The sequence below is a fragment of the Synechococcus sp. BL107 genome (assembly GCF_000153805.1).
Taxonomy (GTDB): Bacteria; Cyanobacteriota; Cyanobacteriia; order PCC-6307; family Cyanobiaceae; genus Parasynechococcus.
This window is the reverse complement of record NZ_DS022298.1, coordinates 1,150,137-1,206,517: the sequence shown is the minus strand read 5'-3', so window position 1 is coordinate 1,206,517 and position 56,381 is coordinate 1,150,137. Positions and strand designations below refer to the sequence as shown.

At 55.8% G+C, this 56,381-nt stretch carries 60 protein-coding genes, 3 tRNA genes and 1 other RNA gene (2 of these 64 cut by a window edge); 30 read left to right on the top strand and 34 right to left on the bottom strand.

The window, feature by feature from the left end; genetic code table 11:
• Positions 1–651, top strand: partial view of an outer membrane protein gene (locus BL107_RS06280; protein ID WP_156779404.1) — the 3' portion only. It extends 348 nt beyond the left edge of the window; only the last 651 of its 999 coding nucleotides appear in the window; its start codon lies off the left edge, out of view; it ends in the stop codon at positions 649–651.
• Positions 652–921: 270 nt separating this feature from the next.
• On the opposite strand, the gene BL107_RS06275 is transcribed toward BL107_RS06280, so the two are convergent.
• The 6 genes from BL107_RS06275 to pheS all read right to left on the bottom strand — a co-directional run bounded on the left by BL107_RS06275 (position 922) and on the right by pheS (position 8,828).
• Positions 922–2,475: a DUF1254 domain-containing protein gene (locus BL107_RS06275; protein ID WP_037988183.1), complete on the bottom strand. Its 1,554-nt coding sequence runs from the start codon at positions 2,473–2,475 to the stop codon at positions 922–924.
• A gap of 37 nt (positions 2,476–2,512) precedes the next feature.
• Positions 2,513–4,078 (bottom strand): DUF1254 domain-containing protein, encoded by a 1,566-nt coding sequence (locus BL107_RS06270; protein ID WP_050749834.1) that lies wholly within the window; start codon positions 4,076–4,078, stop codon positions 2,513–2,515.
• A gap of 188 nt (positions 4,079–4,266) precedes the next feature.
• Positions 4,267–5,409: a DUF1254 domain-containing protein gene (locus BL107_RS06265; protein ID WP_009789439.1), complete on the bottom strand. Its 1,143-nt coding sequence runs from the start codon at positions 5,407–5,409 to the stop codon at positions 4,267–4,269.
• A 56-nt stretch (positions 5,410–5,465) separates the two neighbouring features.
• On the bottom strand, positions 5,466–6,614 hold the full coding sequence (locus BL107_RS06260) for a DUF1254 domain-containing protein (protein WP_009789438.1): 1,149 nt from the start codon (positions 6,612–6,614) through the stop codon (positions 5,466–5,468).
• Positions 6,615–6,695: 81 nt separating this feature from the next.
• The gene (locus BL107_RS06255; RefSeq protein ID WP_006173518.1) at positions 6,696–7,733 is read right to left on the bottom strand and encodes a transporter; all 1,038 of its coding nucleotides are present in this window, start codon (positions 7,731–7,733) and stop codon (positions 6,696–6,698) included.
• Between the two features lie 87 nt (positions 7,734–7,820).
• The gene (gene pheS / locus BL107_RS06250; RefSeq protein WP_009789437.1) at positions 7,821–8,828 is read right to left on the bottom strand and encodes a phenylalanine--tRNA ligase subunit alpha; all 1,008 of its coding nucleotides are present in this window, start codon (positions 8,826–8,828) and stop codon (positions 7,821–7,823) included.
• Positions 8,829–8,900: 72 nt separating this feature from the next.
• On the opposite strand from pheS, the gene surE reads away from it, so the two are divergent.
• Complete coding sequence (gene surE, locus BL107_RS06245) at positions 8,901–9,710, top strand: 5'/3'-nucleotidase SurE (protein ID WP_009789436.1); 810 nt, start codon at positions 8,901–8,903, stop codon at positions 9,708–9,710.
• An 82-nt stretch (positions 9,711–9,792) separates the two neighbouring features.
• Here the strand turns inward: surE and BL107_RS06240 are convergent, their stop codons facing one another.
• Both BL107_RS06240 and BL107_RS13075 read right to left on the bottom strand, forming a co-directional pair.
• Positions 9,793–10,353, bottom strand: a complete 561-nt coding sequence (locus BL107_RS06240; protein ID WP_037988181.1) for a DUF3611 family protein — start codon at positions 10,351–10,353, stop codon at positions 9,793–9,795.
• Complete coding sequence (locus BL107_RS13075) at positions 10,311–10,514, bottom strand: hypothetical protein (protein WP_009789434.1); 204 nt, start codon at positions 10,512–10,514, stop codon at positions 10,311–10,313. The genes BL107_RS06240 and BL107_RS13075 overlap by 43 nt, the downstream gene beginning before the upstream one ends.
• Between BL107_RS13075 and BL107_RS06235 the strand changes: the two genes are divergently transcribed.
• On the top strand, positions 10,453–11,340 hold the full coding sequence (locus BL107_RS06235) for a bifunctional riboflavin kinase/FAD synthetase (protein ID WP_232193076.1): 888 nt from the start codon (positions 10,453–10,455) through the stop codon (positions 11,338–11,340). The genes BL107_RS13075 and BL107_RS06235 overlap by 62 nt on opposite strands.
• Here BL107_RS06235 and BL107_RS13230 read toward each other — a convergent pair.
• Positions 11,337–11,468 carry a hypothetical protein gene (locus BL107_RS13230; RefSeq protein WP_255344636.1) on the bottom strand — a complete coding sequence of 44 codons (132 nt, stop codon included), beginning with the start codon at positions 11,466–11,468 and terminating at the stop codon, positions 11,337–11,339. The two genes, BL107_RS06235 and BL107_RS13230, sit on opposite strands and share 4 nt — an antisense overlap.
• Before the next feature lie 29 nt (positions 11,469–11,497).
• On the opposite strand from BL107_RS13230, the gene BL107_RS06225 reads away from it, so the two are divergent.
• The 4 genes from BL107_RS06225 (at position 11,498) to BL107_RS13225 (ending at position 14,006) form a co-directional block, all read left to right on the top strand.
• Positions 11,498–12,553, top strand: a complete 1,056-nt coding sequence (locus tag BL107_RS06225) for a thiamine phosphate synthase (RefSeq protein ID WP_156779403.1) — start codon at positions 11,498–11,500, stop codon at positions 12,551–12,553.
• 5 nt (positions 12,554–12,558) lie between these two features.
• A complete protein-coding gene (gene thiS / locus BL107_RS06220; RefSeq protein WP_009789430.1) occupies positions 12,559–12,777 on the top strand; it encodes a sulfur carrier protein ThiS in 219 nt (72 codons plus the stop codon).
• An 83-nt stretch (positions 12,778–12,860) separates the two neighbouring features.
• Positions 12,861–13,760, top strand: coding sequence for a DUF1517 domain-containing protein (locus BL107_RS06215; protein ID WP_232193073.1), 900 nt, complete (start codon positions 12,861–12,863; stop codon positions 13,758–13,760).
• Positions 13,761–13,877: 117 nt separating this feature from the next.
• Complete coding sequence (locus BL107_RS13225) at positions 13,878–14,006, top strand: hypothetical protein (protein ID WP_009789428.1); 129 nt, start codon at positions 13,878–13,880, stop codon at positions 14,004–14,006.
• A gap of 10 nt (positions 14,007–14,016) precedes the next feature.
• Here the strand turns inward: BL107_RS13225 and larB are convergent, their stop codons facing one another.
• From larB to budA, 7 genes are all read right to left on the bottom strand, one after another.
• Positions 14,017–14,685, bottom strand: a complete 669-nt coding sequence (gene larB / locus BL107_RS06210; RefSeq protein ID WP_009789427.1) for a nickel pincer cofactor biosynthesis protein LarB — start codon at positions 14,683–14,685, stop codon at positions 14,017–14,019.
• Entirely contained in the window at positions 14,685–15,086 is a 402-nt protein-coding gene (locus BL107_RS06205; RefSeq protein WP_009789426.1) for a TIGR03792 family protein, read from the bottom strand. The genes larB and BL107_RS06205 overlap by 1 nt, the downstream gene beginning before the upstream one ends.
• Positions 15,083–16,321, bottom strand: coding sequence for a tRNA (guanosine(37)-N1)-methyltransferase TrmD (gene trmD, locus BL107_RS12465; protein WP_232192810.1), 1,239 nt, complete (start codon positions 16,319–16,321; stop codon positions 15,083–15,085). Before trmD ends, BL107_RS06205 begins: the two co-directional genes overlap by 4 nt.
• Before the next feature lie 286 nt (positions 16,322–16,607).
• Entirely contained in the window at positions 16,608–17,072 is a 465-nt protein-coding gene (locus BL107_RS06195; protein WP_009789423.1) for a phycobiliprotein lyase, read from the bottom strand.
• Positions 17,073–17,094: 22 nt separating this feature from the next.
• Complete coding sequence (locus BL107_RS06190) at positions 17,095–17,997, bottom strand: phytanoyl-CoA dioxygenase family protein (protein WP_232192808.1); 903 nt, start codon at positions 17,995–17,997, stop codon at positions 17,095–17,097.
• Between the two features lie 31 nt (positions 17,998–18,028).
• On the bottom strand, positions 18,029–18,988 hold the full coding sequence (era, locus tag BL107_RS06185; RefSeq protein ID WP_009789421.1) for a GTPase Era: 960 nt from the start codon (positions 18,986–18,988) through the stop codon (positions 18,029–18,031).
• Positions 18,988–19,836 carry an acetolactate decarboxylase gene (gene budA, locus BL107_RS06180; RefSeq protein WP_009789420.1) on the bottom strand — a complete coding sequence of 283 codons (849 nt, stop codon included), beginning with the start codon at positions 19,834–19,836 and terminating at the stop codon, positions 18,988–18,990. Before budA ends, era begins: the two co-directional genes overlap by 1 nt.
• A gap of 50 nt (positions 19,837–19,886) precedes the next feature.
• Between budA and BL107_RS06175 the strand changes: the two genes are divergently transcribed.
• The gene (locus tag BL107_RS06175) at positions 19,887–20,408 is read left to right on the top strand and encodes a hypothetical protein (protein WP_009789419.1); all 522 of its coding nucleotides are present in this window, start codon (positions 19,887–19,889) and stop codon (positions 20,406–20,408) included.
• A gap of 100 nt (positions 20,409–20,508) precedes the next feature.
• Here BL107_RS06175 and BL107_RS06170 read toward each other — a convergent pair whose 3' ends face one another.
• The 5 genes from BL107_RS06170 to BL107_RS06150 form a co-directional block, all read right to left on the bottom strand.
• Positions 20,509–21,240: a Bax inhibitor-1 family protein gene (locus BL107_RS06170; protein WP_009789418.1), complete on the bottom strand. Its 732-nt coding sequence runs from the start codon at positions 21,238–21,240 to the stop codon at positions 20,509–20,511.
• Between the two features lie 66 nt (positions 21,241–21,306).
• Positions 21,307–22,347, bottom strand: coding sequence for a PhoH family protein (locus BL107_RS06165; RefSeq protein WP_050749833.1), 1,041 nt, complete (start codon positions 22,345–22,347; stop codon positions 21,307–21,309).
• The gene (gene rpsP / locus BL107_RS06160; RefSeq protein WP_011360293.1) at positions 22,347–22,739 is read right to left on the bottom strand and encodes a 30S ribosomal protein S16; all 393 of its coding nucleotides are present in this window, start codon (positions 22,737–22,739) and stop codon (positions 22,347–22,349) included. The genes BL107_RS06165 and rpsP overlap by 1 nt, the downstream gene beginning before the upstream one ends.
• Before the next feature lie 78 nt (positions 22,740–22,817).
• Positions 22,818–24,278, bottom strand: a complete 1,461-nt coding sequence (gene ffh, locus BL107_RS06155; RefSeq protein ID WP_009789415.1) for a signal recognition particle protein — start codon at positions 24,276–24,278, stop codon at positions 22,818–22,820.
• 55 nt (positions 24,279–24,333) lie between these two features.
• Positions 24,334–26,364, bottom strand: a complete 2,031-nt coding sequence (locus BL107_RS06150; protein ID WP_009789414.1) for an ARC6/PARC6 family protein — start codon at positions 26,362–26,364, stop codon at positions 24,334–24,336.
• Between the two features lie 92 nt (positions 26,365–26,456).
• Here BL107_RS06150 and pdhA point away from each other — a divergent pair, with 92 nt between their 5' ends.
• Positions 26,457–27,542 carry a pyruvate dehydrogenase (acetyl-transferring) E1 component subunit alpha gene (gene pdhA, locus BL107_RS06145; RefSeq protein ID WP_037988804.1) on the top strand — a complete coding sequence of 362 codons (1,086 nt, stop codon included), beginning with the start codon at positions 26,457–26,459 and terminating at the stop codon, positions 27,540–27,542.
• Between the two features lie 32 nt (positions 27,543–27,574).
• Here the strand turns inward: pdhA and BL107_RS06140 are convergent, their stop codons facing one another.
• Positions 27,575–28,516 (bottom strand): RpoD/SigA family RNA polymerase sigma factor, encoded by a 942-nt coding sequence (locus BL107_RS06140; protein WP_009789412.1) that lies wholly within the window; start codon positions 28,514–28,516, stop codon positions 27,575–27,577.
• Positions 28,517–29,125: 609 nt separating this feature from the next.
• On the opposite strand from BL107_RS06140, the gene mnmA reads away from it, so the two are divergent.
• On the top strand, positions 29,126–30,295 hold the full coding sequence (gene mnmA, locus BL107_RS06135; protein ID WP_009789411.1) for a tRNA 2-thiouridine(34) synthase MnmA: 1,170 nt from the start codon (positions 29,126–29,128) through the stop codon (positions 30,293–30,295).
• Here the strand turns inward: mnmA and BL107_RS06130 are convergent.
• Positions 30,265–31,614, bottom strand: a complete 1,350-nt coding sequence (locus BL107_RS06130) for an apolipoprotein N-acyltransferase (protein ID WP_232192806.1) — start codon at positions 31,612–31,614, stop codon at positions 30,265–30,267. The genes mnmA and BL107_RS06130 overlap by 31 nt on opposite strands.
• A gap of 125 nt (positions 31,615–31,739) precedes the next feature.
• On the opposite strand from BL107_RS06130, the gene BL107_RS06125 reads away from it, so the two are divergent.
• The 4 genes from BL107_RS06125 to sodX are packed head-to-tail and all read left to right on the top strand — an operon-like array spanning position 31,740 to position 33,627.
• Positions 31,740–32,066 (top strand): phasin family protein, encoded by a 327-nt coding sequence (locus BL107_RS06125; RefSeq protein ID WP_009789409.1) that lies wholly within the window; start codon positions 31,740–31,742, stop codon positions 32,064–32,066.
• Positions 32,067–32,118: 52 nt separating this feature from the next.
• Positions 32,119–32,715, top strand: coding sequence for an FKBP-type peptidyl-prolyl cis-trans isomerase (locus BL107_RS06120; protein WP_009789408.1), 597 nt, complete (start codon positions 32,119–32,121; stop codon positions 32,713–32,715).
• Positions 32,716–32,758: 43 nt separating this feature from the next.
• Positions 32,759–33,232 (top strand): superoxide dismutase, Ni, encoded by a 474-nt coding sequence (gene sodN / locus BL107_RS06115; RefSeq protein ID WP_009789407.1) that lies wholly within the window; start codon positions 32,759–32,761, stop codon positions 33,230–33,232.
• A gap of 53 nt (positions 33,233–33,285) precedes the next feature.
• Positions 33,286–33,627, top strand: coding sequence for a nickel-type superoxide dismutase maturation protease (sodX, locus tag BL107_RS06110; protein ID WP_037988178.1), 342 nt, complete (start codon positions 33,286–33,288; stop codon positions 33,625–33,627).
• Positions 33,628–33,783: 156 nt separating this feature from the next.
• Here the strand turns inward: sodX and BL107_RS06105 are convergent, their stop codons facing one another.
• The 6 genes from BL107_RS06105 to BL107_RS06080 all read right to left on the bottom strand — a co-directional run bounded on the left by BL107_RS06105 (position 33,784) and on the right by BL107_RS06080 (position 38,107).
• The gene (locus BL107_RS06105) at positions 33,784–34,452 is read right to left on the bottom strand and encodes a hypothetical protein (RefSeq protein ID WP_009789405.1); all 669 of its coding nucleotides are present in this window, start codon (positions 34,450–34,452) and stop codon (positions 33,784–33,786) included.
• Positions 34,453–34,495: 43 nt separating this feature from the next.
• Positions 34,496–35,380: an indole-3-glycerol phosphate synthase TrpC gene (trpC, locus tag BL107_RS06100; RefSeq protein WP_009789404.1), complete on the bottom strand. Its 885-nt coding sequence runs from the start codon at positions 35,378–35,380 to the stop codon at positions 34,496–34,498.
• Between the two features lie 53 nt (positions 35,381–35,433).
• Complete coding sequence (gene lpdA, locus BL107_RS06095) at positions 35,434–36,876, bottom strand: dihydrolipoyl dehydrogenase (RefSeq protein WP_009789403.1); 1,443 nt, start codon at positions 36,874–36,876, stop codon at positions 35,434–35,436.
• A 5-nt stretch (positions 36,877–36,881) separates the two neighbouring features.
• On the bottom strand, positions 36,882–37,721 hold the full coding sequence (locus BL107_RS06090) for an RNA methyltransferase (RefSeq protein ID WP_009789402.1): 840 nt from the start codon (positions 37,719–37,721) through the stop codon (positions 36,882–36,884).
• A 19-nt stretch (positions 37,722–37,740) separates the two neighbouring features.
• The gene (locus tag BL107_RS06085) at positions 37,741–37,989 is read right to left on the bottom strand and encodes a hypothetical protein (protein WP_037988802.1); all 249 of its coding nucleotides are present in this window, start codon (positions 37,987–37,989) and stop codon (positions 37,741–37,743) included.
• Positions 37,990–38,023: 34 nt separating this feature from the next.
• A tRNA-Leu gene (locus BL107_RS06080) sits at positions 38,024–38,107 on the bottom strand.
• A gap of 155 nt (positions 38,108–38,262) precedes the next feature.
• Between BL107_RS06080 and murA the strand changes: the two genes are divergently transcribed.
• The 5 genes from murA to BL107_RS06055 all read left to right on the top strand — a co-directional run bounded on the left by murA (position 38,263) and on the right by BL107_RS06055 (position 42,693).
• Positions 38,263–39,564, top strand: a complete 1,302-nt coding sequence (murA, locus tag BL107_RS06075) for a UDP-N-acetylglucosamine 1-carboxyvinyltransferase (RefSeq protein ID WP_037988801.1) — start codon at positions 38,263–38,265, stop codon at positions 39,562–39,564.
• Positions 39,565–39,617: 53 nt separating this feature from the next.
• Positions 39,618–39,699, top strand: a tRNA-Leu gene (locus tag BL107_RS06070).
• An 8-nt stretch (positions 39,700–39,707) separates the two neighbouring features.
• A complete protein-coding gene (locus BL107_RS06065; RefSeq protein WP_037988177.1) occupies positions 39,708–40,892 on the top strand; it encodes an aspartate aminotransferase family protein in 1,185 nt (394 codons plus the stop codon).
• On the top strand, positions 40,889–42,136 hold the full coding sequence (locus tag BL107_RS06060) for a folylpolyglutamate synthase/dihydrofolate synthase family protein (protein WP_009789398.1): 1,248 nt from the start codon (positions 40,889–40,891) through the stop codon (positions 42,134–42,136). Before BL107_RS06065 ends, BL107_RS06060 begins: the two co-directional genes overlap by 4 nt.
• A gap of 65 nt (positions 42,137–42,201) precedes the next feature.
• Complete coding sequence (locus BL107_RS06055; protein ID WP_369791579.1) at positions 42,202–42,693, top strand: pentapeptide repeat-containing protein; 492 nt, start codon at positions 42,202–42,204, stop codon at positions 42,691–42,693.
• A 7-nt stretch (positions 42,694–42,700) separates the two neighbouring features.
• On the opposite strand, the gene BL107_RS06050 is transcribed toward BL107_RS06055, so the two are convergent.
• From BL107_RS06050 to BL107_RS06040, 3 genes are read right to left on the bottom strand one after another with little or no spacing between them, the layout of a single operon-like run.
• Positions 42,701–44,059: an FAD-binding oxidoreductase gene (locus BL107_RS06050; protein WP_009789396.1), complete on the bottom strand. Its 1,359-nt coding sequence runs from the start codon at positions 44,057–44,059 to the stop codon at positions 42,701–42,703.
• A 34-nt stretch (positions 44,060–44,093) separates the two neighbouring features.
• Entirely contained in the window at positions 44,094–45,359 is a 1,266-nt protein-coding gene (locus BL107_RS06045; protein ID WP_009789395.1) for an amidohydrolase family protein, read from the bottom strand.
• Positions 45,356–45,787, bottom strand: coding sequence for a DUF4359 domain-containing protein (locus BL107_RS06040; RefSeq protein ID WP_156779402.1), 432 nt, complete (start codon positions 45,785–45,787; stop codon positions 45,356–45,358). The genes BL107_RS06045 and BL107_RS06040 overlap by 4 nt, the downstream gene beginning before the upstream one ends.
• A gap of 42 nt (positions 45,788–45,829) precedes the next feature.
• On the opposite strand from BL107_RS06040, the gene BL107_RS06035 reads away from it, so the two are divergent.
• The 6 genes from BL107_RS06035 (at position 45,830) to ftsZ (ending at position 51,009) form a co-directional block, all read left to right on the top strand.
• Positions 45,830–45,902, top strand: a tRNA-His gene (locus BL107_RS06035).
• 102 nt (positions 45,903–46,004) lie between these two features.
• The gene (gene miaB, locus BL107_RS06030; protein WP_255344618.1) at positions 46,005–47,417 is read left to right on the top strand and encodes a tRNA (N6-isopentenyl adenosine(37)-C2)-methylthiotransferase MiaB; all 1,413 of its coding nucleotides are present in this window, start codon (positions 46,005–46,007) and stop codon (positions 47,415–47,417) included.
• Positions 47,418–47,476: 59 nt separating this feature from the next.
• Positions 47,477–48,529, top strand: a complete 1,053-nt coding sequence (locus BL107_RS06025) for a D-alanine--D-alanine ligase family protein (RefSeq protein ID WP_009789392.1) — start codon at positions 47,477–47,479, stop codon at positions 48,527–48,529.
• A 22-nt stretch (positions 48,530–48,551) separates the two neighbouring features.
• Entirely contained in the window at positions 48,552–48,962 is a 411-nt protein-coding gene (locus BL107_RS06020) for a hypothetical protein (RefSeq protein WP_009789391.1), read from the top strand.
• A 3-nt stretch (positions 48,963–48,965) separates the two neighbouring features.
• Complete coding sequence (locus tag BL107_RS06015; RefSeq protein ID WP_037988175.1) at positions 48,966–49,778, top strand: cell division protein FtsQ/DivIB; 813 nt, start codon at positions 48,966–48,968, stop codon at positions 49,776–49,778.
• A gap of 85 nt (positions 49,779–49,863) precedes the next feature.
• Positions 49,864–51,009: a cell division protein FtsZ gene (gene ftsZ, locus BL107_RS06010; RefSeq protein ID WP_009789389.1), complete on the top strand. Its 1,146-nt coding sequence runs from the start codon at positions 49,864–49,866 to the stop codon at positions 51,007–51,009.
• A gap of 14 nt (positions 51,010–51,023) precedes the next feature.
• Here the strand turns inward: ftsZ and ffs are convergent.
• Positions 51,024–51,120: signal recognition particle sRNA small type (gene ffs, locus BL107_RS12205), an RNA gene on the bottom strand.
• Positions 51,121–51,163: 43 nt separating this feature from the next.
• Between ffs and panB the strand changes: the two genes are divergently transcribed.
• Positions 51,164–51,976: a 3-methyl-2-oxobutanoate hydroxymethyltransferase gene (gene panB, locus BL107_RS12200; protein WP_009789387.1), complete on the top strand. Its 813-nt coding sequence runs from the start codon at positions 51,164–51,166 to the stop codon at positions 51,974–51,976.
• Here the strand turns inward: panB and hemW are convergent.
• Positions 51,858–53,105, bottom strand: coding sequence for a radical SAM family heme chaperone HemW (gene hemW, locus BL107_RS06000; protein ID WP_037988172.1), 1,248 nt, complete (start codon positions 53,103–53,105; stop codon positions 51,858–51,860). The two genes, panB and hemW, sit on opposite strands and share 119 nt — an antisense overlap.
• 39 nt (positions 53,106–53,144) lie before the next feature.
• On the opposite strand from hemW, the gene BL107_RS05995 reads away from it, so the two are divergent.
• The 4 genes from BL107_RS05995 to ilvC all read left to right on the top strand — a co-directional run.
• A complete protein-coding gene (locus BL107_RS05995; protein WP_009789385.1) occupies positions 53,145–54,311 on the top strand; it encodes a PIN/TRAM domain-containing protein in 1,167 nt (388 codons plus the stop codon).
• A 29-nt stretch (positions 54,312–54,340) separates the two neighbouring features.
• Entirely contained in the window at positions 54,341–55,009 is a 669-nt protein-coding gene (locus BL107_RS05990) for an ATP-dependent Clp protease proteolytic subunit (protein ID WP_009789384.1), read from the top strand.
• Positions 55,010–55,053: 44 nt separating this feature from the next.
• A complete protein-coding gene (locus tag BL107_RS05985; RefSeq protein WP_037988170.1) occupies positions 55,054–55,656 on the top strand; it encodes an ATP-dependent Clp protease proteolytic subunit in 603 nt (200 codons plus the stop codon).
• A 61-nt stretch (positions 55,657–55,717) separates the two neighbouring features.
• A protein-coding gene (gene ilvC / locus BL107_RS05980) for a ketol-acid reductoisomerase (RefSeq protein ID WP_009789382.1) crosses the window boundary here: on the top strand, positions 55,718–56,381 show its 5' portion. 332 nt of this gene lie beyond the right edge of the window; the window shows 664 of its 996 coding nt (coding positions 1–664); its start codon is at positions 55,718–55,720; its stop codon lies off the right edge, out of view.

The window sequence follows — 56,381 nt, the reverse complement described above, 5'->3', positions numbered from 1 at the left end:
CAAACAGGGATCATACATGCGAGTTTAGATGGAAGCAAAGATGGTTCAAAGTGGACCAGTCGAGATCGTTCTAGGAACAGAAAACTCACAGGAAAAACAGTTACAAGGAGTCTTTCGATTGGTGGTGAATATGACGCAGACTTTGACTTTGATCAAACAATTGTGGATCTGGCCCTCCGCTATCGAGCCGGTGATGTTCAACGGCCGCGCATGGAACAGGGCGCCGTCTCCTTTGTTGGATTTGCAGGTACAAGAATTGTCAATGGAAGCATCGGTAGCGACGTAGACATCAAACTCGGAGCTGATTACGAGGGTCCAATTGTCAAAGAAAAGCGCACGAAGACCATCAAATTTGATGAATCGTGGTCTCGCACTTGGGTGCAACCCTTAATTGGCATGCACACCACCTACGCCTTCAACCCAGATTGGCAAGCTTTTGTTTATCTGGATGCTGCGGGCTTTGGATTATCAGGGCGACAAGATCTCAGTGGTACAGCCCAAGCCGGGATTGCCTATTCAATTGGAAATTCAACACAACTATCTCTCTCTTATAAATATTTTGGCTTGGATTACGAAGCCTATGGCAACGACAACGGATATGACACGAAGCAACATGGTGTGAATCTTGGCATTCGAGTTTTGTTCGAATAGCTTCCTCTAAGCAAAACAACATCACATCAAAACTCCCCTTCATGGGGAGTTTTGATGTGCCTTGATTCAGACTCTTGGCGACGGCGATGGCTGATTTAGAACAACTACCAATCGCTTCCTAAATAAAACCAAACTAACCCTCGCTGGCATCACGGTACGCAAATAATAAATGATGTTCTTGACATGGAATCTCATCAACGGAGTGATTCACAAAAAATTGAATAACTCTGGTTCTTATTATGGAAAACCAGAGTTATTCACAATTAACAATCAGAGCTGCTCGATACCACCGAGCTTCCAGGTGCGATCAAACCATTCCTGGCCAGGGCCGTAGAGACGGAAAATCCCGAACCAACCTTTTCCAGGTACTGTTTTGACCCAATTGGCTTCCTTTCCTACCGGTGCTTTAGGGCCGAAGTACAGATCAGTGCTGCCGTCGGCATTTTTCGCCATGTCAGTATTCCTCTTGTTGTTCTTACTGGGGTAGGGCATTTCCTTGCTCTGCAGCATCGAACGGGTCTGCGGGTCGTAGACCACAAACGACCAAAAACGGTTTGCCGGTGGGTTCGCGGGGATGTTGACTTTGTAGGTTTTTGAGCCATCGAGATAGGCACCACTGCCATCACGAGAACTGAAGGCGTATTGCGATCCCACACCAGGAAGTTCAAGGGCCATCGCCGGAGTATTCACTGTGGCGAGATAGAAGAACAGGGTGCGGCTATCCATGTCACGCCCGCCATTCCCCCCGTTGACGAGATATTCGTGGCTGCCCCCAGGGAATCCGGTTTGCCAGAAACCAGCCTTGCCGGGATAGATGTAAGCCTTGGGATCCTGCGGAGAAAATAGAATCGAACGCGCCGTGGCGTTTCCGATGGCGACCGCCTCAGTTAACAACTTCTTTTGTGCAAAGGAGGGGTTAAATGGCTTGCCTTTCTGAATCCCAATCGCCGAGGCCATCCCAAGGAGTTCTGGAGAAAACATCTCGGAGGGCTCGCGCTGGATGACATCATCCAGTTCCTCGTAAAACTTGAAATTATTGGCATGGATGGTATTCACCTGCCAATCCGTGAGGTTCTTAAAGGTGTTGGAAGGAGGGTTATTCCTTTGCACGAAGGGGTACACCTTGAGGCCATTCTGGAAAGCAGTTCTTGCTGTATCCGGCTCACCTTTCTCATCCAAGAAACCCCTCAAAATCAACCAATTGATCTTGCTGGGGGTCGTCGCAAGGAAATAACCATCGGTGTTGGAAGGTGCTTTTTGGCCTGGCCCCAGAATTAAGTATCTTCCGCCCTTGCCCTTATCAGGACCAGGCCCGCCCATGTCCACCACAAAACGGAAGAAGGCATCATTCACCGTGCCAGGGCCAGTACCCGGAGGAACTTCCACCACCACGGGGCCATCGCTGAGATCCAGAAATGCCGAGGCGTACACCGTGTCGGTATTGCCAGTGAGCCAGAGCGATTTGGAGCTCATCAGCTCGTCAAACAAACCAATATCCCGATTCGGTTGCATGCCGTAGCCATCGCGATGGCCGACATAGAGCATCTCCAGAGATGCAGCGGGCATAAAGTTCAAAAAGGTTTGAATGCCTCGTCCTAAATCAACCTGGCGACGGGAAATTCGCATGGTTTCATCATCAGGAAAACCATCGAAGTAGTTGAAGGTACCGATACGTGTGCGAACCGAATCAGGTGTCAACACATCGTTGGGGATTGGAGTGTTAAAGCCCTTTGGTACAACATCAGCGGCATGAAGTGCTGAACCACCACACGCCAAGAACAAAGCAGAAAGAACAGCTGAAGGGAAGCGAGTGAAACGAGTCATGGTTGAGGATGTATGGAGAAATTGATCAGTTCAGACCTCAACCAAGAGGCTGAATGTCGTTGAGCTGCCAGGTTTTATCGAACCAAGGCTGCAGCGGTCCGTAAAGACGGAAGACAGCAAACCACCCCTTGCCAGGAACAGTTTCAATCCAATTGGCTTCTTGTCCGGCAGGTGCATTAGGACCAAAATAAAGATCAATACTGCCATCAGAATTGGTTTGTATATCTTGGTTTCTCACACTGTTTTTACTCGGCAATAGTTGACCTGTCTGAAGTTCAGATCGGGTCTGGGGATCATAAATAACCATCGACCAAAAATCTTTCGCTGGAACATCTTTATCGATGGTGAGTTTATAGGTATTACCTCCATCGAGATAAACACTATTGGCATCTGTGGCGACTACTCCGTACTGGGAACCGACACCCACCATCTTCAGCACCATGGCAGGAGTATTGACGGTGTAGCCCCAGAAAAAATTATTGCGGGCATCAAGATTACGACCGCCTTTGCCACCATCAATCAACCATTCATAACTTCCGCCTCCAAATGGTGTAAACCATTGCTTGCCTTGATAGAAATAAACATCCTTATTTCGAGGCTTACCCATATCTGAACGGACGTAAGCAACTCCAGCTTGAATCGCTTCCTCAAGAATCTTTTTCTCTTCTGGCGAAGGGGAAAAAGGTTTACCTTTTTCTAACCCAATCGACGACGCCAATCCCCTCAGCTCGGGATCCAAGAAAGCAATGGGCTCACGTTGGATCACAGTATTAAGCTCGTTGAAAAACTCAAAATTATTAGCGTGAACCGTATTAAATATCTTTTCTCCAGCCTTAATAAATTTCATCTGGGGTGGATTATCTTTCTGCGAAAAGGGATAAAGACGTAATCCGTTTTCATAATTAGCAATCGCTTGGTCAGGTTTGCCCTCAGAATCAAGGAAAGCCCTAAGGATCAACCAGTTTGAATAGGTTGGAGATCGAAAAACAAAATAATCCTCAATATTACTTGGCTCAGCATCATCTGGTCCCAAAATCAAATACTTGCCACCTTGTCCTTTATCAGGCCCCGGAGCCCCCGTATCAGCAACAAAGCGAAAGAAGGCGTCATTGATCGTCCCTGGTCCAAGGCCAGCAGGGATTTCGATCACCATCGGACCTGTGTCCTGAAGGTTGAAAAACGTTGAGCCGTAAATCGTATCCGTATTACCTGTGAGGAACAGGGGATTCGAATTCAAGGGAGACAACAAAACCACCTTGGTGTGATCATCGGCTCCGATCTGCTCATGACCATGGCGCAGCATTTCGATGCTGGCGGCAGGCATCAACGTGAGAAAGGTTTCATAGCCACGGATAAATTTGAGGTTTTCAAACGTTTTCCTCACAGTGGCCGGGTCCGGCATCCCATCAAAGAAATTGAAGGTGCCGATCGATGTTTGAACGGTATCCGGGGTTAGCAGCTCAGAAGGAATCGGGGTGGTGTAGCCCACAGGAACATCATCCGAACCCGATTGGGCCCGTAATGGCGAACTCAACAAAACTCCCGACAGGGCTAAAAGGGAGAGTCTCTTGAAGACACGTTTCTTAGTAGCTGCTTTCGCCATTAAGAGATCATTGACTGATTAAAAAATAAACCGCGGCAGCCATGGAATCCTTCAATCAATGGTCCGAATAGGACAAATTTGAGCCAAACAATCCGCCAAATATGAATAAATAATTAAATGTCAGGGCAAATCCGGATTAGCAAACAGCAAACCCAGATCTGCCAATTTCCACTTAACCGTAGGGGTATTTATTTGAGCTCAAGTTCAGGCCGATTCCATGAGCCATCAAAATAAGCGGGCTTAGGGTTGTAGATCCTGAATGTTGCGTTCCAGCCAGGGTAGATCCCCAGATAGTTCTCTTGATCGGTATCACCACCAAGGTTAATCACCACATCACCAGCCTCGTTGGTTTTCGCAAAGGCACTGTTGAGATTGAACAAGTCCCCACTGGGGAATCCATCCTTGTCGTAAACAGTCAGCGACCAAAAAGCGTTATCGCCATTCGGTACATCTTTTAGCGTCAACGACTGTGGATCTGAGGATGTTGGCGTATAGAACAGATAAACAGCACCCTCTTTAGGAAGACCACCAATACCAACAGCAACGCCCATATTGTTTTGCTCCGGGGTGATCTCTCCCTTCCGACCGAACAAGTCTTCAGACTTCACACCTTTCTCGTTGCGTTCTTTGTTGTATTCGTCTCGAATGGCAAGCATTTGCTCCTTGTTCCATTGGGTGGGCTGGATATATTCACCCTTCTCCTCCTGACGAACGGATAGCTTCGTCTGCAAAGCCTGAGCCTCGGCGACATCGGCTGAATCCTGGATGTTCACGCCGGTGCGGAAAGCCACCAGAGCAAAGCGGCTACCAACCGTCTGCTTCGTGAGTTCATAATCTCCTGGCTCTTTGTAGACAAAGGTGTACCCCTCGCCATTCACCACCATGGCGCTTTGGTAACGGCCATCTGTCTCCGGAAGAGTAATTGTGGCAGGGCTATTGAGATCAAGCAACAACGATGAATAAAGAGTATCGAAATTGATCCGAATCACCGTTCGATCCTTGGGATCGGCTGTTTTGCCGTCATTCCACAGCACACCCACACCGCTACTGCAGGTGGCCTTGGCAATTTTCCCAACGTATGCAGCCATCACGGTTTGAGTTTCTGCCAAGGTGTAATTTTCCCTAGTGACCTCTGCAGCATTGTTGTTCTCGATCACAACAGCAGGCGCAGGGCAATCCTTATTAGCTATGTCTACTGAAGCAGCAGCTTGCTCATTATTGGCAGTAGATGAGGGCTGATCTGAAGCAGTTTTGGGCTGGCCACAAGCAACGGTTAAAACACCTAAGCCAAGAGCGAGAGCACCAGTGATGGCTTTCTTTTGAAAAAACATGATTAAAAGTAATACTTGGATTCAATTAAAAAAGAGAAGGCGAAAAATGATTCAATTCATTTTGCAGGAACAAACTGCGGAAGTGTCCAGCTACCGTTGAAATAGGCTTCAGTCGGGGAGTAAATTCGTAGGACAACATTCCAGCCAGGGTAGATATCGAGATAGTTATCTTGACTCTTATCTCCACCAAGGTGAATTACGTACTCACCTTTTTCATTTTCCTTCGCGAAAGCGCTGTTCACATTGTACTTTTCACCAATCGAAAACCCTTGCTTGTCATATACAGTGACTGACCAGAAGGCACGTGGATCATTGGGAACATCCTTCAACGTTAGGGTTTGAGGGTCAGTGGAATCCACCGAATTAGGAATGGGATACACCGCTCCCTTCTTGGTAAGCCCACCCCAGCCAACGCCAACACCAAAATTACGCATCTCCTCGCTGATCTCGCCTTTCTTGCCAAAGGCCATCTCCGAGGTCACACCCTCAGGTGCCAACCGTTTGTTGTAATCAGCACGCATGGCAAGAATCTCATCCATGTCGTAGTTATTGGTCGAGACAAATTCACCCTTCGCTGATTGCTCCAAGTCAATCTGATCTTGGACTGCACCGGCTTTTTTGAGATCTTCAGGATCCTGCATGTTCACCCGAGTGCGCACAAGGGCTAAAACATAACGACTACCCATCGACTCTTTGGTGAGTTGATATCCGCCGGGCTTAGCAGTCTCCAAAGGAATCCAATGTTCCTCATTCACCACTTCGAGGATCTGATAACGATCGGTCTCAGGAAGCACAACCGTGGCAGGGCTATTGAGATCAAGAACGGCGAAGGAATAGAGCGTGTCGAAATTGGGGCGAAGAATGGTGCGTTCCTTCGGGTCCATTGCACCCTTCTGATGGAGGAACTCACCAACACCAGTGCCACAAGTGCCCTTGGCAATTTTGCGAACGTAATCTCCAAGGATCACCTCCGTCTCAGCGACGGCGTAATTGGCCTTGGTAACGGGGGTCAGCTCAGTGCCCCGCTTAACGACAGCAGGCTTAGGACAATCCTTTGTAGCTGTGTCGACTGAAGCAGCAGCCTGCTCAGCATTGGCAGTCGACGAAGGTTGATCTGAAGCACTTTTGGGCTGGCCACAAGCAACGGTTAAAACACCTAGGCCAAGAGCAAGAGCGCCAGTGATAGCTTTCTTTTGAAAAAACATGATTGAAGGTAATACTTGGATAAAATTAAAAAACAGAAGGTGAAAAACAATTCAATTCATTCACCTTCAAGACCAACCTTGCTATTTTTTAGCAACAGTAGGAATCAAGAATTGAATTTGTGTACGAATGGTCCAATCACCCATAATCTCTTCTCCACCAATTTCAGGCTTGATTGCATTGTAATAGGCGTGCAGGGAAGCATTGATGGGTTGCTTTCCTAACTTGAAAACACGCCCAATTCCTCCACCAACAGGGACGGTCCAGCCTTGGTCGTCATTCTCCCAATCCGCCGTAATGATTGGCGAGAATGAAAGATACCAGCCCTTCGGAAGGTTGTAATTAACGAACGGTTGAATCAACATTTTATTCACATCAGCGCGATCATCATCTCCAGCAAACGACCAGAGATTATTAATCAAGCCACCAACAACCCACGGTCCTTTGGTGTAGACACCAACCGCTGCAGGACCAGCAGACCACTTACCAGAACCCAGTGGCTTTTCTCCAGTTGGCGCACTCACAGTTGGTCCAAGTCCGAAGGTGAAATTACCTTTTAACGTTGGAACAAAGAACGCGGTTGGATTGATATCGCCAATCCCACCCTTTTGGTATTGGTCCCACTCCGCAACATAAGGTTCTCCCAATGGAGACATTCCAATCTCCCCAACTTCACCAAAAGGCAAACCCAGAAACGGAATAATGGTTCGCGTCACCATGGTCCAGTCGTCGCTCAACTTGAACGGATATACCGGCTGGATGTTCACCACATTGAGCGTGCGATTCGATTTCGCGTCTGGATCTAATGCGTTCGGAGCCCATTGAGTTCCGGGAGTTGCATTCCACTGAATGGGAATACTGATCATGCTCGCAATTGGATTTTGAGCAGCCTTCGCCAAGGCTTCTTGGCTGGGGCCGGCCAACTCAGCTGCAGCAACGCTGGGGTCAGGTTGTGCAACGTCCGAATCGTCTTGGGCCTGAGCCAGCAGAGCGTTGAACGTCAGTGGGCTGAGATCAAAATTCGATTCAGAAGCCGCAAAGGGCTCTTCAGCACGAACGCCGCTACAGGTAGCAGCGAGCAAAGAAGCGAGTGCGCTTCCAATCAAAAATCGTGCCGACATCTACTAATGAATGCTCAGCAAATTCTGATTAAGTCAACAGAAATTAAAAGGGACGGATCGAGCAGGATTCAGGGGAATCGAATTGCGTCAAAACTGCTCGAGGAAGCGCAGATCGCTTGTGTATAGCCGGCGAATGTCATCAATGCCGTGCCGCACCATGCAGAAGCGCTCAACCCCCAAACCAGCGGCAAAACCGCTGTACCGCTCTGGATCTAGCCCTAACCCTTCCAAAACGGCAGGATCGACCATGCCGCAACCCATCACCTCAAGCCAACGACCTCGCCACTGCACGTCCACCTCAGCCGAAGGCTCCGTGAACGGAAAGTAACTCGCCCGAAAACGCACTGGAAGATCGCCAAAAAAGGCTTTCAAAAAGGCCATCACAGTTCCCCTTAGGTGGCTGAAATCCAAGCCTTCATCGATCGCCAACACCTCCACTTGATGGAACACCGGTGAATGGGTGGCATCCACGGCATCACGGCGATAGACCCTCCCAGGCGCGACGATGCGAACCGGTGGGGGGTTCTGCTCCAGGTGGCGAATCTGCACCGGAGAGGTGTGGGTTCTCAGCAGAAGATCACCTTTTAGATAGAACGTGTCTTGCATGTCCCGAGCCGGATGGTCTTCCGGGATGTTCAGGGCTGTGAAGTTGTAGTGGTCCTGCTCCACCTCAGGGCCCTCCGCCACGCTGTACCCCAACCCCAAAAAGAGGTCGACGATCTCTTCCGTTGTTGAAATCAATGGATGGCGGTGCCCCATTGGCGTTCCAGACGCAGGAGCCGTGACGTCGAGGGTTTCCCCCGCGATGCGTTCCGCCATCGCTGCTTGCTTCACCGCCTGCAGGCGCTCAGCCAACAACGTCTGCACTTGATTTTTTAAGACATTGGCCCGCTGCCCCACCACAGGCCGCTCCTCGCCAGGCAATTTGCCCATGGCCCCGAGGACTGCGGAAATACGGCCCTTTTTGCCCAACAAACCGACTCGCAGCTGCTCGAGGGATTGGGCGTTGACAGCCTCGGCAATTTCAGCGGCAGCTTCCTGCTCAAGGGCATCCAGCTGATCGGTGAGCTGCTGCAGGGTGACCGTGGCGCTCACTGGGCTGTCGTGAAGAAGACCAGACTGTAAGCAGTCGGGACGTTTAGGTTCCGAGCAAAGAGGTTCGTTCCTATGGCACCGCTTCGGATTCTGATCAGCAACGACGATGGCGTATTTGCTGACGGGATTCGGACCCTCGCCGCCGCTGCTGCAGCACGGGGCCATGAGGTGACCGTTGTCTGTCCAGACCAGGAGCGTTCGGCCACCGGCCACGGCCTCACCCTTCAATCCCCCATCCGGGCTGAACGGGCCGATGAGCTGTTCGCCCCAGGCGTTACGGCATGGGCCTGTAGTGGCACCCCAGCCGACTGCATGAAGCTGGCCTTGTTTGAGCTGGTGAAGCACAAACCTGATCTGGTTTTATCCGGCATCAACCACGGACCCAATCTCGGCACCGATGTGTTTTGTTCCGGCACCGTGGCTGCTGCCATGGAGGGAACGCTCGAAGGGATTCGTTCACTCGCGGTGAGCAGTGCCTGCTTCCAATGGCGCCAATTTCAAGCCGCCGCTGATCTGGCGATGGATGTGAGCGAACAAGCCATTCATGGCCATTGGCCGGAGAACATGCTGCTCAACTTGAATATTCCGCCCTGTGCCAAGGAGGCGATGGGCCCCCTGCGCTGGACCCGACTGTCGATCCGGAGATACGACGAGCAATTCAGCTCCCGCAAGGATCCGCGTGGCCGTGCCTACTACTGGCTCGCCGGTGAAGTGGTGAACGATTTGGAATCAGCTGGTGAAGGGCCCAAAGACTGGCCGAGCGACGTGGCACAAATCCACAAGAACTGCCCATCACTCACCCCGATTCAGCCGGATTTGTTCTGGAGAGGCCCCCTTGGGGATCTCCCCCAGCTGAAGCTGAACGATCAGTCGGTCCACTGAATCTGGCTAGTGAACCTGACCACTGAATCTGACCACTGGAAACGAAGCCAACTCCGACCAAACATGGCTCAGCAACCAAGGATCACTGGGTCCGATAAACGCGTTGCAGGAGCCAAAGCGAAAGAATCAAGCCAATCAAATGCCCAAACAAAACTTGGGTGTTGCTCAACACCGAGAGCATCTCGAGCGATGTGATCGCCAAATTGTCTGCAGAGCCACCACCACCAATGGCGATGCCGGGGGTCTGCATCGAAGCTTGAACAAACAAACTGCCGGCCAAGGCTTGATAGCCAATTGCAGCAAACGTGAGGCCCACAAGATCAGCGAGCAAACCTCGCTTGATCACCCGTGCCGTTTCACCACGGGTGGGTCGCGCCGCACTATCGATGGCCCGGCCGATTCGAACAATCAACCAGCCTTGCCAGAGGCTGTACAACAACACCAAAAACGAAAGGGTGGTGAGCGATAACCCTGGCCCCAGTCCCACGGCCCGTTCAGCGTTGCGGGCCAAACTCCCGCCGATGTTGTTGAAAATCAACACCCCCACCACCACGACTCCGAGCACCACCTGAATCCAAAATCGGATCCAGCCCATGCGCTTTAGCCCAAAGGACAACTGCTGAAAATCAAGGCGATCTGCCATGCCCGGTCGGTCAGTCGTTCAAACTTGCCATCAAAGCGTCCGGCCCGCACCTCTTTGATCCCGCTCTGCTCGCCAAAGGATGCCCGCCGACCCACAGCATTGGCCCTTGGAAGCTTTGATGGGATCCACGCAGGCCACCGCGCCGTGATGGCCGCGGCCATCGAAGGACTGGATCCAGAAATCGGTGCCGTTCCAAGCGTGGTGAGCTTCTGGCCCCACCCCCGCGAAGTGCTATTTGGAGAAACACGGTTGCGCCTCGACCTCCCCCACGAAAAGTTGTCCTTGCTCGGACCGTTGGGCATCGAACAGCTGGTGCTCGTGCCCTTCACCAAGGAGCTAGCCCAACTCAGTGCTGAAGAGTTCGCGGATTCCGTTCTGTTGGAAACCCTTCAGGCCAAACGGATTGCTGTTGGGACCAACTTCCGCTTTGGTCACCGACGTGCTGGTGATGCAGAACTTTTGCAACGCCTGGCTCATCGTCGGGGTGTGGACGTGAGGATTGTTGAAATTGTTGAGGACGCGGACGGGCGCATGAGCAGCAGCCGGATTCGTTCCGCCCTCGAGCAAGGTGCGTTAACGCAGGCAGAAGCCCTCCTAGGTCGGCCCTACCGCTTCCAAGGCACCGTTGTTCGCGGCCGTGGACTGGGACGAGAGATCGGCTGGCCGACGGCGAATTTGCAGGTGGATGGTCGCAAGTTCTTACCTGGCCTTGGGGTCTACGCCGCCTGGGTTCAACTGGATGGAGCAGAAGACGTCATGCCAGCGGTGATGAACCTGGGGCCGCAACCAACGGTGGATCCCAATTCACCCTCAGCAGTGGAAGTGCATCTGCTCGATCGCAACCTGGAGCTCGAACATCGCGAGTTGGTCGTTGAACCCGTTCATCGCCTTCGCGGCCAGCAAAAATTCAACGGACTTCAAGAACTCAGTGCGCAGATCGGACACGATGCCGAAGCGGCCCGACAATTGCTAAGGAATCCTGGCTAAGCCATCCCTGGGTAAGCATTGACCAAGCCCCACACGATGAACACCCCGATGCTGCCGAGGAGCACAATGCCCCAAATCAACACGCTCATGGAGCTGTCGGAACCACCGTTCTCCATGTTGAGCCGCAATAGTCTCCCCACAGCGTGCCATGGAACCGATGGGTGAGGGGCCATTGGGATTGGTTGATCCTCGGGTGGCTCGACTGATCGATGCCAATCTCGATCGTGCCAGGGAAGGCCTGCGCGTCGTTGAGGACTGGTGCCGGTTTGGCCTAGAGCGCGACGATCTTGTTGTGCGACTCAAGGATTGGCGGCAACGCCTAGGGCGACTTCACCGAAACATCTACAAGCAAGCGCGATCAACGGCCACTGACCCTGGGGCTGGTCTCAGCCATCCAGCCCAACTGGAACGTCACAATCCCCAGGCAGTGGTGGCGGCTAATTGCGGGCGAGTACAAGAAGCGCTCCGCGTTTTGGAGGAATACGGCCGCAGCCTTGATCCATCCCTGGCCTCCGAATCAGCCGCGATCCGTTACGGGCTCTACGACCTGGAAGTCACCTGTCTCAATGCCAGTGAGGTCAACGCGCGTCGCAGAACGCTGCACAACTGCCAGCTTTGCCTCATCACCACCCCATGCCCCGATCTGATCGAACGGGTGACTCAGGCCCTTACGGCTGGGGTGACCATGGTGCAGTACCGCTGCAAAAGCGGAAACGACCGTGAGCGCCTCGATGAAGCGAAGGCATTGCGAATGCTGTGCCAACACCACGGAGCTCTCTTCGTCATCAATGACCGCATCGATCTAGCCCTCGCGGTCGATGCCGATGGCGTGCACCTCGGCCAAAACGATCTACCCACCGATGTCGCCCGGGAATTAATCGGAGAGGCGCGGCTGCTCGGCCGCAGCACCCACACCCTGGACGACGTGCGCCGTGCCGATGCCGATGCCTGCGATTACTTGGGACTCGGACCGGTTTACACCACCGCCGTCAAACCAGACAAACCGGCGATTGGTCCGATGCGATTACAAGAGGCCCAGGCACTCACGCGTCGCCCGGTGTTCGCCATTGGCGGCATTGAGCTCAACAACATCACGGCTCTCCTCGATATGGGTTGCCGGCGCGTTGCTGTAATCAGCGCGATCATGGCTGCGGAGAACCCTGAGCGCGCTAGTCAACAGTTGCTTCAGGCCTTGTTGCCCCCCGTCGATTGAAACCCATGGCTCTCGACCTCCAAGTGAATGGCGAACAACGCCGTCTTGATCCAGCACCAATGCCATCAACGTTGGTGTTGGTGATCGAAGCACTTGCCTACAACCCTCAACTCGTGGTCGCCGAGCACAACGGCGTGATCGTTCCACGCACGCAGTGGCCGAACACCGCGGTTAGCGATGGCGACAACCTCGAAATTGTCACCATCGTGGGTGGCGGTTCCTAGAGTTGGGAGACCAAACCAGCGCCATTTCGGCAGCTAAATCATTGTTCCGGACCCGACGCTTGCTCGCTTCGCTGCTCCTCCCCATGGTGTTGGTGGGGCTCAGCCTGATCCACGTCCAACCTGCTGATGCAGCGCGGGGCGGCCGTATGGGTGGTGGGAGTTTTCGAGCGCCTTCCATGCCTCGATCCGGCGGTCGCAGCTACGGCGGAGGCGGGTACCGCGGCGGCGGTTATGGCGGTGGATATAGGGGCGGTGGCATGGGCTTCCCCTTCCTGATTCCGATTTTTGGATTCGGGGGTGGCGGTCTCTTTGGACTGTTGATCTTGATGGCCGTAGCTGGGGTTTTAGTGAACGCAGTCCGTGGTGGCATCAGTGGAGGGGGAACCCCGGGCATGGGCGGAGCTCCAGCCGCTCCGGCCCTCCCTCGCAACGTGAACATGATCCAGCTGCAAGTGGGTCTGCTCGCCAGCGCGAAATCCTTACAAGACGACCTACGCCGACTTGCCGCCAGCTCCGACACAGCCAGCAAGAGCGGCTTGCAACGCTTGCTCCAAGAAACAACCCTTGCGCTGCTGCGCCAGCCCGATCTCTGGGTTTACGCCAATTCGGAGAGCGGAACTGTTCCCTTCAACGCAGCTGAAGCCACCTTCAATCGGCTGTCAATGAATGAACGCAGCAAATTGGACGCTGAGCTCACCAGCAACGTGGGCGGTGAACGCCGTGCAGACGCCAATGTTGGCTCTGGTGATGCAGATGACACCAACGAATTCATCGTTGTAACGCTGTTGGTGGCCTCAACAGCATCAGCCAAGCTTCCCGGCTCCGATACTGGGGAAGAGTTACGTCAAACCCTGCGCATTTTGGGTTCAACGGCCTCCACCGAACTCATTGCCCTTGAAGTGATTTGGCAACCGGAAGGCCGTGGTGATGTGCTGAGCGCTGAAGATTTGGTAACCGCATATCCAAACCTCCAGCATCTCTGAGCGATCTACAGATTTTCTTCTGGAGATTTGAGTGAAGTAGGCATTTTTTCTTAGGTCCAACACCTAAATTCCAAATCAACACATTCAGTCCGTCCTTTGTCTCCCGATCCTCGAGCAATGAAATGGCAACAGGATGGTGAGTTGTCCCCAGCCGATCTCGACGCTTTGATCAACACGATGAAGCGCGTCGAATGTGATCAGAACAGCGCCGAACTCGGTCGGTTAGGCCAAAGCACGACGGATTGATTTCCCGTTTTCATTTCCTTCCATCCTCTGCTGTACCCCGCAGGATTCGCAGAGCTGCCATTGCCGCTCCGTATCCGTTATCGATATTGGTTACCAATAATCCAGGCGCACAACTCGCCAACATTCCTTCCAGGGCAGTGCGTCCACCCTGGCTGATGCCATAGCCGACAGACACCGGTACACCAATCACCGGTTGGGGCACTAAGCCAGTGAGCACAGTGGGCAATGCTCCTTCCATGCCCGCACAAGCAATCAAAACGCGAGCGGTTTGCAGCCTTGGTAGTTGGTCGAGCAGGCGATGCAACCCGGCTACCCCCACATCCACCACGGTATCGACGCCGATTCCGTGGCACTGCAACGCAAGCGTGGCCTCCGCCACCACTGTGCGATCGCTGCTGCCGCCACTGATCACCGCCACCTCAGGGTCACCGTCCTTCGGCGTGGGCAACGCGCCCATCGTTAAACATCGCGCGTGGGGATGAATCCTCACCTGGGGGAGGGCCGCCGAAATGAAATCTGCTTTGGTTTCATCCACCCGAGTGACCAACCCCAGCTCGCCCGCATCCTCAAAGCGCTTCAAAATCGCAATGATTTGATCCCCAGTTTTGTGCTCACCCCAGATGGCCTCCACCATCCCGAGGCGGCGTCGACGCTGCAGATCGAGCCGGGCATCCACCATTAGCCGGGCAAGCGGAGCGGCAACAACTCACCCTCCAATACCAAGGGGAACGGGGATTCCGCCGTTGCAGAACGGCCCAATGCAGCATTCACAACAGAATCAAATTTGCGCTGCACCAGCTCAACCTCATCCGAGCTGATCGCCTTCCATTGATCACGGGTGGCCCACTGAATCAACAGCTGGCCTTCCTCATGCGCCGGATCCCAGGCGATGTCGCGTCCGAGGAAGCCCTCCTGCGCCTCAAGCCACGGCTGCCAGGTCTGCTTCTCTGCCTCAAGCCAGGTCTGCACCTGTGATTCAGGAACCTTCAAACGCAATTGTTCAATCACCACATCACTGGCCAAAACCTGCCCCGCAAACATCACAAGGATGGCGAACAGCAGCACAAACTTGCGCATCATGGTTTCTGCAAGAGCGCCACGGCATGGCAGCTGATCCCCTCTTCACGGCCTTCCGGACCCAGTTTTTCATTGGTGGTTGCCTTAACACCAACAGCGTCCGCGGCAATGCCGATGCGCATCGCGATATTGGATCGCATGGCTTCAATGTGGGGCTTGAGCTTGGGACGCTCCGCAATCACAACAGCATCCAGATTCAACACCTGCCAGCCCTGATCTCCCACCAGCTGGACCACCTGCTCCAGCAGCATCAAACTGTCGGCCCCTTTCCACTTTGGGTCGGTCGGCGGGAAGTATTTGCCGATATCGCCGAGGGATAACGCGCCAAGCAGGGCATCCATCACGGCATGCACCAACACATCAGCATCGCTATGGCCATCCAAACCGAGTCCATCCGGATGGTCCAAGCTCACACCACCAAGGATTAAGGCTCGCCCCTTCACCAACCGGTGCATGTCGTAACCGTTGCCGATACGCAACTGCATGGCGGTGTCGCAAGGGGACTCCATTCTCTCGGTTTGCCACCGCGTCCAAAGATCCGGCCGGCGCTCCTGGGTTCGCAGCTCACGCTGTTGCTGCCGCCAGTTCGCAATCGCTCCATGGTCTCCACTGCGCAGCACCGCGGGCACCGTCATCCCTTTGAAGTCCGCAGGCCGGGTGTAGTGAGGGTGTTCCAGTAACACCGTGCTGTGACTCTCTTCCACCAACGAGTCGGGGGCCCCCACCGTCCCGGGGAGTAATCGCACCACACCATTGATCACGGTCATCGCAGGCAATTCCCCGCCGGTGAGCACAAAATCTCCGATCGAAACCTCTTCATCTGCGAGGCCGCGAATGCGTTCATCAAACCCTTCGTAATGCCCACAGAGAAACACCAACTGATCGAACTCCCGCGACCAGCGTTGAAGGTCGCACTGCTGTAACGGGCGTCCCTGGGGAGACATCAGCAAAACCCTGGAGCGTGGGCAGCGCGGCACCGACTCCATGGCGGCAAACACCGGTTCGGGCTTGAGCACCATTCCGGCACCACCGCCGTAGGGCTCGTCATCCACTTTGCGGTGACGATCGGTTGCGAACTCCCGCGGATTGTGAAGATGCATCTCCGCAATCCCAGCGGAAAACGCTCGCCCGATCACCCCCAAGTCCAACAAAGGAGCAAACGCCTGGGGAGCCAGGGTCACAACATCGAGGCGATAGGTTTTTTTCAAGCTTGGATTGGGCTTAATAACAACTCGCAACCCTCAAAAACCAACCGAAACCAAACGATAAAACAACTGTTTGACGTCATCCTGATCCAAAGGAGTTGTTCGCATCAGCGCAAAAACCGCAGCGTTTTAACGCGTTGTTAACCAGACGGTCTCTGAGCAATATGTATCAAAACAAACATTCAACGATGCTTGGCTGGCACAAAAAACTAACGAAGCGTCTCCGGAAACGTCTGGGCCTCACCAAATATCAGTTCATGTGGCTGAGCTTCGTCAAAGGCTTGGTGATCGGGTGCTTGCTGACCCTTGCCTTCTCGTCTTAAGCAGCAGGCTTCGAGACCCGGCGGATATCGGTGCAAAAGCTGCCTTGCAGGGGAACACCCTCACCATTCACTGCCGTCGTGCTGCGCAAACGCAAATTCGCGCGCGTGAACCAAATGCGCTCCTGCACCACAACACCATCGGGGCTCGGAAGATTGAGTTCCATGCTGCCGTCGGGCCAAAAGCGCCAGGTTCCCGCAGGCTCTCCATTGCGAGATAAGCCACCGTCCTCGGAAAACAAAAGGGTGCTGCTGACTCCACTGGGGGCTTGCACAACCAGCTGACCCAGGCCAGACGCTGGGGTGCTTTCACAACGCACCGTCAACTCCCCCCGTTCACTGCTGTGCCATTCGTCATCTCCCTCCATCGACAGCTCGAAACAGCTGCGCAAACTCATCCATTGCCCATCACAAAGGGCAAGAAATGCGGCTGGATCGGCAGGAGGGAAGGGTTGTTCACTCATCTGATCATTCTCTCAGCCAGCTTCACCAAGTGATTGGCAAAAACGGATACGGCCGATTCCATCCATAAAGAGCCAAACGCTGGCGCCCGGGCACAGCGGCACCACGACGATGGAAGCCGAACACATCAGCGAGCACAAGGGTGTTAGCAGGACAGGTGACCGCAACGGGCTTTGGCAGGCCCAGGCTTGCTAAAGCTTCGTCTTGAATCCGAAAGGAGCCCGAAACATCGGGCTGGCGGCGATGCAACAGCGCCGCATCAGCTGTGGATTGTTCCCAGCGCAAACGAACGGGATCCAAACGATGACTGCCGGGGACGTACTCAAACGGGCCGTCGTCACGCTCGACAGGACGCAAGAACAACCAAAACTTCAAGGCCCGAAAAAACGTATCGCGATGCAGATCTTTCTGGAGGTCTGGGGTTTCGCTCTCCTCCCCATGGACCGTGAGGTACACATCCACCTTGTGGTGATCCATCGGCAAGCCAATCACCTGTCGAGAACAGGACGACAAGCGTGGGTCGTGGCACACCGCCGCCGCCTGGGGCAGCACCGATGGATCGATATGAAGAAAGCGGTTGAGGGTGCCGCCATCAAACCGATCGAATCCAGCTGGGAAGGGTTGCTTGGGTTGAAATCCCACCCGATTGTTCACGGGCATCGGATGCTGATGCGCAACATCACTCACCCGCGATTCCACCTCATCACGCAACGCCGCAAATTGGCTCGGCGGGAGGAAGTTTTGGATCACAACAAACCCATCTCGCTCGAGCTCGGCGCATCGTCCGGGTTTCAACCACCGCCGCCAAGTGCAAAGGGTTTCGGCAAGTTCCACCCGTCGACGGTGCAGCTGAAACTGCCGGTTCAGGATGGGATGACCGACCCAAGGATCCCGAAAGCTCTTGGTGCGCGTCAGCAAAGAGAGCATGGTGGAAGCGTAGATCGGACGCAATCCCCGCTCAAAAATCACCCCCGCCATAACCCAACTCCGCCAGGCGATGGGGCTTACTCCGCCAATCAGGAACCACCTTCACAAACAACTCCAAATACACCGAACCATCGATCAACGTTTGCATCTGGAGCCTTGCTCCCTGACCAATCGTTTTGAGCATGGCGCCGCCCTTCCCGATCAGGATCCCTTTCTGGCTTTTCCGTTCCACCAGCACCGTGGCCAACACGGCCGTCCGCCCTGGGTTTTTGCCCTTCGGTGGGATGTCTTCGACGCGATCGATCGTTACAGCAACGCTATGGGGCACCTCTTCACGGGTATAGAGAAGAACCTGCTCACGAATCAATTCGCCTAGGAGCACGCGTTCCGGTTGATCCGTCACCATGTCGGGCGGATACAGCTGCGGTCCCAAGGGAAGCTGTTCCGCCATGACCGCAGAGAGCTCACGGCAACCATCACCCGAGATCGCACTGCAGCGATGCACCGGCCAATGGGTCTCAGCGAGGAGTTCGTCATAGCTGGCGGCGGCTTGATCCTGTTGGTCGGCAGCCACCAAATCCCATTTGTTTAAAGCAACCAACACTGGTAGCGACTGCTGTTTCAGCAAATTGACGATGAAAGCATCGCCGCGGCCTGGCCGCTCACAACCCTCAAGGAGAAGCAACACAAGATCAACCTCTCCGATCGCGCTTCGGGCGCTGTGAACGAGCCGTTCGCCCAAAAGATGATGGGGCTTATGAATTCCAGGGGTATCGACCAGAACCATCTGGGACTCCTCGGTGGTGAGGATCGCGCGCAGGCGGTTGCGTGTGGTCTGAGCCACCGGCGATGTGATCGCCACCTTTTCCCCCACCAACTTGTTCAGCAGGGTGGATTTCCCAACGTTGGGACGACCGATCAGGGCAATAAAACCGGACCGGTAGTCGTCTCGCACAGGGGGTTGAACCATCGATTCAGTCTGGGGGTTCATCAGCCGGCTTTGGTTTCAGCCTGCTCCAATGCCGATCTGGGATCTCCACTCAGGTCAGCCATCAAAAATTCGCGCGTTTCAGGCAAAGCAAGACGCAAGTTCGATTCGAGATCGAAATCCACCTGCAACGACTCGGCCCCTAGATCCAATAGGTGGCCTCCGTGCTGTCGATCATCAGAAAGAAAATGCAAGTGATAGCCAGGAATATTCAGGCTGCTGGCGTGGGACGGACTCCAAAATCCAACCAGAGTTCCTTGAATCGCCTGGTGGCGGAAGGTGGTTTGGGCCTTCGCTGCATCCAACAACGTGGCGCCTTCCTCCACTGGAGACACCGATCGCACTAAAACCTGATTGAACGTTCCAGTTATGCGGATGGCAACGAAGAGATTGGCGCTGGGCCTGAAGGGATCCAGCAACGCTCCAAGCTGCTCAAGACTCTGAACATCTTCAAGCGTGAATTGTTTCTCACTCTGAAAACGCGATGCGATCCAAAAGGGAATGCCTTCATCGAGGGGAGCCTGAATCAGGCTTCCATCGGCCCTGGCCTGCCAACAGATTCCATCGAGAAGGATTCCTTCACCATCCAGGTGCTCAAACGTTCCGATCCCAAAATCGCCGTGCTCGGGCAAATCAGACACTTTCAATGCTTCTCCAAACACTCCTTCCACCACGGCCGTCGACGTCGAAAGCTGCCAAATGGTGTGGTGCTCCAAATCGAGAAAATCACCCAGTGCTTTACGGATCACGGCACTGGCGCTTTCCCCCGTCTGAGCACAGTGCTTCTGTAGCGCCTGCCAATGGCCGGAAGGAAGTCGCAGATGAAGATCGTGATTCGAGGAACTCAGCATCACATCAACCAGGCAGGCCCATAGCCTGACTGGATTGGCAACGATGCGCCATGTCGAATCAACAGCCCACGTTTCAGCAGGCGATGGAGATCACAGCCACTTGGCTGCAGCAATGGGACAACGAAGAGATCAGCGATGAAGTGCTCGCCGATCGGATCGGTGAAATGGTGGCAAGCCGCGATGGGGCGCGAGGATTTTTTGTGGTGACGCTTGCGGGAGATAGCGCCTTAATGGATCGCATGCCCGATGTCGTTGCGGGGCAGCTGCGCAGTGCTGGACGCGATGTAGTGGACCTCAGCGTTCGCAATTTGGCGATGAGTACTGCGATGGCACTGCATCACAAGCGCAGTGGAGATGACAACCAACAAGCCGGATCGGAGCGGGTCACCCTCCGCTGCGCAGAATTACTACGACTTCTGGAGCCGATCCTCGTGAAGGAACGCTTGGAGCAGCTGCTTGAAGCCACCATCGACAACAGCGGTGCTGACGTCTCCTTCTTAGAGCGATGGGGCTACGACGACGAACAAAAAAGGGCGATAAGCAGCAGCGTGTACGCCATCGCCGCTGCTTAAACAAATGATCGAAGACAAGCCGATCAAAAGCCCTCTTCTCGACACAAAAAAACCCCAACAATGTTGGGGTTTTCGATGAATTTGATGAAAGTTGGATCGCTTAATCGCGACGACCACCACCATTCAGAACAATGATCAACCGAAGAATGAAAATAAACAGGTTGATGTAGGTGAGGTACATGCTGAGTGCACCGGCCAAATATTGGTCGTCCCGATAGGCACGGGGCATCGTGTAGAAGTCGACAAAAGCCGCACCAACGAACAGCACGGTTCCGAAACCAGCAATCATCAGCTCAAAGCTGGTGCCATGGAACATCGCTGGAGCAAAAATCCCACCAACGAACTGGACGACCATCGCCAAAATCAGGCCGATCAATCCAAGACCAACGACACCCGAAAGCGCCTGGCCGACACTGTCGCTCATCCGACGGCCGACGATCGAAGCGATCACAAATGTGATCCCAGTGGCCAAGGCAGCGGTACCAACGGCACCGATACCCGCCACTGCTCCGGCGAACGCGACCAGACCACTCAGGGTGAAGCCAGTGATCAAGCTGTAAACCGCTAAAAGAGGCAACGCCGTGGCGTTATTGCCCTTCAAAGCGACGTTTTGGGCAACAAAGAAAAGAATCAAGTTGCCGATTAACGCCACCCAAAACAGGGGCATAAAGATCGGCGAAGCGATCAAGGTGAGACCGCCAAGCACTCCCAAGGAGGTGAGCACCATGCCACCGCCGACATAAGGCAAGGCCTTATTGACAACGTTGGGGCCGACGAGGGCACTGGACTGTGCCTCACGAATGGCCTGTTGAAAATTGCTGCTAGCTGGCATGTCGACCAGACCACATTGCTTTGGTTACTTTGACAGTGGTGGCAATGAGATGGGGTGTGGATCTCCCTATCGACGCACAATCCGCGACGGAGGGCTGGTCAACCCTTGTTCCTCTCGTTGCTCAAGCCGCTGCTCATCGAGGCGGGCATAGGCCTCCACAACCCGTTGCACCAACGGATGGCGCACGACGTCCGCCGATGTCAAACGGCAAACAGCAACCCCCGCCACGCCGTCCAACACCTCTGAGGCCTCTTCAAGGCCACTGAGTTGATGATGAGGAAGATCCACTTGGGTGACATCACCCGTCACCACCATGCGCGAATGCTCCCCCAACCGGGTGAGCACCATTCGCATCTGAGCTGGAGTGGTGTTTTGTGCCTCATCAAGGATCACAAACGCATTATTGAGCGTGCGGCCCCGCATGTACGCCAAGGGCGCGACCTCAATCACGCCTTTATCTAAGAGGCCAGCAGTCTTTTCTGGTCCCAGCAGGGAGTGCAGCGCGTCGTAGAGAGGCCGCAAATACGGATCCACTTTTTGTTGGAGGTCACCGGGAAGGAATCCCAGACGTTCCCCAGCTTCCACCGCCGGTCGCGTCAAGATCAGTCGCTCAACCTTGCGTTCGGTCAGCATGCGAACCGCCAATACGGCGGCCAAGAATGTTTTCCCTGTTCCGGCAGGTCCCAGGGCAAAGGTGAGGTCGTGGCGCTCCATGGCGTCTACGTAACTTTTCTGTCGCAGGGTTCGTGGCCTCAAGGTTTGGCCCTGCGGACTTCGCACCAACACTTGCTCTGCCATCGCCGAGTGGTCGTCTCCGCGACCTGTATTCAGAGCCCCCAAAGCCGACTGAAGATCAACGGACGACACCGCTTGACCGTCTTGCCAAATGGGTCGAACCAACTCGACAACCGAAGCGGCTCGCTCAATCTGAGCGGCTCGACCAGTGATCACCAATTGAAGTCCCCGCAACACAACTGAAGCCCCAGTAAGGGCTTCAAGTCGGTGAAGAGTGACCTCTGCTTCCCCTGCAATGGCGAGGGCAGCTTCAGGATCAGGCAGGTCGAAGACGAAACGACCGCGGTCGCCCCTATCGGGTGCTGAGGTGATCAGCCTTCCGACGCTTCAGCATCGGCAGCTGGTGCCTCAGCTTCAGCAGCAGCAGCGGCCTTGGCCTCAGCTGCATCCTTTGCAGCCTGTTTTGCAGCCGCCTCACGCTTTGCCGTTTGTTTGGCCTGGCCAACAGTGACGGAAGGGCGAACCGTTTTTTCGATCAAACCACCGCGCTCCAAGAGGGTGCGCACGATGTCTGTGGGTTGAGCACCCTGACCCAAACGTTCGCGAATGGCCTCTGTATCCAGACGGGTTTCCTTCGTTCTGGGGTTATAGAAGCCAAGCTCCTGCAACGGGCGTCCATCCCGTCGAGACGTGCTGTTGCAGGCCACGAGGCGGAAGCTCGCTTCCCGCTTCTTACCGAACCGCTTCAGGCGGAGCTTGATCATCGTGGCCTTGGTGTGAAGAGTGGTGGGGTTCAAGCCGGGCCATTCAGCCCGCCAAAGAACCACCATACCGGTTCACCTTCAGAGTTCACCGAAGCCCTTCTTTTTCTTGGCTGGACGCTGACGCTTGGGGGGGCCACCCCGGCCAGCCCCTGCGGGCATTCCTGGCATCCCTGGCATTCCACCCATCCCTGGCATTCCACCCATTCCTGGCATTCCTGGCATTCCTGGCATTCCTGGCATGTTTCCACGGCTCATCTGCTGCATGAAGCCCCGCATTTTCTGGAAATCAGCCAGCACCTTGTCCACATCGGCGGGCTGGTGGCCACTTCCGGCAGCAATGCGACGACGTCGACTCGGCTGAGAGGACAGCAACTCCGGCTGACATCGCTCGCTCTCTGTCATCGACCCAATCATGGCCTCGACACGCTTGAGCTGGTCCTCGCCCTGCTTCAACATCCCGTCGTCGATCTTGTTCATGCCGGGGATCATTTTCATGAGCCCCCCGAGGGATCCCATCCGCTTGATCAGACGCATCTGCTGGAGGAAATCAGAGAAATCGAACGACGCCTCCTGCAGCTTCTTCTGCATTTTTTCAACGTCGGCGAGTTCGACCTCTTTTTGAGCCTTCTCTACCAACGTGAGCACATCCCCCATACCGAGAATGCGGCTCGCCATCCGTTCTGGATGGAATGGCTGAAGCGCCTCAACCTTTTCACCGGTACCGATGAACTTGATCGGCTGACCGCTCACTTTGCGGATGGAAAGTGCCGCACCACCGCGGGAATCGCCATCCAGCTTGGTGAGCACAGCCCCGGTAATGCCAACCTGCTCATGGAAGGCACGGGTGAGTTCGGCCGCTTCCTGGCCAATCATCGAATCCACAACCAGCAGCACCTCATCGGGCTGCACAGCGGAGCGAATTCGCACCATTTCCCCCATCATTTCGGTGTCGATCTGAAGGCGGCCTGCGGTGTCGACCAGAAGGGTGTCGTAGCCCTCCGCCTTCGCCTTCGCCAAACCGGCCGCAGCGATCTCTTCAGGCTTCGCGTCTGTTCCCAGACTGAACACATCAACCCCAATCTGCCCACCAAGGGTTTTCAACTGCTCGATGGCAGCGGGGCGATACACATCCGCACCCACCATGAGGGAGCGACGGCCCTGATCTTTGAGGTGGAGGCCCAGCTTGGCCGTGGCCGTGGTTTTACCCGCCCCCTGCAGGCCGGCCATCAAAACAACCGTGGGAGTCTCAGAGGCGCGGGCCAGTGGTGCGTTATCGCCACCCATCACATCCACAAGTTGATCGTGGACTACCTGGATGAACTTCTGGTCGGGGCTGACCCCCCGCACCACCTCAGCGCCAACGGCTTTGCCGCGCACCTCAGAGACAAAATCCTTAACCACCGGAAGGCTGACATCGGCTTCGAGCAGCGCACGACGAACCTCCTTAAGAGCCCCATCGACATTGGTTTCGCTGATCTTGTCCTGGCCTCTCAGCCCTTTGACAGCATCTTCAAAGCGGGCTGAAAGCTCGTCAAACATTGCGGGACCATGACTGGCTCAATGCACTGATCGTAAAAAGCGGCTCGCCAATCGCTTAGGAACCGGAAATGTATTCATGCAATTTCCACTGTTTTCCATCTCGCCCAAGCACGTAGGTGACTGTCAACGCTCCTGCAGGTGTCTGATCAATGCTGGTTCCGGAGCGATCAAGGGTTTGATCGAAGTAGTTCAGCTCAGCCTTCACAGCAATGCGTCGTGGGGTTCGGCTCACCACATCAACGCTGGTGACAGAAGCCTTGATGATCTTTGTGTAGCCCAGCGCGGCATCGGCGGTGCGCTCTGCTTGCACCCGTTGCAACAGCCGATCGCGGGCAACGGTGGATATTTCTTTCGAAACCGCATCAGGCACAGCGTTGTCTGGACTCGCTAAGGCATTGGCTTTGGCATCCAACCAGCCCTGGACGAGATCCTCGAGTTGCTTATCCGAAGGCGCATCACTTGTCAGCGGTTCGATTGGACGATCCAGAGGTTGCTCCGGTTGGAGTGTGGCCATCGGAAGCGCTGTCTCATCGAGATCATCGGGGGCCGATAACACCGGTTCTTCCTTCACCACTGGCGATACCTGTGGCGCTTCACTTCGCTGACGGAGCATCAGCGAGAGACCGCCACCAAAGGCGGCCAGAACTGCCACCATCACCGCAATCTTGACCACGAGCGGTCGTGGAAGTTGGGGAAGCCTGGGCAGTTGGGGAAGTTGGGGAAGCGAGAGGGAAGGGAGGCGGATACCGCGTTCTTCCAGACCATCCGCAGACTCCTCTGAAGCTGAAATAGGCTCCAAGGATTGAAGACCAAGATCCGAAGCGACGGAGGTCTGCCAAGGCAAGGGCAGCGCGTCGCTGAGCGGCTGACGGGACGCTTGTCGATCCAGTCGTTCGACGTAGTTCTGCACATCACGGTCGGCAAACCAGGCGTCGAGATCAATGGCTGTTGCATCGACATCGCGATAGCCCGGCAACACATCCCGCCCAAGCCAAGCCCTGCAGTATTCACACTGCGCCGCCAAGCTGTCGCCAGTGTGCTGCACAAACCAAGCCTGTACGTCTGCATCCCGGATCGCAGCGAAGTGATGGTCCGCCTCACGCACATTGCCAAGCAACAAATCCAGACAGCCCAAGAGGGGCATCGGATCCAGCTCTGAGTCAGGTAGGAGTTGCAGCCGCCCTCGGGCCTGCTCAAGGCTTTCCGGCTTGCGCCGGGAAAAACCGGCAGCCGTGAGTGCAAGAACAGCCAAAAACCCTGCTTCCGCTTCGCCCTCTTCCGACCAACGACTGAAGAGATCAATCTGTTCTTGCACCGTCAAAAAACGGCGAATTTGTTGGAAGAACGACTCGAAATCGTCTTGGGTCATCGACCCAGCCCCCTCAATGGAGGTCACAACATCCGTTCCATCCAGACCGCCTCGGCAACTGACGAGTTGATCAAGCAGCGTTAAACCCTGTTGGTGCGAGGCCTGATCACTCAAATCTCGACTGATGAGATCCAGAATTCTGAACGGAAGAAGCGCGTCCAGATCGCCTTCGAGCATGCGCTGCTGATTGGGCAACTTGCCCATGCGCTGTTGCAACTGAATTCCTTCAACCAACAACTGCGCCGCCGATTCATAACGGCGCTGACCCTGTTCTTCGACTGCTGCATCGCGACACGCCAAAGCGGCCAACAGGGTGAGATCAGCTTCCCGGCCACTGCCGAGCGCAGGTGCTTGCGGTGGCTGAAGCCCATGACTCGCCATTTGGAACGCCTCAAGGGCTCCGTGGGCCTCCCAAAGAAGAATCAATCCAGCAACTTCACTGCTCGCTGGAAGGTCGAGTCCAACGGTCTCGTTGGGATGAGATGCACTCAAACGAAGCAGAGCAGATTCGTACTCGGCACGGTCATTTCGATCGGTGAGGAGATCAGCCGAACGGCTCAGTAGTTCATTGCGCTTGAGCAGCGCTTCATGGGTAAACCCCTGATCAGGCGGGCTATCACAGCGGGTTTGCAGACGGTGAAGGATGGCTGCCGCATCAGCGGAAGGACTGACACCCAGCAGTCGGAAATGATCGATGGGCAAATCCAACAGCTTCATGTGTCGCAGGCGCGAACTTTAGTCACTGTCTGGTGTTTTGCCTATTCCTCATCCGCTGGCCCTTACAGTTGCTAGGTGTGAATGAGCTGGTCATGGGTCAGGACCTCGCGGTGGACTCCGCTTCCATCGGTATCGCCGCCGCCGGTGCCCATGCCGAACGTCTCTCCAATCTGGTGACATCTCAACGCGCGATCGTTGATCGCGACACGGGCTTGGACCTGTACCGAGACATGACCCTGGGTCGGCGCTTTGAGGACAAATGCGCCGAGATGTATTACCGGGGCAAGATGTTTGGCTTCGTTCACCTTTACAACGGTCAAGAAGCCGTCAGCACTGGTGTTATTGGCGCAATGAAGCGTCAGCATGACTGGTTTTGCAGCACCTACCGCGATCACGTCCATGCCCTGAGTGCAGGGGTTCCTGCGCGCGAGGTCATGAGTGAACTGTTTGGCAAAGAAACGGGATGCAGCAAGGGCCGCGGTGGTTCCATGCATCTGTTTTCCAAAGAACATCACCTCTTGGGAGGTTTTGCTTTTATCGCGGAAGGAATTCCCGTCGCCCTTGGATCAGCCTTTACCAGTCGCTACAAACGAGACGCCCTCGGCGATGCCTCCAGTAACTCGGTAACAGCAGCATTTTTTGGAGACGGCACCTGCAATAACGGCCAGTTCTTCGAATGCTTGAACATGGCCCAATTGTGGAAACTACCGATCCTTTTTGTCGTTGAGAACAACAAATGGGCCATCGGCATGGCTCACGACAGAGCCACAAGCGATCCTGAAATTTGGCGTAAGGCAGGGTCCTTCGGCATGGCTGGAGAAGAAGTGGATGGCATGGACGTTCTTGCTGTTCGCGCTGCAGCGCAACGGGCGATCGAACGAGCCAGGGCTGGGGAGGGTCCCACCGTTTTGGAATGCCTCACCTACCGATTCCGCGGACATTCGTTGGCTGATCCCGATGAATTGCGCTCAGAACAGGAAAAGCTGTTCTGGGCAAAGCGTGATCCGCTCAAAGCGCTGGAGCGCGACTTGACCGAAGCCGGCTTGGTCACCAGCGACGAACTTCGTGGAATTGAAAAAGAAATAGATGCGGTGATCTCGGATTGCGTTGATTTCGCACTCTCCGCCCCCGAACCTGATCCTGCAGAACTAACGCGGTACATCTGGGCTGAGGACTAAGCCTCAGCCACGCCACTCCTTAAAACCGCTCATCAAATGCCACTCGGCAAGCGTCTGGTGAGATTGCGCAATTTTCGAAGAGCCTTGAGCTCCACCTGACGGACCCGCTCTCGGGATACTTCCATCATGCGACCAATCTCGGCAAGCGTGTGACGCTCGTTGCCTTCTAAGCCAAAACGAAGCCGAAGCACATTTTGCTCTTGCTCACTGAGATGACTGAGCCAACGGCCGAGTTGCTCATGGTGAATGCGCTGCTCAACGATGTCGAGGGGTTCGTCCGCTGACGAATCGGCAATTAAGTCACCAAGGAAGCTTCGTCCTTCTTCTCCATTAACTGGAGCGTCGAGGCTGCTGGTGGTGAGGGCCTGACGCAAGAGGGAATCGAGCTCTTCCACCGGAATATCCATCGCTTCAGCGATTTCCAACCGGTTCGGCATGGCGCCAAGCTTGTGGGCGAGATCCAAACTGACTTTGCGAATCGTGGTGAGACGTTCGCTGAGATGAACAGGGAGACGGATCGTGCGGGATTGGCAAGCAATCGCCCTGGTCATGCTCTGCCGAATCCACCAGAAGGCGTAGGTCGAAAACTTGTACCCCCTTGTGGGATCGAATTTTTCAACAGCCCGTTCCAAGCCAAGAGAACCCTCTTGGATCAAGTCCAAAAGTTCTAAACCTTTGCCCTGGTATTTCTTGGCAACGCTGACGACAAGACGAAGGTTGGCCTTCATCATCCGCTCTTTGGCCCGACGGCCAATACGAAGCATGCGCCGCTGTTTAGTCGTCAGGTCTTCAACTTTGAAGTCCTTCGAACCGTCTTCTGTGAAAGCCATCATGGCTTGCACTTGATTTCCCAATTCAATTTCCTCTGCCGCCGTGAGCAGAGGGATTCTTCCGATCGTTGATAAATACCAACTCACAGGATCGCTGCTACGGCGACGTTGCGTCTCGAGCGGCTTAGAAGCTGTGGACACCATGGAGGCAGCCCGAATGTGCAAAGACTTTCTTACGAAGAAACAAAAGAAGGCCTCTTTTTCAGCAACCCTTCAGATTCAGGCCAGGAAATCGAAACATTCGGGCTTAACAAATAGTTTCTTATCCAGATTTTATCGCAAAAAAACGGGGCAATTTGGACCAATCCAAGCGGTCGGAAATTGATTACCGCACGACCGTATTTGTGTTCATTTACACCTTGATGTGAGGGTTTTCATACACTAAAAAATCGACATCGTTCGCAATCCAGGGAAATTCTACGTGTATGTAAACGTGCAAAAAAGCAGGCACTGCATAGGATTCCAGCGAATCAGCTCCACCAACAGATGCAATCAACACGCATCAACCCAGAGGGGACAACGCCACCACTTTCCTCGTCGCGCTTGCCTCTCATCGGGCAGCAGCAGCACATCTAAAAAAATTCCGCAAGCCGATCCGCAATGTTCTCGTGAGCAACTTTCAAACAAAGCTGCAAAACCAACCAACAAACCGCCGTCGCAACAATCTCGGCATCACACGCATCAGCTCAAGGCCAGCCCATGGCGAGATTGATGGCCGGGAGCTCACTATGGAGTGATCTCCCTGCGCCGCCGATGGCCCTTGGAACAACCATGACGGAGGCCGGAGAAGCCGCCCTGACCCGGCTGCGTCAATGGCCTGGGGAGCATCGCGTCGCCGTCGGGTTGTCGGGTGGAGTGGATAGTTCCTTAACCGCTGCCCTGTTGGTGGAAGCCGGCTGGGAGGTCGAGGGACTGACGTTGTGGCTGATGAGTGGAAAAGGCGCCTGCTGCGCTGAAGGGTTGGTGGATGCCGCAGGCATCTGTGAGCAGTTGGGCATCCCTCACCATGTGGTCGATACCCGCGAAACCTTCCAAAAGGAAATTGTTCAACGACTCGTGGATGGCTACCAGGACGGCATCACGCCGCTGCCCTGTTCGCAGTGCAACCGATCTGTGAAATTTGGCCCCATGCTCGAGTGGGCAAAGCAGGAGCGCCATCTTCCAAGAATTGCTACGGGCCACTACGCCCGCATCCGCCATGGCGGTGATCGTGGACGCCATCAGCTGCTGCGAGGCTTGGACTCCCGCAAAGACCAGAGCTATTTCCTCTACGACCTGCCGCAAGAAGCCCTCGGCAGGATCGTGTTTCCCCTCGGCGAACTGACCAAAGCGGATACACGCATCGAAGCCGGCCGCCATGGTCTGCGCACCGCTGAAAAGCCCGAGAGTCAGGACCTATGCCTGGCGGACCACCACGGTTCCATGCGTGCCTTTCTGGATACCTATTTGCCGCCGCGACAAGGGGAAATCGTCCTGAAGGACGGCACTGTGGTGGGGGAGCACGATGGGATCGAGCACTTCACCATCGGCCAGCGCAAGGGCCTTGGCGTGGCGTGGCAAGAGCCATTACACGTGGTGAAACTCGACCCAGCCATGAATCGCGTTGTGGTGGCACCCCGGGCGGAAGCTGGTCGTCAGGAGGCGGTTGTCGGTGCGATCAACTGGGTTTCCATCGATCCACCCCTGCAGGCCATGAACGTCGATGTGCAAGTGCGGTACCGCAGTGCTCCCGTCACCGCCCGGTTAACCCCATTGCCCGCGACCGACGACGACCATCAACGCCAGCGCCCCCACCGTTGCCATCTGGTGTTTGACGAGAATCAGTTTTCCATCGCCCCTGGGCAAGCCGCCGTTTTTTATGCGGACGACACCGTGCTGGGGGGTGGATTGCTTCAACGGGACTGCGACACCAACCAGGAATAAAAGCTCATTGTTTCGCGACGCTGGATCGTCACCGTGGCGACTCCGACCTCCATTGGTGGCAACAGGCGATTCACATGTCCATCGGCAGAAATCAGGGCCGTCGGTCCCGTATTCGCGACGCTGAGCAGGTCACGACCCGATTCGATGGCACGCAGCTGCGCCAACGCCAAAAATTGTTGCTGCAGCTGCGAGGGATATGGATCGAGATTGGCGATAGAAAGCAGCCAATCCGCCCCCTCGGCTGCGGCCAGAGCCAGGGACCTGCCATCAGCAATTTCGTAGCAAATAGCCCCAGCAGCAGGAGAGTCGAAGACGGAAAACAGCCGCGATTCATCCCCTGGATGCAGCCCCCCCACCGCCGATAATCCGGCGGTGAATCCCCCCGGGAGCGGCGGAATCCATTCCCCAATGGGCACCAGGCGGTGTTTGTCAAGGAGGGGCTCTGGACGTTCAGAGTCCGGTGAGAACAGCAACAATGAGCTGCGCTGCTGGCCCTGCACCCAGCGGAACCCACCACTGATCAGGGGCACAGATGGTGCCCCCTGGGGCATGCGCCAACGGGACGGAAGCACACCCTCCGGCGCCACCAAAGCATCCACTTGCTCGCCTTTCGCCTCTTGCAACGCAGCGAGCAAAGCCTGCGGGAGTTGGCGCTGCTGATCCAGATCCAACTTTTTACGGGTGGGCACCGCTGGCTGCCATACGGCCATCGAGAGAGCACCGGTTACGGGTGGTGCTGTCGCCAAAATCACAGCACCTAGGCCATGGGCCAGCAGAAGGCTGCCGAAACCGATCCACAAACCACGGCGATTGACGGCTCGACGGTCGATGCCTCGGCGCTCCACCAAGCCGCAAATCCACCAGGCCCACATCAGCTGAACCACAACCAGTCCCCCGGAACCAAACCAACGGGACAAGCCGGCGAGCGGTAGGTCCCAGGGCAATGTGCTGCCACCGACCCCGATCCAAAACAACGGCGAGCCCGACAACACCAGCTCAGCCCAGGCCCAAATCAAAGCGAGAACAGCCGCAAGCAACCAGGGCGCTGATCGCGGGAACCAACGACGACAGCGCTGCAGCAGCATCGACCACAACGCGAGCAACGCCGCCGCACAAACGCCACAGATCAACCAAAGGCTGATCGCCAGAGGGAGGCTCAACAGGGCAGGCACACCCATCCAGGTGAGTGGATGCAATGACAACAGCCAGGCATGGCTCACCAGCACAGCGAGCAAACCCCACACCGCACTCCAGCGGGTGCGTTCAGCAAACGACCACAACAACGCCAACGCAGGCAGCATCAGAAGGGGGCCGCCCAAAGAAGGTGCCAGCCCTGCGAGCACGCCCCCAAAAACGGCGCGCCATCCAGCAGACAGTCGGAGATCGCCCATGGTCAGAGGGGCAAGACCAAGCCATCCTGGACGGCAGCCCTTTGCGGACTCCCATGGACGCCAACCCGCTTCAGCAGCTTCTGCTCCGTGGACTCGGCACCACAACCCTGGTGGCCGACCGGCTGCGAGGCGTCACGCAAGCATGGGTCAGCAACGGGCAACTGGATCCAAACCAGGCATCAGAGTTGGTCGATGACGTGCTCAAGGCCTTGCGGGGGGAAACCCCAGAGCTTGAGCAACAGATGGGCCGGAATCTGGAACGCAACCGAGACAACATCCTTCAAGATCTTGGCGTTCCGAGTCAAAGAGAAGTGGATGAACTTCGAGGTCGCCTCGACCGACTGGAACAACAGATTCGTCAACTGAATCGGGCCGAATAATTCATTCCGGCCCTCTGAAAGGCCAGAATTAGGACCATCCGACTCGGATTCTGTGCGCGACATTTTGATCTCCACCTCGGTGTGTGTGGCTTGCCTCCTTCTGGCCTTTGTGAGCCAACTGATCTCTCCTTCCACGGTGACGGCTGCACCCCAGGCCGAAGTTGCTGTGGTGCGTTCCGAATCCAAAGCTGCTGTTGCATCGAACTTCGAACTGGACCCCGAAAACCCCAATCCAACCCTTTTCGCCATGGCGCCTGAGACCAATCAAGCCGATGCATCCGCCCTGGGCGGCCCGATGGATGCCCCCGACACCCGTCTTCTGCCCAGTGGCTTGAAAATTACGGAGATTGAGGTTGGAACTGGGGACGAAGCCACTGCGGGACAAACAGTCGTGGTGAACTACAGAGGCAGCCTCGAAAACGGCACCGAATTCGACAGCAGCTATGGACGTGGTCCGTTCAGCTTCCCGCTGGGAGCTGGCCGCGTCATCAAGGGCTGGGAAGAGGGTGTGGCTGGGATGAAAGTGGGCGGCAAGCGCAACCTGGTCATCCCGCCCGACCTGGCGTATGGAAAGCGTGGTGCCGGTGGTGTGATTCCTCCAAACGCCACCTTGCTCTTTGAGGTCGAATTACTCGACGTCAAGAAGTGAGCGGAAGCTAGGCTCACATCAAGCAAATACCGCTCCTTAAATGATGCTGCGTTCGGCCCTTAACGCCATTGTCTGCGCTCTGCCCGCTTCCGTTGTGGAAGCCCATTGCGATGGACCTTGCGGCGTCTACGACCCTGCTTCAGCTCGTGTTCACGCTGAAGCAGTGCTCGCGATGACTAAAAAGCTCAAGGCTTTGGAAGCACCTGATGCAGGAAATGCTGCAGCTCTTGCCACCTACAACAACACCTTCTCCCGTTTTGTTGCGGTCAAGGAAGACGAAGCCCAAAAGACCAAGAAAGAACTGTTGATCCTTTGGACCGACTATTTCAAGCCCGAGCACCTCGCCACGTTCCCCGATCTCCACGACACCTTCTGGAAAGCGGCCAAGCTTTGCAGCGCCTGCAAGGTGCACATCGACCAAGGCAAAGCCGAAGAACTGATGGCTGCTGTTGAAAAAATCCACGGCATGTTCTGGCAATCCAAAGGCCGTAGCGACGCCTGGGTTACCGCCTCCTGAGCACAATCCGCTCACCCATATCGCCGATTGCAGCAGCTGGTCTTCAAGACCTGTTGCTGCTTTTTTGTGGACGCCGTTTGCTTCTCAAAGTGGAAGGCGAGTCCATGCGTCCCACCCTCAATCCTGACGACCGGGTGCTGGTTCGACGGACCTCAGCCGACACTGACACTCCACCCTTGGGAGCCGTTGTGGTGGCGTGGCATCCTTTAAGGCCAGGACTTCGCCTCATCAAGCGTCTTCAGAGTGTGGGGCACGACGGGATGATTCTTCTAGGGGACAACCCCTCCTCCAGTACTGATAGTCGGCAGCTGGGACCAATCCCCCCATCAGCGTTGATCGGCATCGTTATGGCCCGCGTTAGCTCTAACCAGAGCAGGCAAGCAAACCGTTTTTAACCAACCATCTCAATCACCCAACTCGGGCAACAAGTAGCAGGGCCAAAAGTTAAAAGCATCTTCAAAAAAGAACGCTAAGTCGACCGACTTCCCTCTTGATTGATATCGACCTATCTGATAAAAGCATTGTGAAACTATGAGCTAAATCCAAACGATTTAGAACACAACAGCAGATGTTTTCTGCAACCAAAAAGCACCGGTTGCAATCGATAGGGCCCCCGTGCATCCCACCAACAACGGCAACACACGTGCACCACTCCGCAGAGTGAGAAACGACAGGGTGCTCACAACAGCAGCCATAGCCGCAATCGATCCTCCGAGATAGGCCACTAAGTAGGCGAAAGCTCCCAATGGGGGCAATGCCAAAGCTGGAATCACTGCCAAGAGATGACTCGCACCGGCCAAACCATGCAAAAGGCCGAGGCCCGAAGCGGCATGGGCGTGACGGCGGTGGTTGCTTTGGCCACGGACATGCAAGTGGAGATGCCGATGAATCGAGGCATCATTGTGATGGTGCTCATGGCTATGCAGCTTGAGTCCGAAAGCGGTACGGACCGCCAGAGCACCCACCAACAAGAGAGCGACGCCCACCAAAAATTCGGCCCATGCCGACATTGCTTCGATATGGACGAGGTCTTTCAAACCGATCGCAGCGAGGGCGAGCACCACTACGCCAACCGAATGACCAGCCCCCCAAGCCAACCCAGCGCGCAGGGCAGCGACGGGCTGTCGCAGTGAAAAAGGCGTCATCGCCACGAGATGGTCCACACCACCCACCACATGAACAGCACCAGCGGCGAAACCCGTGAGCAGGCTGATCAGCAAAAGCTCAGTGCAATAGATCGCAATTCTGCAGGACGGGGCAACATCACGCCCCCACCAGTGAATGAAGGGCCTGCTCTACATCCTCCTGACGCATTAAGGCCTCACCGACCAAAACGGCCTCAGCACCAGCAGCCTGAACCCGATCAAGATCGGAACGCGTAAACAATCCCGACTCACTCACCAGCACGGTGGTGTCCAAATGCAAACGATCACGGAATTGATTCACCAACAATTCTGTGGTGGCTAGATCTGTTTCAAATGTGGCTAAGTCGCGGTTGTTGATGCCAATCAATGAAAAACCTCCAATCGCGAGCACCCGCTCCAGCTCCTTGGCGTCATGCACCTCAACCAACACATCCAAACCAAGGGATTGAGCCACTTTGTTGAGGTAGCGCAGGTCCTGATCCGTAAGGATCGCGGCGATCAATAGCACCGCATCCGCACCAGCCGCTCGTGCCTGAAAAAGCTGGTACGGACTCAGAACAAACTCTTTGCACAGCAAGGGCAAATCAACGGTTTCACGCACCTGCACCAACACGTCAAAACCACCCTGAAAAAATTGCTTATCGGTGAGCACAGATAAACAACTTGCCCCACCTGCGGCATAGGCCTTCGCAATGGCCACAGGATCAAAATCATCACGGATTACTCCCTTACTGGGGCTGGCCTTCTTCACCTCTGCAATCACGGCCGGCTTGATCTGTGCCCGCTTAAGTGCGGCAATAAAATCCCTTGCGGGTGGCAACAAGCTGATCTTTTTTTTCAGTTGATCTAACGGCACTTTCTGCCGCGCCAGATCAACTTCGCGATCCTTCTCCCAAACAATTTTTTCGAGAATATTGCGCGGCTTTTCATCGTCATGGGGAACGCCATACTCAAGGTATGAGACACGAATCTTGGGACTAGGCGAACGACGACGAATCTCCATAACAGTGATGTAAAAGTGAATTGACGCTGGTTAATAACGAATCAAAGACTGAATCAAGCCACCAATTGTGAGGCAGCTTGCTTGTAGGCCACTTCCACCACCTCACTCAAGGTGGGATGCGTATGCACCTCTTGCGAGAGTTGTGAAACGCTTTGGCGTCGTGCCACTGCATTCGCCACTTCTTGAATCAAATCAGCGGCATGCAAACCATAAATATGGGCACCAAGAACCTCCCCGCTGGACTTGTTAAAGAGGAGCTTCATGACGCCATCACTATCAAGCTCTGCCAATGCTTTGGAATTGGCCTTGAAATAGCTGCGTACGGCTCCCAAGGGGAAATTGTCCTTTTCAGCAAGAGCCTTGGCGTCAGCTTCCGTTAGTCCAACAGAGCTGATCTCTGGATGTGTGAACGTGGCCGCTGGAATGCTGCGGTAATCGATGGTTCGCGCGTGGCCAAGGATGTTATCGACAGCCACTGTTCCCTGAGCAGCAGCCGTATGCGCCAACATCAGCTTTCCGGTGACGTCACCAACAGCCCAAAGATGGGGGATTGGTGAATCATTCACCAACACACGCATCGCATCATCAATCGGCACGAAACCACGATTGGTTTCGATGTTTAAGCATTCGAGATTGAGCCCTTTGCTCGTGGGAACACGGCCGGTGGCCACCAACACAGCATCCACCTCCAAGGTCTCGACAAACTCGCGGCTATTGAAGTCGGCCAGTTCAATCTGGACAGGACAACCAGGGGTTACTTTTCGAGCCAACACGCCAGAACGGGCATCGATGTCACGGCCTTCAATCAGGTTGCGGCGGGCAATCTTTGCGATGTCTGGATCAAACGTTGGCATCACACGATCGAGAGCCTCGATCATCGTGACTTCACAACCAAGGGCTGTATAAACATCGGCAAATTCCAAGCCGATATAACCGCTGCCGATGATGGCAATCCATCGAGGAAGCCACTCAAGGTTGATGGCTTCATCGCTTGTGAACACCGTCCGACCATCGGTTTCGATACCAGGCGGAACGAAGGGATCAGAGCCCGTGGCCAGGATCACGTCTTGCGCGGTAATAACACGGTCGACACCACTGGGTTCCCGCAATCCAACCCGCTGGGAGCCCTCAAGACGACCATGGCCGCGGAGAATGGTGACGCCTGATCGTTCGAGCGTCTTCGTCAGGTTGGTGCGAATCGCTTGCACCAATTGATTGGCGTGATCAGCAATTTTTTGACGTTCAAAGCGCACCGGCGCTGCGTGGATACCGAAGCTCGACAGGTGCTTGTCATCGGCAAGCTCACGCACCTTTCCGCTTGCGGCCAGGAGAGCTTTCGACGGCACACAGCCTCGGTTGACGCAGGTGCCACCCATGTCGCGCGATTCAATGATCGCCGTCTTCAATCCATGGTCGGCAGCATGCTTTGCAGCATCAAAGCCTCCATACCCGGCACCGATCACAATGACGTCGAAGTCGAAGCTGGCGTCGCTCACCCGAACTACTGCTGCGTACCGACCATTCTCGCTCTTCGTCGCTCCAAAAGAAGAGGAACCGCCGCAGCTGCCACATTTAACGACTCAACCCTTGAACTATGCGGGAGGGTGACCGCATGGGTGCAACAAGCCTGAAGGCGTGGATGTAGACCAGCGCCCTCGGTGCCAAGCACCAACGCTGTGGGTTGCGTCCAATCCAACTCCCAATAGGGAATCGGACGAAGCGGACCGGATGCATCAGGCACCAAGGTGGCAACCACCTGGATTCCTTGGGCCATGAGCAACCTCAAGGCTTGATCAAGATCGTCGATCGCCTGTTGTTGCTCCGGACCAAAGCGGCGATGGGGCAATTGCAACAGCGCCCCAGCCGATGCCCTTAAGGCTTTCCCCCCCAACGGATCCACTCCAGATCCCATCCAAACGCTTTGGACATCTGCGGCCAAGGCAGAGCGCAACAGGGATCCGAGGTTTCCAGGATCTTGAATTCGGTCCAAAACCAACCAAAAATCACAGGTTTTGGGCGGCTCCGGCAGCAGCGTTATGGGGCAGAGACAAGCCACACCATCAGGAGTCACGGTGCTGAGGGCAGCTCCCAGGACCTCCTCGGTGACACGTCGCCAAACAACAGACGCATCCAACGCCTGGATTAGGTCGGCGTGGCGGTCAAACCAAGCTTCCGTTGCGATGAGCTCAGTGGGCTGTCCCCCGATCCACAACAACTCTTGAAGCAGATGCGTGCCTTCTAGAAGGAGCAGTCCCTCTGCATCTCTCCCAGGCCTGGACGACAACATTCGGAGCCGTTTGACCAACGGATTCCGCCGGCTACTGATCAACGGTTCCGACAAAACTCTCGAAAACTCCTCGTTAGAAGGTGCTGTGCTTTCGGACTTTGAGGCCTTTATGCACATTCAGGTCTTCACCTTCAAGGTCCAAACCATTAATTGCTGCAACCTCTCCTTTTAATCCCTCGGCAGCCAAGTTTTCGATCAACTTTTTAATCACCTGGTCTTCAACCGTCGTTTGGTCGATGGAATCAGGGGTGAGGCGCTCTAGAAATCGGCCAACCTTTGAAGCCACAACTTCCGAAGCATTAGAAATCTTCAGGACGATCATGGTTGGATAATTGTTGGTCGCATCGTCAAGGTAGTGCGGATGGGGAGACTTGAACTCCCACGATGTTGCCACCACTAGTACCTGAAACTAGCGCGTCTACCAATTCCGCCACATCCGCGGGCGTTGTCGTTTTAGCGACCGGATGACCATACGGCATTGACGCATCGCCAACGACCAGCACAGACCAAAGCCATCAATCCAGTTTGAACGCCGGCCGTCTAGACGGTCTCATCCACAATTGCGAATATGCAGAAACGTCAGTTGTTAGAGGACATGGTGGTGGGTGCAATTGCGTCTCAACAGAGTGTCACCCAGCATCTAAACGTCAAAGGCGGTCAACGTTTACAGGGAACGTTGACCGTGAGCGGAGCCAAGAATTCAGCCCTGGTGTTGATGACAGCCAGTCTTCTAACCGACGAAACGGTCGAGCTAGTCAATGTCCCTGACCTAACTGACATTCAAGGAATGGGCGACATTCTGGGTGCGCTTGGAGTGCAGGTTGAGCGCAGTGATAGTCGGGTAGCTCTGACCGCAAAACAACTCACTAATGCAGAGCCTCCCTACGAACTCGTCAATAGCCTGCGCGCCAGTTTTTTCAGCATTGGCTCCCTCCTCGGTCGAATGGGTCACGCCAAGGTTCCTCTCCCCGGTGGATGCCGGATTGGAGCCCGGCCCGTTGTGGAGCACATCCGTGGACTTAAGGCCCTTGGCGCCGTCGTCACCGTCCAACACGGCATCGTGACGGCTTCGGCAAAAGGGTCCAACCGACGACTCAAGGGCGCTGCCATCGTCTTGGATTGCCCCAGCGTGGGCGCCACTGAAACAATTTTGATGGCCGCCGTCTTAGCGGAAGGCACCACCAAAATCGAAAATGCTGCTCAAGAACCCGAGGTTCAAGACCTTGCCAACCTGCTGAATGTGATGGGAGCCAAGGTGACTGGCGCAGGGGGACCCGTGATCACGATTGAGGGAGTGCCATCACTTCATGGTTGCCGCGGTTACGCCGTGATTCCCGATCGCATCGAAGCCGGCACCTTTCTCATGGCTGCTGCGATTACCCGTTCCAGCATGTGTGTAGAGCCGGTTGTACCAGAGCATATGAACGCTGTTCTTCAAAAATTGCGTGATTGCGGTTGCTCCCTCGAGATCAACGGCAGAAGCATCCAAATCACCCCTGGGGAGATCGTCGCAACAGACATCACAACCCAACCTTTCCCTGGCTTTCCGACCGACCTGCAGGCTCCGTTCATGGCCCTGATGTCAACAGCGCAAGGCACCAGCGTGATCAGCGAAAAAATCTATGAAAATCGGCTTCAGCATGTGGCTGAGCTGCAACGCATGGGGGCTGCCATTCGCGTTGATGGCAGCACGGCCATCGTTCAAGGCGTGCCGTCCCTCAGCGGTGCACCCGTCACCGGCAGCGATCTTCGAGCAGCGGCGGCGATGGTGCTGGCGGGATTATCAGCATCCGGCACCACTCAGGTGTCGGGTTTGGCTCACCTTGATCGTGGCTACGACAACGTGGAAACCAAGCTACGTGGTGTAGGCGCAACCGTTGAACGCGACGGTTTCTAAACCAGTCCGTTGAATTCCTGAAACGGGGACGTCAGTCCATACAATTGTTGTGCGGGAGCATGGCGGAATTGGTAGACGCAGTGCACTCAAAATGCACCGACTTCGGTCTTCTCGGTTCAAGTCCGAGTGCTCCCACTGCAATCATGGGCACCTACAACCGTTATCCACTGACTTTGATCAGTGGACGCGGCTGTTGGCTTCGCGACGATCAAGGGCATCGATATCTCGACGCGGTGGCTGGAATTGCCACTTGCACGTTGGGTCACAGCGACAGAGTGATGCGTCGTGCGCTGAAGAATCAGCTGAATCGACTGCAGCACGTTTCCAACCTGTATCAAATCCCAGAGCAAGAACAACTGGCCCGCTGGCTAGTGGACAACAGCTGCGCCGATAGCGTTTTTTTCTGCAACTCCGGTGCTGAGGCCAACGAAGCGGCCATCAAGTTGGCTCGCAAGCACGGCCATCAACGCCTTGGCATCGAACGCCCGATCATCCTTACGGCAGCTGCCAGTTTTCACGGACGAACCTTGGCAGCCGTCAGCGCCACGGGTCAGCCGAGATATCACAAGGGTTTTGAACCCATGGTGGAGGGTTTCGAAACCTTCGAGTACAACAACCTTGCCAGCTTTGAGGCCTTACTGGCCCGTTCGGAAGCCAATGGCCCAAGGGTGTCGGCTGTCTTAATCGAGCCGCTTCAAGGGGAAGGGGGAGTGATTCCGGGGGATCCCACTATTTTTCAAGCCATCCGCCGCCATTGCAGCCAAAGAGGAATCCTGCTGATCTTCGACGAAGTGCAAGTGGGCATGGGCCGCAGCGGTGAACTTTGGGGTTATGAACAGCTCGGGGTTATTCCGGACGCCATCACCTTGGCGAAAGGTCTAGGCGGTGGCCATGCCATCGGTGCCTTACTGGTGAGCCAACAGGCCGACATTTTTGAACCCGGCGACCACGCCAGCACCTTTGGAGGCAATCCTTTTGCCTGTCGAGCCGGTCTCACGGTGGCGAGGGAACTGGAACGACGCCATTTGCTCCGCAATGTGCGCGAGCGCGGTGAACAGCTACGCCACGGATTGGAAACCCTGGTCGAACGCTTCCCAAACGTGCTTCACCAGGCCAGAGGGTGGGGACTTCTGCAAGGACTCGTGCTTCGAGACGATTGTGACCTCAATGCCGGAGCTGTTGTGAAAGCGGCCCTGGATCAAAAACTGCTCCTTGTTCCTGCAGGTCCAAAGGTTGTGCGCATGGTGCCTGCCCTCGTGATCTCCCGTCGTGATGTGTCTGCACTTCTTGCACGCTTGGAGCGCACACTCCAACTGATACAGGCGTGACGCACCCCCCGGACGCTGCACTGCACCGTCTGATTCAGCGCCTTTTGCCACCGTTCGAACAACGGGGCATGGATCTATCCCTGGATCGAATGCATCGCGTTCTCTCTGAATTGGGAGATCCTTGCAGCAACACACCCGCCGTCCAGGTTGTGGGAACCAACGGGAAAGGGTCGATTGCTTGCATGATCCACAGCGGTTTATCCGCAGCTGGTGTGCGTTCTGGACTCACCACCTCACCCCATCTGGTGAGCTGGTGCGAGCGGATTTGCGTTAATCAAAAATCGATCACTCTGGTGGAACTCCATCAGCGGTTACAGGCGCTGGAACCATTTGCGGAACAGCACCAGCTCACCACATTTGAGCGCTTGATCACCGCAGCCTTCCTGCACTTCAAAGCCAACGAGGTGGATTGGATGGTGCTTGAGGCAGGACTCGGTGGCCGCCTCGATGCCACTACAGCCCACCCCCAACGTCCGCTGATTGCCGTGGGTGCGATTGGCATCGATCACCGCGAACATCTCGGGGACACGCTGACGGCCATCAGCCGAGAAAAAGCTGCTGCCATCAGCCCCGGCGCCCACGTGATTAGTGCCGCCCAACTGGATCCTGTGCGTGCCGTTTTGGAAGAGCACACACGCACGGTGGGCGCCACCCTGGAATGGGTAGAACCACTTCCCGATGATTGGGACCTTGGACTACCAGGAACCCTGCAACGGAGTAACGGCGCCGTTGCCTACGGCGCTCTCCGACAAATCCGGAAGTTGGGTTCCAAGATTTCGGATCCATCCATTCGGCAAGGGCTCGCCAAGGCCTATTGGCCCGGTCGTCTTCAAACGGTGCTCTGGAACGGGCGACCGATTCGTCTGGATGGAGCCCATAACCCGGCTGCCGCAGCCCAACTAGCCCAAGAACGTGCGTGCTGGTGCGATCGCCAACACACTCAGCTTTGGATTTTGGGAATTCAAGCCCACAAACAAGCCCCCGAGATGCTGCAGCTTCTGCTGAAACCCAACGACTTCGCCTGGATCATCCCCGTGCCTGGACACGAAAGTTGGACCCTGGATCGTCTATCCGACGCATGTCCAAACCTTGTTGATCAGATGGGACGGGCCAATGACGTGGTGGACGTACTGAATGGGCTGGCCTCAGCACCTGGCTCTTGGCCCAATCCATCTCCACTGATTGCTGGGTCGCTTTATCTGCTCGGTGAATTGATGGCCCAAGGGATTATTGAGGCAAAGTGAATCGGGTTATGGACCAATCCGTGATGCGCCATTCGGTTTTGCGAGCAGCGCTGGCAGTCGCGCTCATGGTGTGTCTTTGGGTTTCGCCCAGCGCCGCCGTCGCCCTCGACACCTCCGCCGGTTTTGGATTGCAAGATCGTGCCCTGTTCCAGGAAACGGTCGATTACACCCTCACCAACCAAAGCAACGGGGATTTTCGAGGTCAAAACCTGGCCAACACCTCGTTTGCTGGAGCGACAGGCCGGGGGGCCGATTTTCGCGACGCAATCCTCCATGGCGCAATCCTCACGCAGGGGGCTTTTGCTGAGGCGGACTTCCGAGGCGCCGACCTATCCGATGCCCTGATGGACCGTGCCGATTTCGTAGCCTCTGATCTACGAGATGCCGTCCTGATTGGGGTGATCGCTTCAGGCAGCAGTTTCAGCAAAGCCCTGATTGAAGGCGCCGATTTCACGGACGCCTTGCTGGATCGTGATGACCAACGACGGCTGTGCCGCGATGCCGATGGCATCAATCCAACCACCGGCGTATCCACCTTCGACAGCTTGGGGTGCTGATTTTCGTTCAGCTGTTTTGAGTACGCTCGAGCCAACCGCGAAGTTTGCCGGGGTTCATCAGGCCATCCGGATCAAAGCGTTGTTTGGCTGCGACTTGATCACCGTCTACAACACCAAGCCCCCCGTCTTCCACGGTGATCACATGGGGGTTAAACACGAAAGCGCCATGGGCACGACAGTCGTCCATGAGCTGCTCTAACAACGCAGCCCCACGCCAACGCACAAGCGGTAATGCCGCCACACGCACGGAGCCTTGCTGTTTCACAAGCTCCAGATGCCACAGCAAATCATCACCCCAATGGTCCCGAAGCGCCTGCATGGCAGGGAGTTCTGGTTGCGGTAACAGCATTTGCAGGTATGTCCAGCCTGGCTCCGAAGCGCGCATGTGCAACGTGGTGTGATTCCAACTCAGTTCCCGTAAACCATTGCCAGCGTTGAAATCCTCCGGGCCAAGATCCTGCAGATCAGCCCCGGAATCAGCGGCTAAGCGTTTCAGGCTTGCAATACCATCCGGGGCCACCAACAACAACAACCTGTGTTGACCCTTGGCCGGGCCACTCCAACCAGGCAAGCAATCCAAAACGGAGGCTTCTAGTGCCGTTGCGAGCTGAAGCGACACGGCGGAGCGTCCACACGCCAACAACAACGCCACGGCATCGGCCCAATCCATGCAGTCGATGCAGACCTGATGCCAGTTCACCGCAGGAGCCGTGGACAACGTCAACGCCGTAATAATCCCGTTCGTGCCGTATGAATGATTCAGTGGTTCCGCCTCAATTTCATCCAATTGATGGCAATGGGCATCGGTCGTCATCGGCACGACCTCAAGACCCAACAAGTGGCCTGGATCGCGCAGAAATCCCCAGCGAATCGAACCAATCCCCCCCGATCCCCCCGCAACAAAACCACCCACCGTTGCGCTGCGCCAAGTACTGGGAAGCAAGCGCAACTCACGCTGATGACGGCGTAGCTCCTGATCCAAATGACTCATCTGGCAACCCGGCTCCACCGTGACGACACCCGTGACGGGATCAAACTTGCGAATGCGCTGCAAACCAGTGGTGAGCATCACCATCCCGCCCTCGAGGGGGACGCATTGCCCATAATTCCCGGTGCCAGCACCCCGCACCGTGAGTGGGACGCCATGTTTGGCACACGCTGCTGCTAACTGTTCGACGGCGGCCACCGACTGAGGGCGAGACACCAACTGCGCACGGGCCCCCGCAAGCTTGGGAGTCAGCACAGGCGAGTAGTCGTATGCATCGCGGGAACAACGCAGCAACTGGCCAGGTTCGTCCTGAAGATCCAGGTCGGAAATATGGGCTAAATCCTGTCTTAGAGCGAGAAGCGCATCGGCGCGAGTCATGGCTGCAGACGGTTCACTCCAATGGGTCTAACCGTTACTTGGTCGGGAATGTCGACGACAACCATTGCCCCTGAACGAGAACACGCCGAGACGACGACCCGCGCAAGACATCCGACCAACTCGTTCCCTTCACCGCCACCAGATCGGCAGGGGCACCCCGACGCAGCACCCCATCCCAAGACAGGCCAAGAACTCCGGCCGCCGCCGTCGTGAAGGGCGCCAAACCAAGACGCTGCCAAGGCAAAAGCTGGGTGAGTGGAATGGCAGCAGCCATCAACGACAGAGGATCGAAATCACCAGCAGGGAACCAGGGATCAGCGACGTTGTCGCCGGCAACGGCAACGCGGACGCCAGATCGTTGGAGTTGTCGGATGGGAGCTTGAGGCCGCTGCAGCGGAGTGATGTCGGATCGTCGTTCCAGCAACCAAGCATTCGTCAGGGGTAGGGCAACCACCTGCAGATTGGCCCTGATCATGCGCTCGCCAAGTCGTTGCAACGCTGCCTGGGGCAACAGCGCAAGGCTGCTGGCATGACTGCAAGTGATCGGCACCTCCACCGGAGTGATCGTCAAGGCCCGTAGGAGCTGTTTCACCCCTTGTGCCGGTGCATGGTCGGCTTCATCAATATGCAAATCCACGGCAAGGCCATGGCGATCAGCCAGCTCAAGTAGGGCCTTCAACGACTGATCGACCGCTGGCCCCACCATTGATGGATCCAGCACCCCGCCCAGAAGCCCCCGGCACTTCGCGAGTCGCCTGGCCATGGATTCCGCCTCAGCACTCGTCCAAAAGGGAAGAGGTGCAAGGGCAACAAGTTGAAGCTCAACCCGATCCTGCCAACGACGTTGGAGCAGCTCAAGCGCGTCCCAACTCGATGCCGCTCCAGGGCCACCACTATCAATGTGGCTACGAACGGCCCTCAACCCCTGCATGAACGCTTGCTGCAGAGCCCGTTCGCCGCGGATCAACACCAGCTCTGTCGATCGGGATTGGTGCTCCACCAGATTGGCCTTTAAGGCTTCCTCATAGGTGCCGAGAAGATTGGGATGGTCTTGCCAGGTGAAGGCTTTATCGAGATGCACATGGGCATCCACGAGCCGTGGCAACACCACATGCTCTGGTGGAGATTGATCTGCATCTAGGGGCCGCAGATCCTCTAAGACACCTTCACACCACTGGATCTGTACGGGCGTAAGCCCCTCCAGCGTGCATGCCGGCACACGGTGTTGAGCCTGAAGCTCAAGCAACCCGCGCGGGATCCAGGCTTGAAGGAAATCGGATCGATTGGGGTTCTGACTCACTCCTCGAAACCCGGATTCGTTTCAGCCCGCAGGATGACAAAACGACCAGCCAAGCCAAGGCTCACAACTTCTGCCTCCGGCAGGCTCAAACCAGGCAGCAACGTTTTAGATCCAATTTGCGTGACGTAGACGCTGCCGATTCCAAAGTTCCAACGCGTTGTGAATCGACCCGCCAAATCAGCGAGGGCCCCTCGCTGCGATGTCACAAGAGCGGAACAATCCTTCACCCATAACCGCAGCAACATCGATAACGCATTTTCATCGCACAGTTCTTCGGCAGCAAGCAGCACCAACTGATCACCGGCATGGGCCTCGTACTCATCAAAAGACGGGTTGGTCCAAATCAGCGCCAAAGCCCCAGCTACACCAAAGCTCACCGCCAACAATGCCGTGACTGGCGGATGCTGACGCGTGAAAAAACGGAACACCTGGTGAGCCGTGGCACGAATTGGTAGATTCTTACCGACACGGCGGGTGTCGCCAAGTGGTTAAGGCAGCGGCTTGTGGTGCCGCCATCCGGGGGTTCGAATCCCCTCATCCGCCCTCAATTTTGAGCCTGACCTGCATCGCTTCATTCCCGAAGGATTGAATGCCGTCAGGATTCAGCCACAGAATCTTTGCACCTCCATATCAGAAGATGGGGAAATGACAGCGACATCCCTGAAAACGTTGATCCCACCGTCTGAACAGGGACTGGATCAAAACCATCGCAGCTATTGGATTACCACCTTTGGCTGCCAGATGAATAAGGCTGACTCCGAGCGGATGGCTGGGATCCTCGAGACGATGGGGTACCGCGAGGCGACAGCAGAACTCGACGCAGATTTGGTTCTCTACAACACCTGCACCATTCGCGATAACGCCGAGCAAAAGGTTTACAGCTATCTAGGTCGACAAGCTCAGCGAAAACGGGACAATCCCAACCTCACCCTGGTGGTGGCGGGATGTGTTGCGCAACAAGAAGGTGAATCGCTACTCCGTCGCGTGCCTGAATTGGATCTCGTCATGGGGCCCCAACACGCCAATCGCCTCGAGACCCTTCTGCAGCAGGTGGATAGCGGACAGCAGGTCGTCGCCACCGAAGAGCATCACATCCTTGAAGACATCACAACGGCTCGACGCGACAGCGCCATCTGTGGCTGGGTCAATGTGATTTATGGGTGCAATGAACGCTGTACCTACTGCGTTGTGCCATCCGTCCGTGGACAAGAACAATCCCGTCAGCCTGGGGCGATCCGGCTTGAGATGGAGGGTCTTGCGGCCCAAGGATTCAAGGAAATCACGCTTCTGGGACAAAACATTGATGCCTATGGGCGTGATCTACCTGGGATCACAGCAGAAGGACGCCGTGAACACACTCTTACGGATCTCCTTCACCAGGTTCATGACGTCGAGGGACTTGAACGCCTGCGTTTTGCCACGAGTCATCCGAGATATTTCACCGAACGATTAATTGACGCCTGCGCTGACCTTCCCAAAGTCTGCGAACACTTTCACATCCCCTTTCAAAGCGGCGATAACGAACTCTTGAAGTCCATGGCCCGCGGTTACACGGTGGAGCGTTACCGGAGAATCATCGATCGCATTCGCGATCGGATGCCCGATGCCTCAATTAGCGCTGATGTGATTGTGGGTTTTCCAGGCGAAACAGATGCTCAATACCGACGAACCCTGAATCTGATCGACGAGATCGCCTTCGATCAGGTGAACACCGCCGCTTATTCACCCAGGCCCAATACCCCGGCTGCCACTTGGGACAATCAGCTCTCAGAAAGCGTGAAGGTCGAGCGTCTCAAGGAAATCAATGCCTTGGTGGAACGCAATGCCCGCGAACGCAATGCCCGGTATCAAGGACGGACGGAAGAAGTTCTTGCCGAGGGCATCAACCCCAAGGATCCTGAACAACTGATGGGTCGTACCCGCACCAACCGGCTCACGTTTTTCAGTGCCACTTCGGCCGATGGGCATCTTTACCAGCCTGGAGATCTTGTGAACGTTCGCATTGATGCGGTGCGTTCTTTTTCTCTCAGCGGGACCCCCCTACCCAGCACCCCCTGACCAGTAACGCAGTGCACTGATACGTTTGGCGCTCTTGTTTAACGGGGTCAGCCCGAGCCATGGAGTCGCGACCCACAACGATCGGTCTTGTTTTTGGCGGCTACTCCGGCGAGCACGAGGTCTCCATTCGGTCAGCAGCCACGGTCATCCATGGTCTACGCAGCGGCGAAAACAGTCAGCGCTACCGCGTGATTCCGTTTTATATCGACCAGGAGGGGCGCTGGTGGGGAGAAACGGTCGCCAATCGGGTCTTGGCGAGTCAAAAGCCCATCGATCAATCTGACCCGCTCAAGGCCAAAGGCTTTCGGGGTCTCCCCGAGGGCAGTGAGACCGTTGAGGTTTGGTACCCGGTGTTGCATGGACCGAACGGAGAAGACGGAACTGTTCAAGGCTTGTTCAAACTGATGCGTCAGCCCTTCGTTGGTGCAGGAGTCCTCGGATCAGCGGTGAGCATGGACAAGCTTGCGATGAAAGCGGCGTTCACAGGCGCTGGCCTGTCTCAAGTGCCCTACGTCGGACTGAATGCCACCGATCTCAATGATTCCATCCGACGTGAACATGTTTTGGATCGGATCGAAGCCGAACTGCACTACCCATGCTTTGTGAAGCCAGCCAATCTCGGCTCTTCGGTGGGGATCAGCAAAGTGCACAACCGTTATGAGCTGGAGCAAGGCCTCGACCATGCGGCGCAGCTCGACCCTCGTCTGGTGGTGGAACAGGGCGTTCATGCCCGAGAACTGGAGTGCGCTGTTTTAGGGGGACATCAGCTTCGATCGTCTGTTGTTGGAGAGGTGCGCTTCGATGCCGATTGGTACGACTACACCACGAAATACACCGCCGGGCTTAGTACAACGGTGATCCCGGCTGAGCTGCCAGAGGGTGTCGCCGAGCGTGTTCAGAAACAAGCCCTCGAAGCCTGCTCGGCACTGGGTGTTACGGGAATGGCCCGCGTTGATTTTTTCTACGACGACACCAAACATCAACTTTGGATCAATGAAATCAATACCCTGCCTGGCTTCACAAGTCAGAGCATGTACCCCATGCTCTGGGAGGCCAGTGGCGTAACACTCGACCAGCTCGTGCACAAACTGGTTCAATCCGCAGGAGAATGAAAGCAGCGTCCCCACTGTCCCGATGAGTCACGGACTGCTCTGGCTTCCACTCCTTTTCGCCTTCGTCCTGCTGGCCTCCCTTGGTTGGCTAGAACGTCGTCGTCAGACGATGTTTCGCACCTGGGCCAAGGGGTCAGAGCTCGCCAAACTTGACGGCAGCGGCGGAGCACAGCTCAAAAATGGGCAGCTCCATTGGAGCCGTTTTGAAGCTGGAAAATTTCAAGATCAAGGAAGCTTCGACGTTTGCAAGCTGGAATTAGTTGAGCTCATGGCACTCGCATCGGGCGATGCACCTCTCACCGATGAATCCCAAGGCCCCTGTCGTTTGAGGTTGGTGGGCAAAGGCCTGCAGATGGATGTGCCATTTGCCGATGCCGAACGGGCCAGAAACTGGGGGGGGCAGCTCATGGCGCGAGCCCGCTGCGATCTCTGAACGGTGAGTCGTCCTCTCTCACCGCAACGCGCACGCCGTCGAGAACTACGCCAGCGCAAACGCCGAGAGCTTGGTGTTCAAGCATGGCGTGTAGCGATTTGTCTGTTGCTCGGCAGCGGCCTTGGCTGGTTGTTGCTGCGCCATGGATGGACCATGGACAGCATCGACAGAATTGTGATCAGCGGGGATACAGGGCTCAGAGCTGAACAAGTGGCCCAAGCGGGGAAGCTGTCTTTTCCCCAACCGCTATTTGAAGTGAGTCCTGCGGAGCTGGAGCGCCAGCTTCTCCGCGACCTTCCTGTACAGGCAGCATCGATCGAAAGACGCCTCCATCCAGCCAGGCTTGAAGTCCATCTGCTGCGTCAAACGCCAGTGGCTCGTGCGACCCGACAACAGGCGGGATTACGAGAACGCGGAATGGTCGATGCCGACGGTCGTTGGATCCCCCTCAGTGCCAACTCGTCCATGCCCATGCCGTTATCGGCCATCACCGTTCATGGCTGGAGGCTGTCTCAACGACTCGCCATTGCCAAACTCCTTGAAGATCGCAACCGATTCCAAGGCAAGCTCCAAACCATCACCGTGCATCCGGATGGAGGAATCAGTTTGCGAACAAGCAACACCGGTCGTATCGACCTGGGACAAGATCGCGGACGATTGAATGAACAAATTGACGCGATCGTTCAGCTGAGACGAACCCTGCCTCCGGACTTGTTAAAGCCGAATCAGGGTTACCTGGATCTCACGAATCCCGACCGCCCCGAGCTTCAGCTACCCGTGACAACCGTTCCTGCTTCAGAAGCGCCAATCCCTTGAATGAGAAACGCTGCACACCCTCAAAGTCGATCAACCTGTCTTTAGTTGAGGCTAATTCGAGCCAATAACTGCTCTCAGAGACATAATGCAGCCACACATCACTCATTCTGCCGAAGCGATGGAGATGGCGAGCGGTCGGACCTCCTTAGAAAGTGCTGGGATTCAACCCAGCCAGTCGGCTCGCATCGAGGTGATCGGCGTCGGTGGTGGTGGAAGCAATGCGGTCAACCGCATGATCCTGAGCGACCTGGAGGGCGTCGCTTATCGCGTTCTGAATACGGATGCACAAGCCTTAATCCAGTCGCAGGCCATTCATCGCCTGCAACTCGGCCAAACCTTGACAAGAGGCCTAGGTGCCGGCGGTAATCCCACCATCGGCCAGAAAGCAGCGGAAGAATCCCGCACCGATCTGCATGATTCGCTTCAAGGAGCCGATTTAGTTTTCATCGCGGCTGGCATGGGCGGCGGAACGGGAACGGGTGCCGCCCCCGTTGTCGCGGAGGTCGCCCGTGAGATTGGTGCCCTCACCGTCGGCATCGTCACGAAGCCCTTCAGCTTCGAAGGACGTCGGCGCATGCGCCAAGCCGACGAAGGCATTGCTCGATTAGCAGAGCACGTCGACACTTTGATCGTGATTCCGAACGATCGACTCCGTGATGCCATTGCTGGGTCACCGCTTCAAGAAGCATTCCGCAGCGCTGACGACGTTTTGCGGATGGGCGTCAAGGGCATAAGCGACATCATTACTTGCCCTGGCCTGGTCAACGTTGATTTTGCCGATGTCCGGTCGGTGATGACGGAAGCCGGAACAGCCCTCCTCGGCATCGGCATCGGGTCCGGTCGGTCCCGTGCGATCGAGGCAGCACAGGCGGCAATTGCCAGCCCCCTTCTCGAAACCGAACGCATTGATGGAGCGAAGGGCTGCGTCATCAATATCAGCGGTGGCAAGGACATGACCCTTGAGGACATGACCACAGCCTCTGAAGTGATTTACGACGTGGTTGATCCAGAAGCCAACATCATTGTTGGTGCAGTCGTTGATGAAGCGCTTGAAGGAGAGATTCACGTCACCGTGATCGCCACGGGCTTCGAAAACAACCAAACCTACCGATCTGAACGCACGAATCGCGTCGCTAATAATCCGTTATCTCCCCAAATCGCGGAAGAAAACGGAGCTCGGATTCCTGAGTTTTTAAGACGTCGGCAACAGGAAACCGAGAACCAGAACTGACTTCAGCATTGTTTGGTGACCCGGAGTCCACGCCTGTCCTGAGCATCCCGTGTGGCTGCTACCTTCCGGTCCTGACCAGATTTGGGCGTCAGAACCGCATGGGTCCGAGTCACTGCGATGCTAGCAATGTGATGAAGGGGAGACCGAAAGTTTCATGCGTCCCTTCGACCTGATCCGTTTCAAGCAGAGCGGACGCCCAATCACCATGCTGACGGCTTGGGATTGCCTCTCGGCTGCCTTGGTTGAGGCGGCAGGGGCCGACGTGGTTTTGGTGGGTGATTCGTTGGGGATGGTGGCGTTGGGCCATGCCACCACGCTGCCAGTCACCCTCGATCAAATGCTGCATCACACCCTTGCCGTGGCCAGAGGATTTACGGCATCCCATGACCAGCAGCCGCTGCTCGTTTGTGACTTGCCATTCCTCAGCTATCAATGTGGTGCAGACCTGGCGGTGGCCGCTGCGGGAAAACTCCTCAAAGAATCCTCCGCCGCTGCGGTGAAGTTGGAGGGAGCGGATCCCGAGATCGTCGCTGTTGTGGCCCGGCTGGTGCGAATGGGCATCCCTGTCATGGGTCACTTGGGCCTGACGCCTCAATCGGTGCATCGTTTGGGATACCGACGCCAAGCCCTGGATCCAGTCAGTCAGGACCGTCTGATCCAACAGGCCTTGACCCTCGAGGAAATGGGTTGTTTTGCCCTCGTGCTGGAGCATGTTCCCGCCGAGCTGGCCGGGCGAGCAAGGGATGAGCTAGGAATTCCTGTGATCGGCATCGGCGCCGGCGACGACTGTGATGGGCAGGTGCGTGTCACAGCAGATCTATTGGGTATGACCCCACAACAACCGCCGTTCAGCCCCCCTTTGTTGAATGGACGCCAGCTCTGCACAGAGGCCCTGAGGGGCTGGATCCAGCAGCATCGGGCTGGCTCTCCCACCACAGCACCACCTCCAGCAAAACCCGATTGCTAAGGGCCATCCCCTCCGGATCTTTTAAACACCATCGACCGGCACGCCGCTGCATTAATCCCTCTTTGAGGAATGGTGCCCATCGCTCTTCCAAGGCTGTGATCTGGGCAGAGCTCAGATTGAACGCACCCAAATCCATTCCCTCCTCTCGCCGCAATCCCACCAGCAGCTGCTCATCGAGGGGCACTCCGAGTCCACACTCCGATTCACGGTGATCGTCCAACCACGCTGCATAGGCCTCACGGGTCCGCGGCCGAGCGATGCGTTGTCCCCATGGGGCGGATGTTGCCCCCATGCCAAACCCCCACCAACCCGCTCCACTCCAATACACCCGGTTGTGCCGCGACGCATGCCCAGGCCTGGCATGGTTAGAAATCTCGTAACGACGCAACCCCGCTGTGGATAGACGGGCCGATGTCAGTGCCATCAGATCGCAGGAGACATCGTCGTCGGGCAATGCCAGATCACCTTGGTTGAGCCTGTGATGGAACACCGTTCCCGGTTCCACAGAAAGGTCGTAAATCGAGATATGCGGCGATCCACAGGCGATGGCCCGATCCAACTGATGCTCCCAGCCCGCCAGGGTCTGTCCAGGCAGGCTCTGAATCAAATCCAAGCTCCAAGAGCTGAGTTCCCCAGATCGATAGGCATCGTCCATCCATTCACAGGCCTCTAAGAGATCCTTGGCGCGATGGCGTCGACCCAACTGCTCCAAGACCGAATCATCAAAACTTTGGCCCCCAAGGCTGATCCGGTTCACCCCAAGGGCCAAAACTTTCTTCAGCTGATGCTGATCAAAACTGGCGGGATCCATCTCAAGGGTGATTTCCGCACCTTCTTGCAGCCCGTAGCGCAACCGGAGCTGATCGAGCAAATCAGCGATCTGATCCGGACTTAAAAGCGATGGAGTTCCACCTCCGAAATACACCGTAGAAAGCGGTGGACCCGTTGGTGCAAAAGCGATCTCACGATGCAAGACCTTGAGATAACTTTGGATTGAAGCACTCCCTGGTCCCTGGCCACCGCGGGCCCGATCTCCAAGGGGAACAACAGCAAAGTCGCAGTAGTAACAGCGACGGTGGCAGAAAGGAATGTGGAGGTAGGCGCTGCGAGGTGGAGCGGGATAAGGCATGCTTCGATTATTCGGACTGAGCTGCCACGACCTGAGCCCATGGTGGATCCGCTCATCCTGCTGCTGTTCATCCTCTCCGGCTCTGCCGCTGGGTGGATGGGAATTCATCTCCTTCCGATCGGAGTGGTGAACGAAACCACCGATGCAGAGCAACTTCGTTTGATCCTGACGGCCTCAGGCGGTGGGATTGGATTGATCGCTGGCCTCGTCTTCAAAAGGCTGCGGGTGAGCCTGATGCAGCAGGTCCGCACGATGCCGACCGATCTGCTTGTAAGCCGAGCCTTGGGATTAATCCTGGGCTTGCTGGTAGCCAATTTGCTGCTGCTTCCGGTTTTGCTGCTGCCTTTCTCCGGTGGCGTTGCGCTGGTCAAGCCACTCCTGGCGGTTGTCAGCAATGTGTTTTTCGGAATATTGGGAAGCAACCTCGCCGAAGTGCATGGACGCACCCTGCTTCGGTTGTTCAACCCAGCCAGCACTGAAGCACTGCTGGTCGCCGATGGAGTGCTCACCCCAGCGACCGCAAAAATCCTCGATACAAGCGTGATCATCGATGGTCGTATTCGCGGCATGCTCGCCTGTGGCCTGTTGGAGGGTCAGGTGATCGTTGCGGAATCTGTGATTGATGAGATGCAGCAACTATCGGATTCGACCAACATCGAAAAACGGGCTAAAGGTCGTCGTGGACTGAAATTATTGAGGGATTTACGTGAAACCTATGGCCGCAGGTTGGTGATCAACAGCACCCGGTACGACGGCAAAGGCACCGACGACCGCCTGCTTCAACTCGCTGGAGACACTGGCGGAACCTTGGTGACAGCAGATTTCAACCTGGCCCAAGTCGCTCAAGTGAAATCCCTCAAGGTGATGAATCTGAGTGAGTTGGTCATTGCATTGCGCCCAGAAGTGCAACCTGGTGATGAACTCAAATTAAAAATCGTTCGGGAGGGCAAAGAAGCCAGCCAAGGGGTTGGTTACCTCGAGGACGGAACGATGGTGGTCGTCAACGATGCGCGGGAGCTCATTGGACAGCGACGTCCTGTCGTGGTGACCGGTGCCCTACAAACACCGACTGGTCGGATGGTGTTTGCTCGGCTCGAGGCCAACAAAGAAAATAAATCAAGTGATAAGGGAAAAAGTCAGGTCAAGAGTGAGGCCAAGTCCAAAACCGATCAAACCACTGCTCAACGACCCATCGACCCCCGCTAGGCTTTTTCCACTCGAGATGTTGCGAGGAAATGACCACGTCAGCCCCTTATTACGGCGACGGCGCCGCAATGAGAACGCCGCCCCCTGATCTTCCTTCTTTGCTTCTCAAAGAACGGATCGTTTATCTGGGATTGCCGCTCTTTTCAGATGACGATGCCAAGCGTCAAATGGGCATTGACGTTACCGAATTAATTATTGCCCAATTGCTTTTTCTGGAATTTGATGACCCAGAAAAACCAATTTATTTTTATATCAATTCAACTGGAACGAGTTGGTATTCCGGCGACGCAATTGGTTTCGAAACAGAGGCATTCGCTATCTGCGACACCCTGCGTTATGTCAAACCTCCCGTTCACACGATCTGTATCGGCCAGGCCATGGGTACTGCTGCCGTGATCTTGTCTGCAGGAACCAAAGGTCAGCGCGCAGCGCTACCGCATTCCTCCATCGTTTTGCATCAGCCCCGCAGTGGTGCTCAGGGACAAGCCACCGACATCCAAATTAGAGCCAAAGAGGTCTTGCACAACAAGCAGGCCATGTTGGAGATTCTCTCCAACAACACGGGTCGCACTGTCGAGGAGTTGAGCAAAAACTCAGACAGAATGAGTTACCTAACGCCCCATGAAGCCGTTGAATTCGGCCTCATCGACCGGGTCCTGAGCAGCCGCAAAGATCTCCCCGGCTCCACAGCTAACTGATCGTTTTCATCCTTCTTTTTTTACTCACTTCCCTGACCTGACCCATGCCGATCGGTACTCCTAGCGTCCCTTATCGTCTTCCCGGCAGCCAAATGGAGCGCTGGGTCGACATCTACACCCGTCTCGGTGTTGAGCGCATTCTTTTCCTCGGATCTGAGGTGAACGATGGCATTGCCAACAGCCTCGTTGCTCAAATGCTTTATCTCGACTCTGAGGACAGCAGCAAACCGATCTATTTGTACATCAACTCCCCAGGTGGTTCCGTCACTGCAGGTCTAGCGATCTTCGACACCATCCAATACGTCAAAAGTGAGGTGGTCACTATCTGCGTGGGGCTCGCCGCCTCCATGGGAGCTTTCCTCTTAGCGGCTGGAACGAAAGGGAAACGGGTGGCCCTACCGCACAGTCGGATCATGATCCACCAACCCTTGGGCGGTACAAGTCGTCGTCAGGCGAGCGACATTGAAATCGAGGCCCGTGAAATTCTCCGCATGAAAGACATGCTCAACCACTCCTTGGCCGACATGAGTGGCCAGACGTTCGAGAAAATCGAAAAGGACACGGACCGCGACTACTTTTTGAGTGCGCAAGAAGCCATGGACTACGGCCTGATCGACCGTGTGATCTCTCACCCGAACGAAGCCTGATCCAAACCAGACGGCACCTGCGTAAGCTTTTGCACTGCTCCGCTCTGCAAACCCGCCCCGGATGGCCCAGCTTTTCTACGACTCCGACGCCGATCTTGGTCTGCTGAACGGCAAGACCGTTGCGATCATTGGGTATGGCTCCCAAGGCCACGCCCACGCCCTCAACCTCAAAGACAGCGGCGTGAACGTCGTCGTTGGTCTTTACGAGGGCAGTCGCTCGGCGGAGAAAGCCAAGGCCGATGGTCTGGAAGTTTTAACTGTGGCCGAAGCCTCCGCCAAGGCGGACTGGATCATGGTGCTGCTTCCGGATGAATTCCAGAAGGACGTTTACGAGAAAGAAATCGCTCCCCACCTCCAGAGTGGGAAGGTTCTGAGCTTTGCCCACGGTTTCAACATCCGCTTCGAACTGATCAAGCCTCCGGCTGATGTCGATGTGGTGATGATCGCTCCCAAGGGGCCAGGTCACACCGTGCGCTGGGAATACCAAAACGGGCAGGGAGTTCCTGCCCTGTTCGCAATTGAACAGGATTCTTCCGGAAATGCACGCGGCCTTGCCATGGCCTACGCCAAAGGCATTGGTGGAACGCGAGCCGGCATTCTTGAAACCAACTTCAAAGAAGAAACTGAAACCGACCTCTTCGGTGAGCAAGCCGTGCTCTGTGGAGGTCTTTCAGAATTGGTCAAAGCAGGCTTTGAAACGTTGGTTGAAGCGGGCTATCAGCCTG

Coding starts and splice junctions, on each gene's coding strand:
- BL107_RS06275 (WP_037988183.1), bottom strand. CDS start 2,475: ATGACTCGTTTCACTCGCTTCCCTTCAGCTGTTCTTTCTGCTTTGTTC.
- BL107_RS06270 (WP_050749834.1), bottom strand. CDS start 4,078: ATGGCGAAAGCAGCTACTAAGAAACGTGTCTTCAAGAGACTCTCCCTT.
- BL107_RS06265 (WP_009789439.1), bottom strand. CDS start 5,409: ATGTTTTTTCAAAAGAAAGCCATCACTGGTGCTCTCGCTCTTGGCTTA.
- BL107_RS06260 (WP_009789438.1), bottom strand. CDS start 6,614: ATGTTTTTTCAAAAGAAAGCTATCACTGGCGCTCTTGCTCTTGGCCTA.
- BL107_RS06255 (WP_006173518.1), bottom strand. CDS start 7,733: ATGTCGGCACGATTTTTGATTGGAAGCGCACTCGCTTCTTTGCTCGCT.
- surE (WP_009789436.1), top strand. CDS start 8,901: ATGGCACCGCTTCGGATTCTGATCAGCAACGACGATGGCGTATTTGCT.
- BL107_RS06240 (WP_037988181.1), bottom strand. CDS start 10,353: ATGGCAGATCGCCTTGATTTTCAGCAGTTGTCCTTTGGGCTAAAGCGC.
- BL107_RS13075 (WP_009789434.1), bottom strand. CDS start 10,514: ATGGCCGCGGCCATCACGGCGCGGTGGCCTGCGTGGATCCCATCAAAG.
- BL107_RS06225 (WP_156779403.1), top strand. CDS start 11,498: ATGGGTGAGGGGCCATTGGGATTGGTTGATCCTCGGGTGGCTCGACTG.
- thiS (WP_009789430.1), top strand. CDS start 12,559: ATGGCTCTCGACCTCCAAGTGAATGGCGAACAACGCCGTCTTGATCCA.
- BL107_RS06215 (WP_232193073.1), top strand. CDS start 12,861: ATGGTGTTGGTGGGGCTCAGCCTGATCCACGTCCAACCTGCTGATGCA.
- BL107_RS13225 (WP_009789428.1), top strand. CDS start 13,878: ATGAAATGGCAACAGGATGGTGAGTTGTCCCCAGCCGATCTCGACGCT.
- larB (WP_009789427.1), bottom strand. CDS start 14,685: ATGGTGGATGCCCGGCTCGATCTGCAGCGTCGACGCCGCCTCGGGATG.
- BL107_RS06205 (WP_009789426.1), bottom strand. CDS start 15,086: ATGATGCGCAAGTTTGTGCTGCTGTTCGCCATCCTTGTGATGTTTGCG.
- BL107_RS06195 (WP_009789423.1), bottom strand. CDS start 17,072: ATGAGTGAACAACCCTTCCCTCCTGCCGATCCAGCCGCATTTCTTGCC.
- BL107_RS06190 (WP_232192808.1), bottom strand. CDS start 17,997: ATGCTCTCTTTGCTGACGCGCACCAAGAGCTTTCGGGATCCTTGGGTC.
- era (WP_009789421.1), bottom strand. CDS start 18,988: ATGAACCCCCAGACTGAATCGATGGTTCAACCCCCTGTGCGAGACGAC.
- budA (WP_009789420.1), bottom strand. CDS start 19,836: ATGCTGAGTTCCTCGAATCACGATCTTCATCTGCGACTTCCTTCCGGC.
- BL107_RS06175 (WP_009789419.1), top strand. CDS start 19,887: ATGTCGAATCAACAGCCCACGTTTCAGCAGGCGATGGAGATCACAGCC.
- BL107_RS06170 (WP_009789418.1), bottom strand. CDS start 21,240: ATGCCAGCTAGCAGCAATTTTCAACAGGCCATTCGTGAGGCACAGTCC.
- rpsP (WP_011360293.1), bottom strand. CDS start 22,739: ATGATCAAGCTCCGCCTGAAGCGGTTCGGTAAGAAGCGGGAAGCGAGC.
- ffh (WP_009789415.1), bottom strand. CDS start 24,278: ATGTTTGACGAGCTTTCAGCCCGCTTTGAAGATGCTGTCAAAGGGCTG.
- BL107_RS06150 (WP_009789414.1), bottom strand. CDS start 26,364: ATGAAGCTGTTGGATTTGCCCATCGATCATTTCCGACTGCTGGGTGTC.
- pdhA (WP_037988804.1), top strand. CDS start 26,457: ATGGGTCAGGACCTCGCGGTGGACTCCGCTTCCATCGGTATCGCCGCC.
- BL107_RS06140 (WP_009789412.1), bottom strand. CDS start 28,516: ATGGTGTCCACAGCTTCTAAGCCGCTCGAGACGCAACGTCGCCGTAGC.
- mnmA (WP_009789411.1), top strand. CDS start 29,126: ATGGCCCTTGGAACAACCATGACGGAGGCCGGAGAAGCCGCCCTGACC.
- BL107_RS06125 (WP_009789409.1), top strand. CDS start 31,740: ATGGACGCCAACCCGCTTCAGCAGCTTCTGCTCCGTGGACTCGGCACC.
- sodN (WP_009789407.1), top strand. CDS start 32,759: ATGCTGCGTTCGGCCCTTAACGCCATTGTCTGCGCTCTGCCCGCTTCC.
- trpC (WP_009789404.1), bottom strand. CDS start 35,380: ATGGAGATTCGTCGTCGTTCGCCTAGTCCCAAGATTCGTGTCTCATAC.
- BL107_RS06085 (WP_037988802.1), bottom strand. CDS start 37,989: ATGATCGTCCTGAAGATTTCTAATGCTTCGGAAGTTGTGGCTTCAAAG.
- murA (WP_037988801.1), top strand. CDS start 38,263: ATGGTGGTGGGTGCAATTGCGTCTCAACAGAGTGTCACCCAGCATCTA.
- BL107_RS06065 (WP_037988177.1), top strand. CDS start 39,708: ATGGGCACCTACAACCGTTATCCACTGACTTTGATCAGTGGACGCGGC.
- BL107_RS06055 (WP_369791579.1), top strand. CDS start 42,202: ATGGTGTGTCTTTGGGTTTCGCCCAGCGCCGCCGTCGCCCTCGACACC.
- BL107_RS06050 (WP_009789396.1), bottom strand. CDS start 44,059: ATGACTCGCGCCGATGCGCTTCTCGCTCTAAGACAGGATTTAGCCCAT.
- miaB (WP_255344618.1), top strand. CDS start 46,005: ATGACAGCGACATCCCTGAAAACGTTGATCCCACCGTCTGAACAGGGA.
- BL107_RS06025 (WP_009789392.1), top strand. CDS start 47,477: ATGGAGTCGCGACCCACAACGATCGGTCTTGTTTTTGGCGGCTACTCC.
- BL107_RS06020 (WP_009789391.1), top strand. CDS start 48,552: ATGAGTCACGGACTGCTCTGGCTTCCACTCCTTTTCGCCTTCGTCCTG.
- ftsZ (WP_009789389.1), top strand. CDS start 49,864: ATGCAGCCACACATCACTCATTCTGCCGAAGCGATGGAGATGGCGAGC.
- panB (WP_009789387.1), top strand. CDS start 51,164: ATGCGTCCCTTCGACCTGATCCGTTTCAAGCAGAGCGGACGCCCAATC.
- hemW (WP_037988172.1), bottom strand. CDS start 53,105: ATGCCTTATCCCGCTCCACCTCGCAGCGCCTACCTCCACATTCCTTTC.
- BL107_RS05995 (WP_009789385.1), top strand. CDS start 53,145: ATGGTGGATCCGCTCATCCTGCTGCTGTTCATCCTCTCCGGCTCTGCC.
- BL107_RS05990 (WP_009789384.1), top strand. CDS start 54,341: ATGACCACGTCAGCCCCTTATTACGGCGACGGCGCCGCAATGAGAACG.
- BL107_RS05985 (WP_037988170.1), top strand. CDS start 55,054: ATGCCGATCGGTACTCCTAGCGTCCCTTATCGTCTTCCCGGCAGCCAA.